Raw genomic sequence first — 57,671 nt, 5'->3', positions numbered from 1 at the left:
TTGTGAGAATGGTCGTTTTCGTTGCAAAAGACATGGAACAATTTCCAAGTTTTTCGGTGAGGGAGAATAACTTCTGATGCCGCATCTCCACTCCCCTATTTTTCCTGAAATCATATTTTGCATCGCCTGTACTTTTAAAAAAATCATGCTTATCCAAAAAATACTTTCTTCGAAACTTGCGCTCTTTCCGAAAATTACGTCCAACCAAAAAGTATAAGACAAAACCGATTATGGGGAAACCCCCGAATACGATGATCCACGTTAACGTTTGGGTTGGATGACGATTTTCAAGAAAAATACCACAGCCAATGATCCACAAGGATATTGTCAACAACAGACCGAAATATCCCCTGGGCCCCGCTTCTTCCAATAATAGATACCCTGTGCTACACAACATGAGGATGAATAAACTAATACCAACTTTCCCGTTCATCTATGATGACCTCCAATTAACAAAGAACAGCACACGTTAAAAAAGCTTTCATCGAGGTGAATGATACAAAAGGGTTAAAAAAAACCGATTTCTAAAGAAATCGGTCCAAATTTTTATGCGAAAAATTTATCGACTGTCGAGAATACGTCGTTATCTATGACTACTTTTCCGTATTCATCCAGCATGTGTACTGTTATTGGGGATTCCTCACTGTATTCCAACAAAAGACTTAAAACATTATCAATTTCTTCTTCGTCAATTTCAGCTTCGGAAAATTCTATATATAGATAATATTTATTTTGATAAGCATAAAGCTTCGTTGTCCAGGTATCCAAACCAGAACGCTTGCTTAATGAAATGACATCTTCAAAATCTTCGAATATCGTGATGAATTCAATCATTCCATCTTCAAATGTCATGCTGCTTTCTTCATCTTTGCCTTCAAAGTGCTGATCAAGAAGCGTATCTACCTTGTCTGTTACACTCAAATCTTTTAACTTATCATCCGATAGAGGCAATTCAAGTTTCTGACCATCTTTGGCAAGTTGGGCTTTTGTGACCAAAACTTCCAAGCCTTTTTCCAACGCCTGAACCTGAATCCATAAAGGACCTTCAATCATGAATTCTTCTTCCTGATGCACTTCATCCATCATTTCCCAAAAAAGCTCTTCACTTCTCTCGCGGCTATACCAAATCTCTTCGCGATCGAAACCTCTTTCCTCGATATCTATATAGGATATATAAAATTTTACTGTATCGTCATTAATGCGTTCGATTTCCATGATTCCCCTCTCCCTTCCTTTCTCATTTTGAAGGGATAATAACCCCCAAGCGAAAATTGCTCTTAAAAGCTCTTTACCCGTTAGTACATACCGTAAATCATGATATCCGTTAAAACAGACTATTTTACATCATTTTATGACAAAACCTTGAAGAAGGGAAATAAAATACATCAATATCAAAAAAACAATCGTTTGCCTAATATTCCATTCATTTTATAAAAAAAATCACCCATATGCAACTATCACGCTGACGGCCTGCATTTTAATTAATATTCTATATTGTATACACATCATGGGTAATTACATGCTTCTTTTATCGGTTCCCACCCATCCTCTAGTCAACGAAAGCCACGCTGCCCTGAAAAAGGGAGAATTTGCGGTTTAATCGAGAGAAAAATTAAATATGTATAAACAAAAAGCTCTGCACTATTCTCAGCAGAGCTTGGAAAACTTATTAATTGACCATACGTTGTGCTTCTAGCAACTGGAACGTACGAACTTTTCGTGGTAAGAAGCGACGAATCTCATCTTCGTTATACCCAACTTGAAGCCGTTTCTCATCAAGGATGATAGGGCGTCTTAGCAAACCTGGGTTTTCTTTAATCAATTTATATAATTCTTGTAGAGGCAGGCTCTCTAAGTTAACATTTAACTTTTGAAAGGTTTTTGATCGGGTCGAGATGATTTCATCTGTCCCATCTTCCGTCATACGTAGAATTTCTTTAATTTCCTCAATCGAAAGAGGTTCTGAAAAGATATTTCTTTCTGTATAACCAATTTCGTGTTCTTCTAACCATGCTTTTGCTTTTCTGCATGAAGTACAACTTGGGGATGTATATAATGTTACCATGTTTACCCACACTCCCTAAATATAGAATCGGTGCTCTATGAGGGGAAATCTACAAATATTCATAATTGCGATTCTAATTTAAAATAATTTTAAATAAGTATATCATATAATTAATTATACACTAATTCATTTAAAATGAATACCCTTTTTCAAAATCAAAATATCCTTTTAAACTTCTTGTTTCATCTGTATCACTGGATTATCGTTTTTTTATGTAATACATTCTAATGACTTTCCTAATTGAAAATACACACCTAGTATTCTCAATTAAACTAGAAATTACCCCTCATCTTGCTTAATTCTTTGGTTACTTTTTATTTACCCCCTTTTTTCAGATATAAACAAAATCTAAACAAAATAAGTATCATTAATAATTTCTTTAATCATCCTCTGATTCCTCCTTTCTTTATGAAAACACTCCTTTAGACTGTTTAAATCATTTATATGTAAAAAGAAACCCTCCAATTGTTCATATTCAGGACTATGTGTTCGGCATAATAAAAAAGCTGGCAAATTTGCCAGCTCAATTGGTCTCGATTGCTTATACCATATCACTTTCAACTTTTTCATCTAGATTCAATACTTCATCCACGGGTTGATAGGATTTCCCATATAAATGCTCATCTTTATGGGTATGGATTTCTGAATAGATCTTTTTCATATAATTAAATACATCTTCTTCTTCCACGGAAGGATTTGCTGGCCAATATAAGATCTCCATCGGTGTTTCTTCGTCAGTTGCCAGCGATTTTCGATTATAGGCAATGGAAGAAGCATGCTTGAATCCTTCCCTCTGATAGAATCTTAATCGTTTTGACGTGTCCTCATCCTTTTCTTGGACCGGCTCAACCTCAAGGAAAACTGTCTTTTGTTTTTCTTGCAATTGGTGAATGAGTTTTTTCCCAAGACCTTGACCCCGTGCACTCTCTGCTACGAATAAGTAATCTACGAAAATAAATTCTTTCCCTTCCACATATAGTAAAACATGGTCAGGTCCTTCATCCTTTTTGTATATATCTTGTTTGTCCTTTAATAAAATTTCTATATGTTCTTTCGATTTCATTTCTTCTATTGGAAAGTATTGATTGAGTTTTTCATACCAATTCATAATTTCATCTCCGCTTCTTCATTTTATCTTTTCTTTCTTATCGTTTACAATAGATGTAAATATCTTGAATTTCTTTATAAGGGGCTGGGCTAAACATGTTCATGTATTTTCTAGACTTGATTTTAGTTGCCGTCTGCGTTATTGGTATTACAGCCATAAATGGAGTCCTGACGAATGCCATTGGAGAAAAGTGGTTTGGTGGGAAACGCCATTCCCATATTTTCGATCAATCGAAACGCATTCAATCAGGTTGGAATCAAGTCGGTGGGAAAGATAAGCGATAATTCCTCTAGATATAGGATGACCGAACATACTCCATACCTCGGTCATCTCATTTTTATGGGGTATAGTCTACTCCTTTTGTATAACGATTCGCTGCATTCCATAATAAATATTCATCAATGCCATTCTCATTTAATGCTTTTATTTGGGCTTCCACTTGTTCCTTTCCATACTTCTGGTAATTCCCCTCACCTAAGTAAGACGCAGTGAAATCCTGTAGCCAAGGCCTAGAAGTTGGTGGTGTTTTCAACTCATTCAATTTTTTATTTTCCAATTTTGCATATTCCTGAACGAGTTCATATGGTTTTAAATCAGGTTTATCGATTCCGAAATAGGATGTCCAGTGGCTCGGATAGATCATTGAGGAGATGACATCTACGTTTTCAGATATTTTGGAGAAATTTTGCCCGATTCCAGGAGCTTCAGGTAAGGTAGCTGCATAGCCGAATATATCAACCGATACTTCCACACCATATGGTTCTAATTGTTTTTTTGCATATGCGACAAAATCGGTCACTGCTTGTACCCGCTTTTCTGTATGAGTCATTTTTCCATTTTCATACTCTCCCATATCATACTTTAGGTCATCTTCTTTATTCTCGAATCCTTCAGGAAAGCGAACATAGTCGAATTGAATTTCTTTGAACCCCATCTTTGCCGCTTCTATCGCAATACCCACATTATATTCCCATACTTCTTTCATGAATGGGTTCACGAAAGATTCTCCACGTCCATTCTTCCAGACATCATCGCCATCTTTATATGACCATTGTGGTTTTTCTTTTGCAAGGAGGGTATCCTTGAACACGACGACACGGGCAATCGGATAAATCTTCTTATCCTCAAGTTTTTTGAGCATGTTCACCGGATTTTTTATGTAATCTTTCCCAATGTTCAAATATGGAGAATTTTGATCTTCAGGTTTATAGGTTACATTCCCCCGATCATCCTTGATATCGATGACCATTGCATTCAAATCTGTTTCATCCACATATTTTATAAGTTCGTTTAATTTATTTCCGCCTGCCGCATGTCCTGTCACGTAAAGTCCTCGTACCGCATCAGGATACTCGAATTTCAAGCCGGAATCATATACGAACCTTGGGGCCATCTTTGGTATTTCCTTCTGTTCAAGCGCCACCTGCCTGCCTTGTTCGGCACTCTTCGCCCCGGCCTGATTCGGTTGCTGAATCATAAACAAACATACACCTGCCATCAAGCATTTACTTAGTGTCTTCACGCCTCCACCTCAGCATCATCATTAATTATTTTTCACAAAGAGATTCAACAGACTCCTTTGTTTAATACCACAACAACAAAGTTTTACTCCTATAAAATGAAAAATCTCAAAAAAGTGGTTGTCTACACGTTTTACCATAGGAATTCGTTGAAAAAATAACTCTTACAAATCGTTTTTGTATTCATTTCATTTATATAGATTATCTTGCCCTAAAATCGATTTCACATTGATGAATAAAAAAACCACCAAAAATGACGGATAAGGTTTTTTAATGGACGTTTATATATGAAGAGATAAGGACATGCTGTTTGGATTACATTTCTTATGAATAAATGCTAAAATACAGATATAGTGGGAAATTCGTATCTCCAGGTAAGCCTTGATCAATAAGACCTGCCTTGCAAGACATAAATGAGCTCTTATACTTCATTTACTTGAAGTAGATTCCTTCCCTATTTATCCTTACAATAATGAAGAGCGAATATCCAATGAATTAATTAAACGTATTTAGAGGAGTGACTAGCAGTTGAAAAGGATTTTCTCTGGCATTCAGCCATCTGGTTCAATTACAATAGGAAATTATATTGGTGCACTGAAACAATTTGTCAACTTACAAGATGAATATGACTGTTTCTTTTGTATCGTTGACCAACATGCAATTACAGTTCCACAAGATCGACTTAAATTAAGAAAAAACATCAAATCACTTGCCGCTTTATATTTGGCAATTGGTCTTGATCCGGAAAAGAATACGATCTTCATTCAATCGGAGGTTCCTGCACATGCACAGGCAGGCTGGATTCTACAAAGTATTGCCTATATTGGCGAACTAGAAAGAATGACCCAATTCAAAGACAAATCAGCAGGTAAAGAAGGCGTTTCTTCAGCACTACTTACCTATCCTCCATTGATGGCTGCCGACATTCTTCTTTACAACACGGATGTTGTTCCTGTTGGTGAAGATCAAAGACAGCATCTTGAATTAACCCGAGATTTGGCTGAACGATTCAACAATAAGTACAATGATATCTTCAAAATTCCTGAAATCAGCCTTCCAAAGGCTGGAGCTCGTATTATGTCTCTTCAAGAACCAACTAAGAAAATGAGCAAATCCGATCCTAACAAAAAAGCTACAATTGCCCTACTTGATGATCCTAAACAAATCGAGAAAAACATTAAGAGTGCTGTAACTGATTCTGAAGGCATCGTTCGTTATGATAAAGAGAATAAAGCGGGTGTATCGAACTTAATGTCCATCTACTCCATTTTCAGTGGAAAAACATATGCTGAAATTGAAGAGATGTATGCCGGAAAAGGATATGGCGACTTTAAAACTGATCTCGTTCAAGTGGTACTGGGAGAAATCCTACCAATTCAAGAGCGTTATTATAACTTGATTGATTCCCCTGAACTTGATGAAATTTTAGATTGCGGGGCAGAAAAAGCAAATACTGAAGCCAATAAAATGATTAGAAAAATGTATAACGGCATGGGACTTGGCAGAAAAAGATAATAGAAAAAGACGATCCGCAACGGATCGTCTTTTTTTGTGTAGCTATAATATCGAGGGACTATCGCCAGCTTCCACTTGCCAAAGCTTTTCGAAAAAAGGTTGCCCCTTCACTAAATTCTCACAGAGCTGAAGGTGCTTCTCTGACCAACCTGCTTTCATTTCCTCATATAACTCAAGCCATGCCAGTTGGAAATCCATATCCTGAATGCTCTCATACTTTTCTGGAGCCCATTCAGTATACCAGTATCGAATTTCAGCCGTATTCTTGGCAGTGAACAGCTGGTCCATGGCCATGAAAAGAAGCTGTTTCAGTTGCCTTTCTTTTCTGGTCAATCCATTCATAAATAAGGGCGACGGAGACAAAATGTGATATTCCTTCTCCGCTGCAGGATTTTCGGTAAACGTATAATCCATCTCTTCGTGATTTTCAATCATGTCATAAACAATTTGTTCCTGCCGAGGAATAATTCTGCTTTTCCTGATGGGAATATGGTACCCTATTGTATCGACAGCAAGTATTCCATGTCCATCTGTGACGATAAAACAGTAGTCAAGCTGAATCCGTTCATGATTTTTCCTGGCATATGCTTTTTGGTAGATATCATTCAATAATGCCTTTGGCAATTCAGATAGGTCATTTTCTATGTAGTGGAACAAAGTTGCTGAAACTTTTAATAGAGGAACTTGATCTAGCAGTTCAATGCCATCATCCTTCCTCCATTCATGAAAATGACATATATTATAGCCATTTTCTTCTCCTTCAAACCAATTAACCCATACATCATGAAGATATAACATCATACATCCCTCACTTAAACAAATTTCTGTTTGTCAATCAGTATAGGCAGGAACTAGACAATTTATTCCTATTTCAAAAAACAGATTTTGAAAAAAAACACGTATAAATTACCTCTTTTCTGATATGAATTCCTCTGATTGGATAATGAAAGACTTTTTAACGGAGAAATGTTTGAACCTCTTTACTAGACGATAACCACTGCAATAACCTAACATCTCCGGATACCCTTTTTTCCCTAGAAGAAGGGCATCATGAACGGGATCCGTGCGTTTCTTGTTCAAGTTTTCTATTAGATAGTTATTCCAAAATTGCTGAAGCTTTTCTTCAGAATATAATTGTGTCCACTGGGCCAAATATTGCGATCCCAAATACTTGCCGACAGTCCGCTCCGCCAGCCCCTCCATGATCATCGTATCGAGAAGGGTATAGTTTTCCTCTGGCTTTTTCAAGAGGTGCAAACGACAGACATGATGGTATTCATGAATCAGCACAGCTTCCATTTCCTTTTCGGATATTCCATTATCATAAAATAGAAATAATTTATCTTTAAAAGCCAATCCTGATTTTGACTCATTCGATTGCTTTCTCGCCGAGGCAAAAAGAGGAAAGATATAAATGGGGATATCCGGTCCTCCCCATAATTTCTGATACGTAGTAAATAAATTTTGTGTTTTGGCCCATATACTTCTTTCTTGCAAGTCTTCGAATGTCTTTTTCGTATGTTGGTTAGGCAGATACATTCCGTGGCTTTGTAAATGGCGGTAAATCGTGTCTTCTTCGACCGTTTCATTGAATTCCTCTTTCAGCCTCTCCATCATCTTTACTGGGCGGTCAAAGTCCTTCTTCATCCACTCATTCGTTGAAATAACTCCCATCCATTTCGCCCCCACATCTTTATCCTAGTTATATTGTATGTTCCATAAATGCCCAGTGATACATAATTCATACCTCATCTTCTCAACATTAAAAGAGCAAATCCTAAGATTTGCTCTTCCTCAATATCATCTGATTATTGATATTTCTTGAATAGAATGGTTGCGTTATGACCGCCAAAACCTAATGAGTTACTGATAGCGGCATTGATTTCACATTTCCTTGCTTGATTTGGCACATAATCCAAATCACACTCAGGATCTGGTGTTTCAATATTAATAGTCGGAGGCAAGATGCTATCCCTGATAGCTTGTATCGTAAAAATAGCTTCTATTCCACCTGCTGCACCCAGCATATGACCTGTCATTGATTTTGTCGAACTCAATGCTAGTTTAGAAGCATGCTCTCCAAACACTTCTTTGACAGCCATCGTTTCATATTTATCATTGTAAGGTGTACTTGTACCATGAGCATTAACATATTGGATATCCTCAGGTTTTAACCCTGCATCTTCAATCGCAATTTTCATGGCCCTAGCCCCGCCTTCACCACCAGGCGCTGGAGCTGTAATATGGAAAGCATCCCCGGTTGAACCGTATCCTGCTATTTCAGCATAAATAGTCGCTCCACGTTTTATGGCATGTTCTAAATCTTCAAGAATGATTACACCGGCACCTTCTCCGATAACAAATCCATCACGGTTTGCATCAAATGGGCGACTTGCCGTATTGGGATCCGGATTGGTGGAAAGGGCTGTGTTTGCACAGAATCCTGCAACGGCCATTTTTGTTATCGGCGCTTCTGCACCACCAGTGATCATGACATCAGCATCTCCTCGCTGAATGACTTTAAAAGCATCACCAATGGAATTCGTTCCCGTAGCACAAGCTGTGACGGTACATGAGTTAATTCCTTTGGCACCGAGTAAAATGGATACCTGGCCTGCAGCCATATCTGGTATCATCATTGGGACGAAGAACGGACTAACCCGCTTATAGCCCCTGTTCAAGAAGTTTTCATGCTGTGTTTCAAGCGTCTCAAGTCCACCGATACCAGAACCAATCCAGACTCCTACCCGAGTAGCATTTTCATCTGTAATTTCTAGCTTGCTGTCATTGAGAGCCATGACCGACGCAGCAATGGCATAATGTGTAAAACGGTCCATTTTGCGCGCTTCTTTACGATTGATATATGTTTCAATATCGAAATCCTTTATTTCAGCTGCAACTTTAGCTGGAAAATCATCTGGATTAAGACGGGTTAATGGCCCAATCCCGGATTTCCCCTCAATTATATTCTTCCATCCAGTTTCTGCATCATTCCCAACTGGAGAAATTGCTCCAAGTCCTGTAACAACAACACGGCGATTCTTCATTAAAATGGCTCCTTCCTTATTTAACGCTACCATATATTTTTTCTATCCTATTTTTTATTTCCCCCATCTTAGGGCAATGGCTCCCCAAGTGAGTCCTCCACCAAAACCAACCATGACGAGCAAGTCATCTTCTTTGATTCTACCTGCTTCCATTTCTTCCACAAGAGCAATTGGTATGGATGCTGATGAAGTGTTCCCATATTTATGAACAGTCTTTGTCATTTTTTCAACCGGTAGGCCCAAACGTTCTCTTGAAGCCTCCATAATTCGAATATTGGCTTGGTGTGGGATAAGTAAATCCACATCCTCTTTGGTCAATCCCGCTTTATCCAATACATTCAGGCTGGATTCTCCCATTTGACGGACAGCGAATTTAAATACTTCTCGTCCATTCATCGTGATGAATTCCCCATCTTGGAATAGATGCTTAGCACCAGATCCATCTGCACCTAATTCAAAGGAAAGAATTCCCCTGCCATCTGATACAGGTCCCACGACAGCAGCCCCAGCTCCATCCCCAAAAAGGACAGCCGTATTGCGATCATCCCAGTTAGTGATTTTGGATAGTTTCTCAACCCCAACAATCAATACATGCTTGTAAGCACCCGTCTTAATAAATTGCTGCGCAGTGATCATGGCATACATGAAGCCAGCACATGCTGCACTCACATCCATTGCAGCTGCCTTCGTCGCACCTAACTTTTCCTGGATCATACAGGCGATTGAAGGAAAAGGCCGATCCGGTGTAACCGTTGCGACAAGGATTAAATCTATCTCTTCAGCCGAAATGTCCGCATTTTTCAAAGCAGCTGTAGCCGCTTCATATGCCATATCGGAAGTATTTATATCATCATTGGCTATTCTTCTTTCCTCGATACCTGTACGCGTGCGAATCCACTCGTCGGAAGTGTCCATTACTTTCTCTAAGTCCGCATTTGTAACGATTTTCTCGGGTAAGTACCGACCAAGCCCCAATATACCAGCATTCATTTATGCCAACCCCTTATTCTTATATTTTAATGAGTTATTATAATCATCTATTATTACCTGGTACTAATTTTATATAAAAAAACCTCTTCTTGCAAGAGGATAGTTCCAAAGACAAAATTAATCTGCACATGAAATCGGACAAGGGCCTAACCCAACACCTTACATTAGCATACATTATAGAAAAAAGAAGGGAGGATATCACTATGGATATATTTAACCGCAATAATCAAAGAAACCAAGATCCTTTTTCCAAAATGATGTTTGGCACAGGAAAGAACGAACCTGAAAAAGAACCTGATCAAGAGGGGACCCAAATTGATTATATGCAATTGATGGCAAGCGTGGAGACATTGGTTGGTTTATATGACCAATTTAAACCTGCCATTCAGAAAGTGAATCCCATGATTACAAAAATGCTGAAAAAAGAAGAATAAATTAGAAGGCTGCCCGAATATTCCGGACAGCCTTCTCATACTTAGTTTTGGGCATCTTGTTTGCCAAGGTCATACGCTTCTTGCATAACTTTCTTAAATAAATCCATAAACGGCTCTGCCATGTCCATTGTAACAGGAATCCCACTTGCCTCTAATTTTGCTTTCGCTTCCGGGAAATACTTCATAGCAATGCCCATAAATTCAAGGGTTTTATCTGAACTCATTTTTTTGCCTCCTTACATACTTGGTTTTTGACAATACATTTACCTTTATGACTTATGGAACTTGATTTGGCCTATGGGCCCTACCCCCATTAAAACCAAAGAACAGGGTTCATTCTTATCATAATTCCCCTAAGTCCATTCGTAAAGCCAGAAACATGCATAAATAAATATTCTTAACGTTTACCGACACAATGATGGTACAAAATAATTCCACGCTACTAAGGTATATGAACCCTTTCTTGAATCATTCCCTAATCAATCAATATAAGGGGACATTCATTCTTTCTTCCATTTTTCAAGTAGATTTAGCCGCTTGTTCTGCTCGATCTGTAATTGAATGCCCTCTTCAGGACTCGTTTTATTGGGTACTTTATATATGGTACCTTTCCTAACCTTAGAAGGAGGCTGTAGGGTTAATGAGTCAATCACTTCTTGGTTGAATGCAAGCTGGGCACATTTTTTCCAATGGTCCTCTACACTACTGCAAAGGTGAATATTTCTGTCTGTCGAGGAGAGGATTCGCTGAAAATCCGCGAGAAAATCTTTGATAAAGAGTGCATCTTCCTTGAAATCCGAGGCGAGGGCAGCTTGGATGGCCGATTGTCCAAGTTGGCTTATTCCCGCTTCAAAGCTCATACTCTTGGGTTGCCATGGGCCATAAACCGTCGGTAAAAATACCCTTTTAACTGATTTTATTCCCTCGCAAGCGCTTAGCACAGGCTGAAATTCATCAGTATCACCATCGATTGGCAAGATAATCATGATTTTCAAACTATTTATATGGTCATTTTTTTTGCATTTTTTCAAAAAAGAAACAATATCATCTATTTGAAGGTTGGTTAACCCTGCTGTACCTTTTTGACTATCATAAAAAGATAATATAATGGTGAATTGCTCGGAAACATCCAATAACCGAAGTTTGTTTATTTGAAAATAAGTGAAATTGGCATTACGTCCAATTTCTAGTTCCTTTTCTTCTATAATATATTGATTGGCTTTAGAATCTTCCCAATCAATTCCGATTACCTCTTCCCCTTGCCCCAACAGATATTGTGTCAAATGAAACCCTATAAATTGATAAGCCCCAACGACAATATATGTTTCCATGATACAGCCTCCCCTTATGCAATAGCACGCTTATCCGGCACCACATTTTTTAACAGATGCTGTATCGTATGCAAAGCATTTCGAAAATATATCCATTCTCATAAAGACTCTTCATTCTCTTTAAAAAACTTCTGTATTAGATAAGGGATTTTATATCGTTTTTCGGCTAATAAATATGTCAAATGCAAGTGGGCTTTCCTAGTTCTTTGGATTCTTCGATAGAAGGAGGCTTGTTCTTTACGAAAACTTCCGAAAACCAGAATTACTTTCACTGGAATGTTATGTGGAAATGCCTGCTCATGAGAATCAATTATCTCCTTTTCCATTTCGGTTGGATCCAACTCGTGAGCAGCGGCTGCTTCCGATAACCACTTTTTATAAAAAAATTTATTATCCTTTTCATTTTCCAGCTGTACTTTAAGAGATAAAATGGGATCAATGAGGACAACGGAACGAATTTGACTCCCCATCTCTTTCATTAGCTTTAATGCAAGCAGAGCCCCTGTCCCCTCTGCAAGCACATGGATTTTACGATTGACTATTTCATTTTTCATAAAGAGCATATATAAGTTCAACGAAAGAGCGAGTGCCTTCGAGCTTCCCCAATTGGCTCCGTAAAAATTCGAGGAAAAAAGAGTGTACCCGGATTGTTTCAAATACTCTAATATACGTAACCTGCCAGGATGCTGAAGCCAAAAGCTACTATCCTTATCTACAAAAGAACTGCGGTCCCCAATAACCAAGACGGAAAATCCACTAGGCTGTTCCGGATAATAGACGATATTCCATTGGTCTTCAATTTGAAAAGTTCTCTGTTCCATCTAAACTAACTCCTTTTAGGAATAAATAGTACTATTAGTTAATTTATGTTGAGACATCAAAAGGGTAAGGGGGGACGCCTATCCTCCAATCTTAAATTTATCATTCAGCAGTGATTGCGATGGGCTTGGGAGCACTCACCCATATCCTTGGCTTATTATTCCTAAACGTTCCTCCTAAGTGAAAGGGCTACGATGAATTATTTATCAGTTATTATGAAAAAGCCGTTTTAACTGTATATTAATTATGGTAAGATAAAAAAGATTGTAGTGGAATGAGGTGAAATTCGATGCGTTATGCTTGGACAATTCTTTGGACATTCTTATTAGTGCATATGCTTGTATATGTTGTTTCTTCCATGATCGGAGTTTCATACGATGCTACACAGGGAACAATTCTAGGACTTATTACAGCTGTTTTAGTTTGTATCATTCCTGCTGTTATGCCTGAAGGGCCATCAAAAGACTCACATCAACATTAAGAAGCAAAAAGAGGACATCCTTTTACTTGGATGTCCTTTTTCTATACCGTTTTCAGCCTTGGTTTAAACTACAGTAGAAAATTTACCTCAAGACCAATTCACCTTGATTATAATCAATCGTCAGGCTTTCTTGGTTCCCCATGCTTCCCGATATGATTTTGCGGGCCACTTTCGTTTCTACATGTTTTTGGATAAAGCGCTTCAAGGGTCTTGCTCCATAAACAGGATCATATCCTTGTTCAGCAATAAACTCCTTAGCCGCATCCGTTACACCAAGAGTGATATTCTGTTCAGTCAACCTTACCTGTAACTGTTGAATCATCTTTTCCACAATGCCGACGATTTCCTGTTTCGTGAGCGGTTTGAAAAGTACGATATCATCCACACGGTTCAAGAACTCAGGACGGAAATGTCCTCTTAATTCCGTGAAAACCTGTTCTTTTATCCCCTCTTCAATGGCCCCATCTTCTCGATTGGACTGTAACAAGAAATGAGAGCCAATATTGGAAGTCATGATAATGACCGTGTTTTTGCAGTTGATTGTTCTTCCTTGGGAGTCTGTAATCCTTCCATCATCAAGCATTTGCAGCAAGATATTGAAGACTTCAGGATGAGCCTTTTCAATTTCATCAAGTAATACGACTGAGTAAGGGTTTCTTCTAATCGCTTCGGTCAACTGACCGCCTTCCTCAAATCCCACATATCCCGGTGGCGCTCCCACCAAACGGGAAACCGAATGTTTCTCCATATACTCAGACATATCGATTCGTATCATATGTTCATCGCTATCAAATAACGTTTCTGCCAAGGCTTTGACCAATTCTGTTTTCCCGACCCCTGTCGGTCCTAAGAAAATAAAGGAACCTATCGGCCTATTGGGATCCTTGATACCGGCTCTAGCCCTTAAAACCGCATCCGATACAAGTTCCACCGCTTCCCCTTGACCGATTACGCGTTCATGAAGAATATCGGAAAGGCGAAGCAGTTTTTCTCTTTCGCTTTCCACTAACTTGCTTACCGGAATACCCGTCCATCTGGCGACGATCGAAGCAATTTCTTCCTCTGTCACTTCCTGACGAAGCAACCTAGATTCCTGTTTACCATTTTCCAATTCATCTTCCATGGCTTCCAAATCCTTTTGAAGCTGTGGGATTTTCCCGTGTCGAAGCTCCGCCGCACGATTCAGGTCGTAATCATTTTCCGCCTGTTCCAACTCGTGCCTTAACTTTTCAAGTTCTTCCCTCTGATCCTGAACTTTCTGAAGTGAAGATTTCTCCATTTGCCACTTGGCCTTCATGCTGGTGGCTTGATCCTGCAATTCGGAAAGTTCTTTTTGGAGCACTTCCAGTCTTGCTTTGCTTTGAGGATCCTCTTCATTTTTCAGGGCCGCTTCCTCTATTTCCAGCGTCATGACCTTCCGTGTAATTGCATCAAGTTCCGAAGGCATTGAGTCAATTTCCATCCTGATCATCGCGCATGCCTCATCCACAAGGTCTATCGCTTTATCAGGTAAGAATCTCTCCGTGATATAGCGATTCGATAGGACCGCCGCTGCAACAATGGATCGATCATGGATTCTCACCCCATGATGTATCTCAAACCGCTCCTTCAGACCACGCAAAATGGAAATTGTATCTTCTACGTCTGGCTCTGGAACAAGGACTTGCTGGAAACGGCGCTCAAGAGCAGGGTCCTTCTCAATGTACTTACGATATTCGTCGAGGGTAGTCGCACCAATGCAATGCAATTCGCCACGCGCTAACATTGGCTTCAACATATTTCCAGCATCCAATGCCCCATCCGTTTTACCTGCACCAACAATGGTATGCAATTCATCGATGAATAAAAGGATGTTCCCTTCGCTCTTTTTCACTTCATTCAGAACAGCTTTCAATCGTTCCTCAAATTCACCGCGAAACTTGGCCCCAGCAACGAGGGCACTCATATCAAGGGAGAAAACCGTTTTATCTTTAAGCCCCTCCGGTACATCTTTCCGGACAATTCTTTGTGCCAAGCCTTCGACGATGGCCGTTTTACCTACCCCTGGTTCTCCGATTAAAACAGGATTATTTTTCGTCTTACGTGATAAAATCCGAATGACATTTCGAATTTCCGTGTCACGGCCAATAACTGGATCGACGTTCCCCGCCTTAACCTCTGCTACAAGATCTCTTCCATATTTTTTTAAAACTTCATATGTGTTTTCTGGATTTTGACTAGTCACTCGCTGATTCCCCCTGATTGATTGGATAATTTGCTTCGCTTTCTCGTAGTCTATCCCATAGTCTGCAAATAGCTTTCTTATGTTCGGTTTACCTTCCTTTAACAGAGCAAGTAAAATGTGTTCAACGGAAAGATACTCATCCTCCCAGCTCTTCATTTCCTTTTCAGCCGTCAATAGAAGATTTTGAAGGGAATTAGACATATAAACTTGAGCGGCACTTCCGTTCACTTCAGGCAACTTATTTAGTTCTTGATTCAGCTCCGTTTCAAAACGAACGAGCGATTGATCTATTTCCGATAAAAGTCTTATTAGTAGGCTTTCATCCTGTGTCATGAGGGCTTTTAATAGATGAAGCTCGGTAAGTTCTGGATTCTTCTTATCTTTGGCCAGCTCCTGCCCACCTATAAATGCCTGCTGGGTTCTTTCTGTCATAGCATTAAAATCCATCATAAAACCTCCCAATCATTGTTTCCATGTACGAACTCTCATACCGTTTGACCAATTTTGACCTTTTATAATTTCATTATACTGCTTATTCTTTCCTTGTAAAGAAAAGTTATATTGTGATTCATTTTTTTCTTAAGAATGTTCATGAATTATGCCAAGCTGGAAGAACCATGAAAAAATATTTCAAGTAAAGAAGCGGAAGAGTTTTTTAGAGATGCAAAAATAATCTTCACTAAAAAAGCAGGAAAGGGTATGGGACCCTTCCTGCTTTTCATTTTTATTAGGGCTTTCTCTGATAGGTCCATATCCGGTTATGATTCGAAGTTTCAGGAAATGTGTCTCCTGCTTCAAGCTTTACCATTTGCGGATTGACTACCATACTGCCTGTTTCACCTATTTCTACATATGCCCCATTATTCGGTGCCTTTTGCCCTGGCTTGAATTGACGATTTTGCCCCATGCATTTCACCCCTTTACATGCTTTCCCTGTTATTATTGCCACCTTTTTTACTTTCATGACCGAAATTTTCATGATGAAAAAGAGCCTGAGTACAAATTAAAAGGTGCCTGCCATAAGCAGACACCTAATATATTATGAAAGTAAATCTACGAGAATCGCCTTTTGTGCATGTAGACGGTTACCCGCTTGATGGAAAACGACTGAATTCGGTCCATCGATGACTTCGGCAGTCACCTCTTCTTCTCTATGTGCAGGTAAGCAATGCATGAATAGATAATCTTTCTTTGCATGCTTAACCAGTTCAGCATTGATTTGATAGCTCTTAAACGCTTCTAAACGGATGCTGTTCTCAAGTTCTTGCCCCATGGAAGTCCAAACATCGGAATAAACGATATCTGCATCCACGATTGCTTCCACCGCTGAAGTCGTAACAACCACTTCACAGTTGTTCTCAGCTGCGATTTCCTGTGCATAAGCAACAATCTTTTCGTCCGGTTTGTAGCCTTCCGGACATCCAAGAGAGAAATTCATCCCCATTTTGGCGCAGCCAACCATCAATGAATTGGCTACATTATTTCCGTCGCCAATGTAACTCATTTTTAAGCCATTCAATTTCCCTTTCAATTCTAGGATTGTCAGGAAGTCCGCCATCACTTGGCTCGGATGAGCAAGATCAGTTAATCCATTAATGACTGGAATAGTGGCATTTTCAGCCAATCCCATGATTTTTTCATGTTCGAAAGTACGGATCATGATGCCATCGATGTACTCAGAAAGGACTTTCGCCGTATCGGAAATGGGTTCTCCACGTCCGATTTGCAAGTCATTACTACTCAAAAATAATGCATGGCCCCCTAGCTGTAGCATTCCCACCTCAAAAGAAACCCGGGTACGAGTGGATGATTTTTCAAAAATCATCCCTAATGTCTTCCCTGCTAAAGGCTTATATTCCTCGCCCGCTTGCAATGTGGCTTTTATGGTCTGTGCCAATTCTAACAATGCTGTAATTTCCTTTGATGTAGTCTCTTTCATCGTCAAGAAATCTTTTCCGTTCAAAATTTTCGAGTGCGTCTGTGCCATCAATGCATTCATACGTGTGACACCCCTTTCGAATAAGTTACAAGCCATTCCTGCAATGAGGTAACAGTCGTTTCTGCCTGGTTCAGTGATTGCAAATAAGCTTTAAATGTTTCTTCTTCCGTAAAGGCCAATAAACGATATTTGGCGGCCAATAACCTTAGTTTCTTATCTTCTTCAGTGGTTCCATAAGCAAGAACAACAGCAGCATTACCTTCCTTTAGCCATTGGTCAAAGTCCGAATTCGTTAGCTTCAAGTCGGCCTCATTGATTTGCTTAAGCAACCCTTCGCTAAGTTGGACAGTTTCAGATTGGTACACACCGGTCGTATGTTTAGCCTTTTGAGCATGAAACACTTTTGTTAGCGCTTCAGCCATGGTTTCTCCGATTGCGATGCCTTCACCTGTGGATTTCATTTCCGGACCTACTTTTGAATCAAGTCCGCTTAATGCGAAGGTTGAGAACACTGGATATTTGACGACAGAATAAGGAATATCCTCCATTAAACCTGTTTTTTCAAACATATTTGCTAATGAATATTTCCCAAGCAATATTTTTGTCGCAATTTGTACTAAAGGTACATTCGTGACTTTACTGATGATTGGAATCGTCCGGCTAGCACGCGGATTTACTTCCAGTACATACACATTACTGCCTTCAATGACGAATTGAATATTCATAAGCCCTTTATATCCAAGCTCTTTTACAAGTTTTTCTGCATACAATGTCATTTTATCTTTGACATCATCCGAGAGGGACTGTGCAGGAAGTAAAGCCATGCTGTCTCCTGAATGAACTCCTGCCTTTTCTACATGTTCGGCTACGATTGGGATATAGATCTCTTTACCATCCGCAATTAAGTCGATCTCCGCTTCCTTACCCGGAATATATGAATCAATCAGGACTGGATACACAAGTGCCACGCCATTTTCAATTCGGTTCAGCAGGCTTTCCTTTGAACGGATTATTTCCATTCCTTGACCGCCAATGACATATGAAGGTCGTAATAAGACCGGGAAGCCGATTTCTTCAGCACATTCAACTAGCTCTTCTACACTATCGGCCATTGTACCTGGTACATGGGGAATCTCCAGGTTTTGCAATAGCTGATAGAAACGATCGCGATCTTCCAGCTGGTCAAGCATGTCAAATGAAGTACCAAGCAAATTGATTCCGTAGTCTTCTAACCCTTTTGCCAGATTGATGGCAGTCTGTCCACCGAACTGGACAATCACATCCTCAATATTCTCCGCTTCAATGACATTCAAAACATATTCTAAAGTCAAAGGTTCGAAATAAAGTCGATCTGCCGTAGCAAAATCCGTACTGACCGTTTCAGGGTTATTATTAATCATGACCGTTTCCACATTTTCATCTTGAAGTGCATAAACACCATGGACGGAACAGTAATCGAATTCAATTCCTTGACCGATTCGGATTGGGCCGCTGCCAATCATCAGGACTTTCTTCTTTTCCGTTGTTTTTTGTTCATTTTCACCAAAATAAGTCGAATAATGATAGTTTGTATGTGATTCAAATTCCGCTGCACATGTATCCACCGTTTTATACACTGCTGATATTCCAAGTGACTTCCTATGTGCCCGCACGTCGATTTCACTAACATTCCACACAGAAGCAAGGTAGCGGTCAGAAAAACCCTTTTCCTTGTAAAGCTGCATTTCTTCTTTGGTGACCGATTCGATTGTCTTTGCAGAGATTTCATGTTCATTCTCAATCAACAAAGCGAAAGAGTGAAGGAAATAGTAATCAATGGCGGTGGCCTCATGGATTTCTTCAATCGTCACACCTTTGCGAAGCATTTCAAAAATGACAAAAATCCTTTCATCCGATTTCTCAGCAAGCTTTTCCCATAGCTCTGATACGGACTTATCCTTTAACGATAAAAGTTGAAGCCCATTCGTCTTTAATTCTAATGAATCAATGGCCTTTTGTACGCCGCCTTCAAAGTTACGGTGCAGCGCCATCACTTCCCCTGTCGCTTTCATCTGTGTGCCTAATTTACGGTGTGCCGTCGTGAATTTATCGAATGGCCAACGCGGGAACTTGACAGCTACATAATCCAGGGCAGGTTCGAAGCTTGTATACGTACTTTTCGTTACAGGGTTGATTAGTTCTGACAAATGATAGCCGACCGCCAGTTTTGCGGCGATTCGGGCAATCGGATAGCCAGTTGCCTTCGAAGCCAATGCAGAAGAGCGGCTGACACGCGGATTCACTTCGATTAAATAGTATTGTTTGCTGTTTGGATCGAGAGCAAACTGTATATTACATCCGCCGATGATTCCCAAAGCGGAAATGATTTTGATAGAAGCGGAACGCAGCATGTGAAACTCATCATCAGACAAAGTCTGTGATGGTGCCACAACAATGGAATCACCTGTGTGAATACCGACGGGGTCGATGTTTTCCATATTGCAGATGGTGATACACGTATTGTTCCCATCACGCATTACCTCATATTCTACCTCTTTAAAGCCTGCTATGCTTCTCTCGATTAAGCATTGCGTAATCGGGCTTTCTTGAAGTCCTCCCCGTACTAGTTCTTTAAAGGTCTCCATGGTTTCCGCAATCCCGCCGCCCGTTCCACCAAGTGTATAAGCCGGTCGAACGATGATGGGAAAGCCAATTTTGTCGGCAAAAGCTAACGCCTCTTCCAATGTATGGACGATCGTACTGTCCGGTACTGGCTCGTTAATTTCAAACATGAGCTGGCGGAACAGTTCACGATCTTCCCCCTTTTTGATGGAGTCAATCGGAGTTCCCAATAACTTGACCTTATATTTTTCAAGAATCCCAGCATCATCTAACTGGTATGCAAGATTTAATCCGGTTTGACCGCCTAAAGTGGCAAGCAAGCCGTCTGGCTTTTCCTTGGCAATAATCTTTTCCACTACATCCACTGTTAATGGCTCGAAATAGACGGCATCCGCATTCAGTTCATCCGTCATGATGGTTGCCGGATTATTATTGACAAGAATGACTCTATATCCTTCCTCTTTTAGAGCGAGGCAGGCTTGTGTTCCTGCATAATCAAATTCAGCGGCCTGACCGATGACTATTGGCCCTGACCCAATTACTAAGATTGTCTGTATCGTGTTGTCTTTAGGCATATGCTTTTTCTCTCCCGCTATAATCATTTATCATTTGTAAAAAGTCATTGAATAACAGTGAACTTTCAACCGGCCCCGGATTCGCTTCCGGATGGTATTGTGTCGTAAAAATCGGAAGGTCTTTATGCATAAGCCCCTCAACAGTATGATCATTCACATTCCGGAACCGAACTTGAAGCGATGTTCCCTCCAAACTTGGTTCATCGACTTCATAACTATGATTCTGTGAACTCATATATACCCTTTTCGTTTTCAAATCGACCACGGGCTGGTTCGCACCTCGGTGCCCAAACAGCATTTTTTTCGTATTTCCTCCAAAAGCAAGTGCGGTCAGTTGATGACCTAGGCAAATGCCCATTGTAGGAAAATGCGAAATGATTTTCTTGATATTATCCAGTAAATATTCAAGCTGTTTTGGATCCCCAGGCCCATTTGAAAGCAAAATGCCGTCCGGTTTCAATTTCGTGATCTGTTCGAATTTGGTGTCAAAAGGGACGACAGTAACGCGGCAACCTTGCTCGATCAAAGAAGTCAGAATCGATTTTTTATAACCGAAATCCATCAAAATAATATGCTTGTCGCCTTCCCCGTAACTTTCAAGCTGCTTAGTTGAAACGACTGCAACATGTGCAGCTAAACCATCTAGCTTGGATTCGAAAGTATGTTGACCTTCCGCCGTGATGGCCGCTTGCATAGAGCCTTCTTGACGGATATTCTTGACGACTGCCCTTGTATCCACATGACTCAATAGCGGGATATCCCATTTATCTAAATATTCATTAAGAGAATATTCGGCTTGAAAATGAGAATGATGCATATTACCTTCATATACAACAACGCCTGCCACGTGTGGCTTCTTACTTTCAAAATCCACTTTATTAATTCCGTAGTTTCCTACTAAAGGATACGTAAAAATGACGATTTGATCTTTATAGGAAGGGTCGGTCAATACTTCTTGATATCCGGTCATTCCGGTAAAAAAGACAATCTCCCCAGTGATTGCTTTTTTGTTCGGTTTAGTTAAAAGTTCCCCTTCAAAAACGGACCCATTTTCTAAACATAAATAGTTTTTCATGTTCTTCACCTCTTCTGAAGATGTATATTTATATAAATAGTAGCATAATTATTCATTTTATTCTATAAAAAAATCTAATAATTTAGAATATTTGTTTTGTTTTTAACACTTTCTTTATCTTCCCGATAGCCTGGTCCATTTCCGATTTATCCACTGTTAGGGGTGGCAGCAAACGAAGAACGTTCGGTCCGGCACTTAATAATAGTAGACCAGCATCTTGCATCTCCAATATAAATGTCTGAACTTCCTGTTTACACTCTATGCCAATCATCAACCCAAGACCACGAACTTCCATTACCTCTTCTACACCCTCAAACGCCTTAATCAATTCACTTTTCAGATACTCTGCTTTATCTGCTGTTTCTGCTAAGAAGCCTGGTTGGAATAATTCAGTTAAAACCGCTTCTGCAGCTGCGACGCTCACGGGGTTTCCTCCGAATGTCGAACCATGGCTACCAGGTCCAAAGAATTCTGCCAACTCCCCTTTACCGATCATCGCCCCTATAGGGAGACCATTTCCAAGCCCTTTGGCAGAAGTAAGGATATCTGGCTGGATATCGAAATGTAGGAAGGCGAATGGTTTACCTGTCCGTCCTATCCCTGTTTGAATTTCATCAACGATTAGGAGTGCTCCATGTTTTTTGCATTCAGCTGCTATTGCATCCAAATAGGATTGCTGGACAACATGAATACCACCTTCCCCTTGAATGATTTCAATCATAACTGCTGCCGTATCATCATCCACTGCGTCCGCTAAAGCTTCGTTATCATTGAATGGCACATATTCAAAAGAGCTTAACATCGGACCGAAACCCTTTTTGATTTTATCCTGACCGGTTGCTGCCATTGTTGCGAAGGTACGACCATGAAAAGACTGCAGGCATGTGACAATCTTACTTTTCCCTGTCGCTTTACGGGCAAGTTTGATTGCCGCTTCATTTGCTTCAGCGCCGCTGTTGGCAAAGAAAACCTGGTCCAATCCAGTGGCATCTGCCAGCATCTTTGCAACCTTTTCCTGTACGGAGCTCTGGAACATATTCGATACATGCCAGTATTTATTCAATTGCTCAGTAACGGCATTCTTCACTTTTTCATGACAATGGCCAAGGTTTAGCACTCCAATTCCTGATGTGAAGTCAAGATACTCTTTCCCATTCTTACTGATTAACTTCGTACCGCTCGCTGTTTCTGGTTCTATGTCCCATCTTGCATATGTTGGAAATAAAGAACTCATTTGAATACCCCTTCTTTCTGTAAAAATTTCGTACCGATGAACTGTCCATTTTCGTAGAAAAGGTCTTTTCCACTTACAATCATGACTTCTTCCACACCTTTATCCAACACGGATAATGCAGTGTTTACTTTCGGAATCATCCCACCATAAATGCTACCATCTGCAATCAATGCCTGCGTCTCCGCTTCTGACAGCTTTTCAATGATTTGATGATCCTTCATTACCCCTTTGACATCTGTTACAAATAAGCACATTTCTGCCGAAAGGGCTTTAGCCACTGAACCTGCTGCCATATCGGCATTCACATTCAGTTTGTCTCCATTAGCTGTACACGAGATAGGCGTCAATACTGGGCAGTAACCTTTTTCAAAAAGAAGTTCCAGTAATTCGGTATCGACTTGATGGATTTCACCCACCGCTCCCAGTTTCTTTTCATCTATAAAATTACCTGTCAGGATGCCCCCATCCGAGCCATTAAGGCCAACAGCCTTAATTCCGTGTTCTTCCAGCTTGTGCACAAGGCAGCGATTAGACTTACCTGCCAGCATCAGCTCAACCACTTCTAGCACATCAGCTGTCGTTTTTCTTAAACCATCTTCAAAGACTGGTTCAATTTCAAATTTCTCAAGCATCGAGTTAATATCCGGGCCGCCACCATGAACAAAGACGATTTGATACCCGCGGCTTTGTAATTCTTTTACACTTGTAAAAAACGATTCGGATAACTCGTTAATAATGCTGCCGCCACATTTGATGACTAAAATCCCCACCAATTCATCCCCCTTATGATCGATAGCTACCATTTATTTTCACATAATCATAGGTTAAATCGCAGCCCCATGCCGTTCCTGATTCGTCACCATCATGTAAAAAGACATTAATTGTAATATTTTTATTTTCTAGATAGGCCTTCGCCTCTTCTTCAGAAAACTGTACGGGTTCTCCTTCATTCAGAACAACGATGTCCCCAAAGGCAATCGTTGTTTGTGTAGGCTGAAAATCCACTCCGCTTCTTCCCATTGCCGCAATAATACGCCCCCAGTTAGCGTCCGACCCAAATGCTGCGGTCTTCACTAAATTGGAACCAACAATCGTTTTTGCCATCATCTGTGCATCTTGTTTCTTATCCATGCCATGGACATTGACTTCGATTAATTTTGTAGCGCCTTCTCCGTCTTTTGCAATCTGCTTGGCTAGACTTTCAGAAGTCTGTTTTAATAAATTCAAGAAGACTGGCCATTCCGGATGTGCTTTGGATAAAGATTCATTGCCTGCTTCTCCATTTGCCAAGACCAGGACCATATCGTTCGTGGAACTATCACCATCAACCGTGATCTGGTTGAAAGTATCGTTGGTTATTGCAGATAAGGCTTCCTGTAGAGAAGCGGGTTCTATGGCTGCATCCGTTGTAATGAATCCAAGCATCGTTGCCATGTTAGGATGGATCATTCCCGACCCTTTCGCTGCACCGCCCATCTTCACGACCTTACCGTCAATGACCGTTTCATATCCGCAACTCTTTGTAACGATATCCGTTGTCAAAATGGCTGAACCAAAGTCTTCTGCAGCCTCTGGCGTATCCGTAATCTCAATTAAATCTATGCCTTTTTTGATTTTTTCCATATCCAAGTATTCACCAATGACTCCGGTAGAAGCGACGGCGAATGCCTGGTCTTCCAACCCGAATTTTTGTGCCGTAAGCTGACGCATTTCATATGCATCCCTTAAACCTTGCTCTCCTGTACACGCATTCGCACAGGCACTATTCACAACGATTCCATGAAGTTTGCCGGTAACGGAGATGCTCTCCTTCGTCACATTTATCGGAGCGGCTTGAACGATATTTTGTGTATAAACCGCAGCCGCAGACGCTGGGACTTCTGAAAAAATAACGCCAATATCTTTTTTTGAGTAACGTAAACCTGCATGAACGCCTGACGCTTTAAATCCTTGTGGAATTAAGATGTTGCCATTTTCAATTTGTTTGATTGTTTCAACCAGCTGTAGTGTATTCATTATTTCCCTCCAAGAAATTTTATGGATAAAGCGGGGTGTTCCATAATCCTGTTGTTTCTTCCATCCCCATTACTATATTTGCATTTTGTATGGCCTGCCCTGCTGCACCTTTTACTAAATTATCAATTACGGAAACAATTGTGGCCCTTCCGGTTCTATCATCATAAGCGACACCAATATCGCAAAAATTCGAGCCATAAACTTGTTTTGTAGAAGGGAAGTGATTTAACGGCTGTATTCGGACAAATGGATGTTTTTCATAAATGGTTTCATACAAATCCCTTAATTCGGCCGTTGAAGTTTGCCGATTTAGCTTAACGTACATTGTGGTCATGATCCCTCTCGTCATCGGGACAAGATGGGTGTTGAATGAGATCGGCTGTATATCTTTCGACCATCTTCCAAGCTGTTGCTCAATTTCTGGTATATGTTGATGCTGGTTCACTTTGTATATTTTGAAATTTTCATTCATTTCACTATAATGCGTCATAACAGAAGGAGACTTTCCTGCCCCGGACACCCCTGATTTAGCATCGATAATAACATCGGACCCTGTAGCCCATCCTTCTGTAAATATAGGGGCCAGACCAAGCAATGTAGCGGTAGGATAACAACCTGGATTTGCAATGATAGTGGATTGCCTAATATCGTCGGCATTCCATTCAGCTAGCCCGTATACAGCTTTTTCTATAATTGATTGGGGTGCAGCCTCTTTTTTATACCAATGTTCGTATTCTCCTGGAGCTTGAAGCCTAAGGTCCCCTGACAAATCGATTACTTTCATATCGAGATCAGAAAATTGCGAAATCAGTTGCGAGGAAACACCTGAAGGAGTAGCAAGAAAAACAATATCAGATGTTTTTGCGATTTTTTCCGGATCAATGGCTTCTAATTTGACTTTCATATGCATCAAATGTGGATTATCTTCATGGATACTCCGACCAAATTGAGATGAAGTATGTAATGATTCTATATGTAAATGAGGATGATTATTCAGGAACCTTATTAGCTCCAAACCACCATATCCTGTAGCTCCGACAATTGAAACGTTCATAAAACCACTCCTATATTCTAGTCCCTGTCATTCTTTGATTCTACTATTATATGACTGAATAAAAATAAAATCAAATGTATTTTTATGAAATTACTAAATTGTATAAAAATTTTTGACCTTAAGGTACCAGCCACTAGGCCTTTTTCTAAGTAGTGAGTCGGATTTAACTGATCCCTTCCCGTATTAATCGCTTTCACAGCTTCCTTCAGGCACTATTCATACCTCCTTTAATAAGGACTGCCTTCTTTACAGTCGTACATTTGTTTACGTTCTTGCTGTGCAATGGGGAACCCTCCGTACTTATCCATCCTAATGTCTTGAATAAAGGATTGCATTACTTCTTATTTCATTGTATATATGCATAAAAATCGTATAAATTATTCATTCATGCCAATAAAAGCACAAAAAAAACGGAATGGCATAGTTGCCACCCCGTTGTTCTGCTTGTCCTATCAAGATTCAACGTTATCCGCCAATAAAGGACATTTCTATTTTTTCTTGTTTTTTCACAGTACCCTCTACCCGCTCATCCGAATAACGATCATCACGATGGTTCCAAATGGAAATGATATGGGCCGTTAATTCTTCATCGGTCATATCTGAGCGAACCAATGACTTTAGGTCATGCCCTTTTCCATTAAATAAACAGGTATATATGCTACCGTTTGCAGAAAGGCGTGCCCGTGTGCAACTTGAACAGAAGGACTCGGAAACAGATGTGATGAATCCTACCTCTGTGGTCGTTCCTTTATAACGATAACGTTTTGCGACTTCCCCGAAATAATCTTCCTCCACGGGTTCCAAATCGAATTCTCCCTGGAGCATTTCAAGCAACTCTTTTTTCGTTATTACGTTTTTAAGCTGCCAGCCATTTGTATGGCCAACATCCATGAATTCTATATAACGTAGTTGAATGCCCTCTTGTTTACAAAAGCGGGCCATGGGCAAGATTTGGGACTCGTTCGTTTCTTTTTTAACGACCATGTTAACCTTGACACCAAGTCCCGCTTTTTTAGCAGCCTCGATGCCTTCTAGTACTGGTTTTATCCCGATGTTCCTACCATTCATCTGCTTAAATAAATCATCATCCAGACTATCCAGGCTGATATTCACCCGCTGTAGACCGGCAGCCTTTAAACCTGCCGCATGTTTCTTCAAAAACACGCCGTTGGTGGTCAATCCTATATCTTCTATCCCTTCAATTAAGACAAGTTCAGAGATAAGTGTAGTTAAGTCTTTACGTAAAAGCGGTTCCCCGCCCGTCAGCCTTAACTTTTTCACACCTAGTTTTGCAAATATTTTTGATATCCTTATAATTTCTTCATATGATAAAAGCTCACTCTTAGGGAGGAACTGGAAATTTTCATGAAAAATTTCAGCCGGCATACAATACTGACAACGGAAGTTACAGCGGTCGATGACGGAAATCCTTAAATCTCTTAATGGCCTATCTAAAGAATCTTTAATTTGACTGGTCAATTAACCACCCCTAGCCTCGTGGATTAGAAAAAGCCAGACCAATAAAAAGCTGCTCCACAAATTGAGGATTCACCGTTTTTTGACTGGCTTTATATTTAATCTTATACACGGAAATTTATTTAATACCTAACGCAATTTTTGCATATCTGGACATGCGGTCCTTGGACCATGGTGGACTCCACACAATTTGTACGTCCGTTTCTTTTACTTCCGGAATATCTTCCAGCACTAATTTCACCTGGTCAACGATAGTTCCAGCTAATGGGCAACCCATTGCCGTCAATGTCATTTTAACAGTCGTTAGTCCTGCTTCATCCATATCCACATCATATACTAAACCTAAATTCACGATATCTATTCCAAGCTCTGGGTCAATTACCTGCTCCAAAGCTCCCATAATAATGTCTTTTGTATCTTGATCCATCTAATTCACTCCTTTTGTAATCCATATACCACGATATTTATGGTGGATGATGATAGTAAAATAGTTAACACTATCTTCATATTAGAATCATAACAGATTTTACGTGTTCATTTAAGCTTTTTGTATAGTTGGTAATAAATGTTGTTCAAACCATTTCGCCGTTTGAAGCACACCTTCCCTACTTACTTTATGAGCCGCCCTCTTATCGAGAATGAACTTTATCTTATCATCCACTTCATTATAACTTGATTTTACCTCTTCATAAAAGCGATATGCATATTGATAAGGAACAACATGATCTTTAGCACCATGCCAAAACAATAATGGCCGATTAGCTAATTTATCACGATTCAAGCTAAGGTCAAATGGCTTAAGCTGTGCAATCGATTGTGTGATTTCCTCTTCGGTAAGAGGAAATTCGATTTCTCTTTTTTTAATTTCCCCTATTTGAAGTTCCGCAAACGAAACATATGAGGGGTTACCCATCAAACTCACCCCGGCTGATAACCAATCAAAGGTAGCTAGAGCACCATGTGTCACAATACCACCCATAGAACTGCCGGCAATGCCAATTCTTGTAGGATCGATCAATTTTCGGGAAAGTAAATCATCTTTAAGTAAAGGTAATTCCTTTATGCTCTGTAATACCATTTCCCAAAAGCGTGGCATCAACTCGGATTCACTATGGCCTGCCTCTCTTTCACCATGGTAGACAACATCGGGAAGAATCACGCGAAATCCCTTCTCAGCCAACAAGTAGGCATAGTGGAGGTTATGTTCTTTTGCACTTTGAAACCCATGTATAAATATCACAAGTGGTAGTTCGTCATTAAAAGTAGACTGCTCACTAACATGCAATACAGGAATATGGCCGATTAGTTCATTTTCAATTATTACCAATTCAATCCCTCCGAATCATTTAGGAGACTCAATATAATTCCACAAAAACTTATTACGTTATTCGAAAAATAGTCCGCTATAATCCAGTGAATATTATAACCCTTAATTTAGTAATATCATACAGGAATGCATAAAGAATGAAAAAGATTTACAATTCCTTTAAACTAAGCTTAACAATATTCGCATATAATGAAATCAAAAAGAACAGAAGGTGCTTTATATGACTGAAAAACATTTAATCGTATTGGATCTTGATGGAACATTACTTACCGATAAGAAAATAATATCCCCTCGCACAAAAGAAACCCTTTTAAAATTGAAAGACGATGGGCACGAGGTCATGATTGCAACTGGCCGTCCCTTCCGCTCAAGCGAACTCTATTATCGCGAACTGGGATTGACTACACCCATCGTGAATTTCAATGGAGCTTTTGTCCACCATCCTTTGCAGACAAGCTGGGGAGTGTATCATTCACCCCTTGATATCAAGGTTGCAAAAGAAATCGTCGACGCATGTGATCAATTTAGCTATCATAACATCATCGCTGAAGTTAAAGATGATTTATATGTCCATCATCATGATGAAAAATTGATGGATATGTTCAATGTAGGAAATCCAAAAATGACAAGTGGCGACCTTAGAAATTTCCTTAAGGATTCACCTACATCGATGCTCATCCATACCGATAGTGAATATGTCGGTCAAATCCGGCAGCATTTATCGGATGTTCACGCGGAATTGGTGGATCACCGTCGTTGGGCAGAGCCCTTTCACATCATTGAAATCATTAAAAGTGGGTTAAGTAAGGCTGTTGGTCTTCAAAGGGTTTCCAATTATTTGGACATCCCAAAAAATCGGATCATTGCATTTGGGGATGAGGATAACGATTTAGAAATGCTTGATTATGCAGGAACCGGTGTCGCAATGGGGAATGCCATAGAAGTGGTCAAAACAGTTGCCAATACGACCACCTTGAGCAATGAGGAAGATGGGATTGCCATTTTTCTTGAGGAGAAGTTCAATCTGAAATAACGTCATATTTTTCCTTTATAAAATCTCTTCAACAAGCCACACTAGTAGAGACAACATCTTGAAAGTTGTTGTCAAACGCTCAGATATGGAGGAGATAATAATGGGAACTAAATCAAAACGGTTTATACAGCAAGGCAAAGAAAGTGTTGCCAAACACGCTGAAAAAATCCCTTATCACACTACGTATGCAGAGGCTGAAAAAGACAGATTAAGAATTATGTCAGAACAAAGCTATGGTGGCTTCTAATGGGAAACAAATTATTCCAGCAAGCAAGGGAATTTGTTGACGAAGCTCTCCACTCTGAGCCGGATGGCGACCAACAAAAAACTGTGGACATCGCTAAAAACGCACTTTCTTCCGCGAATGCCAATACGAATGACGCTGAAAAAGAGCAATTGCGTGAACTTCAGGAAAAGTTGGAAAACCATCTTAAATAAGTAAAGAGAAAGCCTCCAGAATTTCTGGAGGCTTTCTCTTTTACTCATTATTCCTGGCCTTGCCGCCTTTTTCACCGATTTCTTTATAAAAATCTTTACCATGGGAATCGGATGTGGCTTCCCCACCCTTTTGACCGATTTCCTGATAAAATTCTTTGTTGTGGTTATCCGATGTTGCTTCTCCGCCTTTTTGTCCAATCTCTTGGTAGAAATCTTTGTCGTGATTTTTTGAAGTGGCTTGGCCACCTTTACGTCCGGCTTCTTGCCTACTCATTTTTTCATCTTTAGCCATTGTTAATCACTCCTTATCAAGATTTGATTTTGGCGTTACGTTCCATATTTAGCCCTTTTGTACGAGCCCTAAACGTAAATTCCCCTCATCTCTCCATTTGTCACCGAAGTGTAATGACTTTGAAAAATATGGTAAATATTTTCATTCTCTTCGGAAGGTACCGACAATTCCCGATGTTTCTATGATATTCGTGAAAGCATGTGGATCGACTTCTTGAATGATTCTCTCCAGATCATATAATTCATACCGGGTGATGACAATCATCAGCATTTCCTTACTTTCATTGGTGAATGCTCCTTTTGCTGGTAGCCTTGTAATGCCTCGAACCAATTGAGCATGAATGGCTTCCTTCAGTTCTTCACTTTGCTTAGTAATGATCATGGCCGTTAGCTTTTCATGGCGTGTATGTATGGCATCCACCACTCGAGTTGATGTATATAGTGTAACAAGCGTATATAAAGCCTTTTCTGGTCCATATATCGCTCCTGCAGATAGGATGATTATGCCATTCAGAAGAAATAAATAAGTTCCGACAGGCTTATCTTTTTTACGTGATAAAAGCATGGCGATAATATCCATACCACCTGTTGATGCCCCATATTTCAAGGTAATCCCTACTCCCACAGCCGCTATCACACCACCAAATACCGCATTTAACAAAATGTCGGGTGACCATCGTGTAAGTGGAATGATTTCCATGAATAAACTCATCAAAATAACACTAAAGAAGCTATAAAAAGTAAAGGACTTCCCAACTTTTTTCCAGGCAATTATTGTGACGGGAATATTTAATAGAAAGAGTAAAATACCCGTAGAAACATTAAATGGAGCAAAAGATCCTACAATACTTGATAGGAGCTGGGCCACCCCCGTAAATCCACTTGCATAGACATTGGCTGGAATCAGAAAGAAGTTCATTGCAACAGCATTTAAGAATGCACCAATTATGACTACTAAAATTTTCTTTACTTCGTTACCGTACAACCAAAAAACCTCCTAATATATTCTATTTCTAGTATCCAATACCCCTTATTTTCTCTTTCTACAAACGTAGAGATTGAATTTTTACCGTTACGTGCTAAACTAAAAAGAGTAAAAAACACATTTACTAAATTTTGTAAAAGAGAAAGCAGGTGTATTATGGCTATCACGATTCTTGCGGATAGTGCATGTGATTTGCCATTGTCTTTCTATAGAGAAAACAATGTATCATTGATCCCTTTACAGGTTCATTTGGATGGGCAAAATTATGAAGATATCCTTACCATTAATTCAAAGGAAATCTTCCAAGCCATGCTTAATGGTAAAGCTCCCAAGACTTCGCAAGTTTCTCCTGAACATTTCCTGGAGGTTTTCACGGAATTTGCCAAGGAGAAAAAACAAGGCATTTACATAGCCTTTTCTTCTGAATTATCCGGAACTTACCAAACAGCCGTTATGATTCATAACCAGGTTAAAGAAGAGTACCCTGATTTGGACATAGAGATCATCAACACAAAATGTGCTTCATTGGGTATAGGCATGATTGTAGAACAAGCTGCCCAGTTAGCAACGGACGGAGCTACCAAAGAAGAAATTTTAGCACATATAGATTTCCTCATCAAGCATATGGAGCACCTATTCACGGTAGGTGACCTTGAATACTTGGCGCGAGGTGGCCGTATCTCCAAAACATCTGCCCTTGTTGGGGGATTATTAAACATTAAACCGCTACTCAACGTAGAGGATGGAAAGCTTGTTCCACTTGAGAAGATACGTGGCAAAAAGAAATTGGTGAAAAGAATGATGGATTTAATGCATGAGCGAGGCAAAAACCTGTCTACTCAAACGATTGGCATTTGTCACGGTGATGACGAAGAATCAGCATTAGAATGGAAAGAAGCCATTCAAAATGAATTTGGAACGACAAATTTCATAATTCACTCAATCGGTTCGGTAATTGGGGCACATACTGGCCCAGGTACAATTGGTATCTTCTTCTTAAACGATACCCCTGCGAAATCATAAATATGCATACTCCCTCTTATAATTGTGAATAATACTATTAATCATGATTATGAAGGGAGTTTTATTATGTCAAAAACCAAAGATAACAATAAAAGACCCGAAGATAACCAAGCAAGAAATGCTGAAAAAAATATAGCATACCAAGAAAATCTCAAAGCTGGAAAACACTCTTTTTCCAAAAAAACGGATCATAAATGAAGCGAGGGGTATCACCCTCGTTTTTTCTTTACACATTTTCTCCCCCCACCTACCACCTACTCCACAGACTGAATGTCTTGTCTTCCTTACCTATCTTCTCTATAATAAAAGAAATAAAACCTGCTGGAGGTAAGTAATGGCAAAGGAAAATTCATTCGATATCGTATCCAAAGTAGATTTCCCTGAAGTAATAAATGCTGTAACCATGGCAATGAAAGAAATACAAACACGTTATGACTTCAAAGGAAGCTTAAGCAATATCACCATCGACAAAGAAGACCTTGTTTTGGTTTCTGACGATGAATATAAACTTGATCAATTAAAAGATGTTTTAATCAGTAAGCTTGTAAAACGTGGGGTTCCTATTAAAAACCTGGATTACGGCAAAATTGAAGGAGCTTCTGGTGGAACGGTCCGCCAACGGGCTAAACTCATTCAAGGCATCGACAAAGAGCAAGCAAAAAAAATCAATACCATCATTAAAAACAGCGGACTCAAGGTCAAGAGTCAAATTCAAGATGATCAGATCCGCGTTACCGGTAAAAACAGGGATGACCTGCAAGGCATCATTTCAGCCATCCGTGGCGCTGACTTATCCATCGAAGTACAATTTTTAAATTACCGTTAAAGGCAAGCTCACCCGTTATGGGTGGGCTTTTTTTATTCTAAGACCTTTTACACCAGCTTTCTTCCTAGCCCCTTCTTGCCTTCATTTAGCAATATGCATCGTTTCCAAGGAGAGCGGAAAAGCTATTCTTGCGTGATTCACCATGTTTAAACAAATTTTAAAAAAGGAATAGTAGAAAAAACAAAAACAGGAGGGGTATTCATGACTGAACAAAATAAACAAGGGTTTCCACCGCAACACCAACAACATCAACCGGGAGTAGAGACAAAGATGGATCCGAACCCTGAGTCGGTAAAATCTGAATATAAAGGCAGTGGAAAATTAAAAGGAAAAACAGCTATCGTAACTGGCGGAGATAGTGGGATTGGTAAATCGGTCGCCATCTATTATGCAAAAGAAGGAGCCAATGTAGTTGTAGCTTATTTGGACGAGCACGAAGATGCGAAAAAAACCAAGGAATTGATTGAACAGGAAGGACAAAAATGCTTGCTTCTTGCAGGGGATATCGGTGATGAAGCATTCTGTAAGGATATCGTCAAACAAACAATCGAAGAGTTCGGTGGCTTGGATATCCTTGTAAATAATGCAGGTGAACAGCATGTGCAAGAAAGTCTTCTGGACATATCGGCTGAGCAGTTGGAAAAAACGTTCCGAACTAATATCTTTTCCATGTTCCACTTGACGAAAGCCGCTTTGAAACACTTGAAAAAAGGAAGCAGCATCATTAATACAACCTCAATAACAGCCTATCAGGGCAATCCAAAATTAATTGATTACTCTTCCACTAAAGGTGCCATCTTAGCCTTTACACGAGCGCTTTCCAATTCCATTTCCAAAGATGGAATCCGTGTGAATGGTGTAGCTCCAGGGCCTATCTGGACGCCGCTTATCCCTGCATCATTCGGTGAAGAAGATGTGGCCAAATTCGGACAAAATACACCGATGGGTCGCGCTGGACAACCAGAAGAATTGGCACCTGCCTATGTTTACCTTGCAAGTGACGATTCATCATATGTTAGCGGACAAGTCATCCACGTGAATGGTGGTTCCGTAGTAAACGGATAAACGAGATAATGTTAAAAGGCAGTGGATCTTTTGAAGATCCGCTGCCTTTTTTATTATCCTGAAGGATTCAGGTAAGAAGTGTCGAATTCTATGACAAGAAAGGAGTGGTTTTATGAATAAAATTGTCGATTCATGGTTTACCGTTACAGAATTAGATTCGAAAACGTTTGCGATTAGTGAATACGGCCATTGGGAGAAAGTGCATTCCTTTTTATTGTTAGGGAATGAAAAGGCTGCCTTGATCGATACCGGATTAGGAATCGATCACATAAAACGGATAACGGATCAATTGACTGATCTTCCCATCATCGTCCTGACTACACATGTTCATGCTGATCATATTGGAAGTCATGCCGAATTCGATACGATATATGTTCATCAAGATGATGCAGACTGGCTGATTAATGGGATTAAAGGGTTATCTTTAGATCAAATACGAAAAGATATGACCAGAGACATCACAAGACCTGTACCAAGATCATTTAACCCTCTTACATATCGTCCATATCAAGGGATTCCTGATAAAGTACTTATTGATGGAGATGTCATCCATCTCGGGAAACGTGACTTGACCATTTACCATACACCTGGGCATTCACCGGGGCACATTTCTGTTTTCGACCACGCAACAGGTTATTTATTCACCGGAGACCTATTTTATGCTGAAACCCCTATCTACGCATTCTATCCATCGACGAATCCTGTTGACCTTGTTAATTCTTTAGAAAGAATTGCTCGAATAAAAGGTGTCTCCAAAATATATGGAGGGCATAACCAACTGGGCCTCGAGCCAACATCCCTTTCCGAAGCACTTGAAGCGGTTCAGTATCTTCGGAAACATAATCTGGATAGACACGGAACCGGTATTCATTCATTCAAAAGCTTCAGCGTTCAATTTTAACGAATTATAAAAACGCAATGCTCCGTTCCCCTTAATAATTCATGACCCACGATTCTTGTTTTAAAGGTCGGCAGGAACTCCTTTCCACGAAATAATGCGGAATGATAATTCTTCCCGGCTCTTCCCCCTTCTGTAACTTTTGGATAATTGATTTGGTTGCCTGGTATCCAAGATCGAAAATATTAATATCGACTGAAGTAAGAGCAGGCAAGGAAAATTCTGAGAAAAGACCGTTATTAAAGCTTACGATAGATATTTCTTCAGGAGTACGTATGCCCATCTCTCTTAGTGAGTGGACAATTCCAAGCGCCATAAAATCATCACTTACAATCATTGCGCTTGGGGGTTCTTCACTTGATAGCAAACTATTTGCCGCTGCCCGTCCTCCATTATGTAAAAATTCCCCATAAAGCGTATATTCGCTTCTAGGAACAATGCCTGCCCTTTTTAAAGCATTTTCATATCCAGATAAACGATCGAGCGTCATCACTAATTTTTTGTCACCACCAATAAAGCCAATTCTTTCATGCCCTAATTGAAGGAGATAATCTGTCGCCTGCTCTGCCGCCAGGATATTATCATTATCCACATATGATATTTCCTCCGTAAACTCATAGGGCTTTCCAATCATGACAAATGGAAAATCCCTCGCTCGTAAATAGGTTAGAATGTGGTCATTCATCCTTGAATACATTAGGATGATGCCATCAACCATCCCTCCTTGGACCATCTTTACGATTCCTTCGTAAATTTCATCCTCCGTTTTTCCTGTGCTCAGTAACAGAGAATATTGATTTTCCTGAGCTCCTTCGCTAAGCCCTTGAAGGATTGCCGAAAAAAAAGGGTTTTGATAAATAACGTTTGACGAACACGGTAAAACCAAACCTATGATTTTGGTGGATTGGTTAGCCAGACTACGCGCAATGAAATTCGGGTGGTATCCCAATTTTTCCATCGCTTTACGCACGCGCACTTTGGTTTTCTCGCTAATTCGAGGATTATTTGCAATCACCCGCGAAACTGTTGAAGGTGCTACATTCGCCAGTTGAGCTACATCTTTTATCGTAATTGCCATGAATGACCTGTCTCCTCTCATAGTATGAATGACTTTTTTCGAGCCAAATACATACAACCCAATAATACTTTTCCAATATATTAAATAAATATACAATTATATGTATCTATAATACACTCAACCCAATAACTATATCCATTACTTTTTTCAAATTTTCTCATTTTTTAAGAAAATAGTAACTTTTATCCTCCTCACCACTTTTGGAATAAAAAAAGGAACTGATTTATATCAGCTCCTTGATTGAAATTTTATGTTTGAAATAGCAAATAGAAGTCAGACGACTAACGACTTCAGTGCCAGCAACGATTTCATCTTTCCCTATTGATAATATATCCTCACTTCATAGGGTCGTAAATTCAGTTTGGTATGGTCTTCAATACCCTCATAATTCGCTAATAATAGTTCCATTTCCCCCCAAGCGGATGCATCGATACAGTGATGATTCGAACTAAAGTTGCAGATTACCTTCACTGATTCACTATTCATTCTTCTTGTATAAATATAAAGGTCAGAATGATTCTCCCATAATAAATCATATTCCCCATATACTAATACTTGATGTTTCTTCCGAAGATTAATCATCTTCTTATAAAAGTGGTAAATAGAATCAGGATTTTTCAATTGCTCTTCAACATTTATCGCACGATAATTGGAGTTCACTTTCATCCACGGCGTTCCATCCGTAAATCCACCGTGTTCCGTATCATTCCATTGCATGGGTGTGCGGGAATTGTCACGACCATTTTGCCAAATAATTTGCATGATTTCATCATGTGAACGACCCTTCGAAGTTTCAATATGATAAAAATTCTTCATGCCTACATCATCATAATCATCGATGGAATCGAATTGGACGTTTGTCATGCCGATTTCCTGCCCTTGATAAATAAACGGTGTCCCTTGCATAAAAAAGTACAGAGCACCAATCATTTTTGCACTCTCCAACCAATATTGCTGATCATTCCCCCATGTAGATACGCTTCTCGGTTGGTCATGGTTCTCAAAAAATAATGCATTCCACCCTTTATTATGAAGTCCCTTTTGCCATTTTGTCATGGTCCTTTTCAACTCATAAACGTCTACATGATGATCATGTCCCCGATTCCATAAACCCAAATGGTCGAATTGAAAAATCATATCGAACTTTCCATTTTCTTCCCCAACCCAATCGTCCGCTTGTTCAATTCGGACACCATTGGCCTCACCAACGGTCATAATATCATACTTCCCAAAGGTTTCTTCCTTAAGCTCCTGGAGGTAATTTAATATTCCTTCCTGATTCGTATGCATTTCAAACGCCGGGACATATTGATGCCAATAAGGATTAGGCATATCCGGCAAACCTTCGCGCTTATGGATATGTGTAATGGCGTCGATCCGGAAGCCATCAATGCCTTTGTCTAACCACCAGGTCACCATGCTGTATAACGCCGTTCGAACTTCGCTATTTTTCCAATTTAAATCGGGTTGTTTTTCGGCAAATAAATGTAAGTAGAATTGATTCGACCATTCATCGAATTTCCATGCGCTCCCTGAAAAAATACTTTCCCAGTTGTTCGGTTCCCTGCCATCCTTACCATCTCTCCAAATATACCAATCTCGTTTTGGGTTTTCCTTGGAAGAACGTGACTCGACGAACCAAGGATGTTCATCACTCGTATGATTGATCACCAAGTCAAGAATCACCTTCATGCCGCGTCGATGTACGTCTTCCAACAAATATTCCAAGTCATTCATGGTACCGTATTCCTCGGAAACTGCTTGATAATCACTAATGTCATATCCATTATCTGCGTTGGGGGACTTGTAGAACGGACAAATCCAAATCACATCAATGCCAAGTTCCTGCAAGTAATCCAGCTTGGATATCAATCCCCTTAAATCTCCTACTCCATCACCGTTACTATCCATGAAACTGCGTGGGTAAACTTGATAGCAAACAGCCTCTTTCCACCAGATCTTTTTCATGATGTAACCCCCCGGATTGGATTCTGTATTCCACAAAGCCTTAGGGTCATTGTTTTGCAGCTGCCAAAAATCGAGAGATAGATGATTACTTTAATCGATTTCTTTTTGCACGTTTCATGATCATAGCAATAAAAATAGCAAAAATGAAAAGGACCAACCCGATAATAATCAAGTAAGGAGTATTGATTGTCGACTTAGAGGCAAGTGTATAAACCTCCGCTGATTCCCTGTCGATTACAATTGAGTAGCTGTTGTCCTTACTACGCACCAAGTCTCCATTAAGCATGCCTCTCAACTCTTTATTCTCTTCAAGATCCTTTTCAGCAAGTTTTATCGTTTGCGTTTTTGTTGTGTTATTCATGACAACAACCATCGTTTCATTGCCATATACACGTTTAAAGACCGCCGTACCACCCTTTTGGTACAAGACCTTCATATCTCCTTTAGATAATGCAGGGTACATCTCCCGAAGATCAGAAAGTTTCGTGATATATTCCACTAACTCCTGTTCGGTTTTAAAATTCATCAATTGATGATTAGTGGGTGCTTTATCACCATTAAGAGCAATTTCTGAACCATACATGACAATTGGAACGCCTGGTGCCGTATAAATATATGATAAAGCCATCTTCCATCTTGCTCCAGGGTTTTCGTTATGGTCGGCAGCATCCTTGGTAAAACGGGGCATATTCTGGGTATCCATGAACAGAGCATTCGGTAAGCTAGTATCTTTAACTGCATCCAATACAGGAGCCAGGTCTTGATTTGGTGCAGCAAACGCTTTCCGCAGTTCTGTATTTAATGGATAATCCATGAATGCATCGATTCCTGTTTCTTCATAACTTGCAATCAAATCAGCATCGCCTTGAACGTCGCCAATCGTATAGAAATTTGATTTTTCAGATTTGACTGTTTCAACGAATTCTTTCCAAAAACCCTTTGGAACGTGTTGAACTTGATTGAGCCGGTACCCATCAATATTTGTTTCTGCAATCCACCATTTTGCAACATCTAATAAATATTCCCGTGTTTCCTGATTATCTTGGTTTAAATCTGGAAGGCCATTGACCCAGCCGCTTTCTATATTCCGTTGACTGCTATCCGAGGAAATATCCTTTTTATCATGAAACCAGTCTTCTTTATCTGGATCGTTCAGCCAGGAATGATTCGGCCCTACATTATTGACCTGAAAATCGAGGATCACCTTCATATCGCGACTATGAGCCTCATTAACTAGCTTTTTGAATTCTTTTTTCGTACCATAGTGTTCATCTGTCTTATAAAAATCCTTCACCCAGTCCCCATGGTACCCATTATCTTCATTAGCAAAAATAGGTGATAAGATGATAGCGGTATACCCCATATCTTTTAGGTAATTTAACTTATTCGTAACTCCTTCGAAATCTCCACCATTAAAGGCCGAAGGATTCAATACATCAGCATCCCCATTATTTTTAGGATTTCCATCAAAAAATCTGTCTATCATTACTGAGTATGCGATTTCATCCTTCCATGTTCGTTGTTCTTTTTCAGCTGCTCCTACAGGAATGGCGTAAAAAAGAAGCAACGGAATTAAAGCGAGTGATAACACCCTTTTTTTCATATCCGCTCTCCTCCTAGCTATCTCTTTACGCCTTTAAGATTATCCGTTTGTCCCCCCTAACGTCAAATCCATATTATAAAAAATTTACACATATGAGACATATTGGAGAGTGGTTGATATCACTCAAGCTGTGATATTCAATCATCATAACTTTTCTTTATCTTCTTTACTGCTTCATCCAGGGCTGCTTCCGGTTTGCCTTCCAAAGCAGTGATTTGTTGCATGGCAGAATCCATCGGCCCCCACACTTTACTCATTTCTGGAATATTCGGTACTGGTTCTGCGTATTGTAATTGTATGGTAATGGCTTGTGCTCTTTCACTATCTTTGATCGCCTCTTGATCACTGATTGTTTTCATAGGGGCGAGCTCCCCGGTTTTTTCAAAGCGCAGCAACGCATTCTTCTCATTTGATAAATATTCCACTAATTTTGTGGACCAATAAGGATATTGGGTGAAAGCAGTAAGATGCCACCCTTTCATTTCCAAGATTGTTTTCATTGGGGACCCATTCGACAATTTTGGCATCGGGGTGATACCGATATCCTTCCCATCCATTAGTTCAGTATTTGAACTCATGATGGAGGCTACCTTCCCCTCCCTAAACATTCTTTCGAGATCCTCCTTGTCACCCTCTGGAATGATGTTAGCTTTATACCACTTCTGAATATAGTTCGCACCCTTTCGTGCACCTTCATTATTTAATCCAATATCCATAGGATTTACTGGCTTCCCATCCCGTTTGAATACATACCCGCCCATCCCAATTACCGTTCCATATGCCTCATGGAAATCGTTCCAGTCAGCCGCGAATCCATATTCATTTCCTTGTCGAAGTGTTTTTGCTTTTTTATACAACGCATTCATTGTGTTCGGGGCCTTAGGCATCATTTTCTTGTTATACACCAAAATAGAAGTGATTGCTGACCTTGGTAGTCCGAATAGCTTTCCTTGATAAGTTTCCGCGGAAACCGCAGTTTCTAAAAATGGGGCTACCACTTCTTCATCCACCTTTAACTCCTGAATCAGCCCCTCCTCTACTAACTGACCCACCTTTTCATAGGAAAGGGTCACGATATCCGGGGATTTCCCAATTGGTCCTTTCCTTCGTAATTGTGTATACATTCCATCGTTTACCTCTACCTCTTTGTATTCCACCCTTATGCCATATTCTTTTTCGAATCCTTTAAGGATGGGTTTTAAAGCATCCCCTTTTTTCTCTTCCTCCCAAACAATCAATTTCTCCGGTTTTTCTTCATTCGTGGTTTCTTGTTCACGCTTCTTACTTTCCTTCACTATTTTAGTTTCGTTATCTGTACTGGATTCACAACCACTTCCGGTAGCGATTAGAAATAGGGACATTAATAAGTAATTCATCAACTTCTTCACTTTTATTCTCCTTTTAGAATGTTTGATTCTATCATGTCCCAAAGCATCCATTTGTTTACGCCAATGGTAAAATTATAGAACGTAGGTCGCGTACACGAATGCGATATCAATCGCTATTGTTACCATTATATGAGTAGACTTATGTTTTACAACATTTTCCTATATCTATTTATTTTCTTGAAAAGAAGCATCCTATTTGTGATAATTTTAGTTATCAGGTGCTTTTTTTCAAGAAAATGGGTATATACTCTAGATGAGAATCTTGAAATACTCAATCTTGTTACATGTACATATTGTTTCCTCCCATTAGCAGGCATAAATCTTCCTGTTTCCAAAAATTAATCCTCATTAGAAATGGAGTGATTTTCTATGGAACGTTCGTCCATCCAGCACCGGCCCACTGACAATTTCGCTTACAGCATCGATGCCGAAACTCTTCATATCCGCCTTCGTACAAAGAAACAAGATATTGCATCTGCCGGACTTATCTTCGGGGACCCCAATTTACTTGATGATGGCCATTGGCAGTATGATCAAGCGCCTATGGACCTTTCCGGAAGTGATAGCTATTATGATTATTGGCAGATTTACGTTAAGCCACCTTACCGGAGAATTAGATATGGATTTAAGCTTCAATCGGAAGAAGACGAACTCATTTACACGGAGAAAGGCTTTTTCGAGGAGGCTCCGGATGATACAGGCTGTTATTTCGCCGTCCCATATCTTCATTCGAATGAAGTATTCCGTGCACCTGAATGGGTAAAGGATACTGTTTGGTACCAAATATTCCCGGAAAGGTTCGCGAACGGAAACCCCGATAACGATCCGGAAGGTGCGAAACCTTGGGGCAGCGAAGAACCAAAAGTGGATAATTTCTTTGGCGGGGACTTCGAAGGGATTATCGAACATCTGGATCACTTAGAGGACCTTGGCATAAGCGGACTCTATTTAACTCCCATTTTCCACGCTCATTCCAACCATAAATATGACACAATCGATTATATGGAAATCGATCCCCAATTCGGTACTAAAGAGAATTTGAAAGTGCTGGTAACAGAATGCCATAAACGAAATATCCGTGTCATGCTTGATGCTGTCTTCAACCATAGTGGATATTATTTCCCACCGTTTCAAGACCTTCTTGAAAAAGGCGAGGACTCGAAATATAAAGATTGGTTCCATCCCCATGGCTTTCCTTTAAAAGGGGGCCAATGGCCAAATTATGAAACATTCGGTTTCTTTGAGTCGATGCCAAAATTGAATACGGCCAATCCTGACGTCAAAGACTATCTCCTGGAAACTGCTTCCTATTGGATCACCGAGTTCGACATTGATGGCTGGAGACTTGATGTAGCCAATGAAGTCGATTCACCATTCTGGCGTGATTTCCGGAAAACGGTGAAAGCCATTAAGCCTGACCTGTACATTCTCGGGGAAATTTGGCATGATTCCATGCCATGGCTGAGGGGCGACCAATTCGATGCCGTCATGAATTATCCATTTACCAATAACGTATTCCGTCTTGTCGCCTCGCAAACAATTAATGCTCGGCAGTTCATCGAAGAAATGACAGCCATCTATCACAGTTATCCTACAAATGTATTTGATGTTACATTCAACCTTCTCGGAAGCCACGATACACCACGTATCTTTACCGACTGCGGAGAAGACGTGGAAAGAGCCAAGCTCATACACGCCATTTTGCTGACTTTCAATGGCAGTCCCTGTATCTATTATGGAGATGAAATAGGCTTAACAGGAGACCAGGATCCAGGTTGTCGCAAATGCATGGTATGGGAAGAAGAAAAACAGAACCGAGAACTTTTTAATGAAATTAAAGAATTGATCGCTTTACGAAAAGAAGAAGGATTGCTTGCAAATGATGGACACTTCGAGTTCCTTGATACATCTGATAACAAAAATATCGTCGCTTATCGAAAGTTCAGTGAGACACGCTCGGTTATAATCCTGCTTAATCCGACAGTCAGTCCACAGTCTTATAGCCTTCCTTTTGATGTTAAAGCACATTCCATTGTCGATTTAAGATCGAAGGAAGTAACGATGGAGGACCACGTTGAACTAGGTGGCTATCAATATAGAATACTTGCATTTGATCATTGAAGCATGGAAAAGGGGCACGCGTACGATACGCTGCCCCTTTTTTTCAATCAATGATTTGGATATCATATTGCTTGAACCATACATCTATCTGGGCCAAATGAGCGAGTAACTGGGGACCTGTCATCAATTGACCGAACCAAGGTACCTTAAAAGCGGCTCCTTTTGACTCGACAATATCAGTCATTTTCTGCTGATCGAAGAACTCATGCAGGACGGAGCTTTTGTCAGTCAAGATATCTTTTAGCCATGTTTGCACTCTATCCGTATAGACTGGGTTATGGGTCTTAGGGTAGGGACTTTTTTTACGGTATAATACCTCATCGGGCAACATCCCTTCTAACGCTTTACGTAATATTCCCTTCTCACGGTTACCCGTCATCTTCATATCCCAAGGAATGTTCCAAGCATATTCAACTAGACGGTGATCAGCAAAGGGAACTCGCACTTCAAGACTGGCCCCCATGCTCATCCGGTCTTTCCGATCAAGGAGTGTGGTCATGAACCATAATAAATTGACATAGAAAAGCTCCCTGCGCTTAGCGTCCTCCCCTTTTTCCCCCTCGAGCTTAGGCGTTTCTCGAACCGTCGTCAAATACGCTTCTTTCGCATATTCTTCCAACCCCAATTTATCCCGCCAACCCTCTTTCAGTAGAGATTCCCTCTCACCGGTCGACCTCATCCAGGGAAAGCCAGGACGGTTTAAATCCTCTGAACGATGAAACCATGGGTACCCCCCAAAAATTTCATCCGCACACTCTCCTGATAAGCCAACCACGAAATCTTGCTTTATTTCTTTACAGAACCATAGTAATGAGGAATCAACATCTGCCATACCCGGTAGGTCTCGGACATGGACAGCTTCTTTTAAATAATCGGTTAGCTGCTCCTGAGTAATGATTGAAGAATGATGTACCGTATTGAAAGTATCCGACATCTTCTTAATCCAGGGTCCGTCAGAGTTAGGCTGGAATTCATTCGCCTTAAAATACCTTTCATTATCCTCATAATCTATGGAATACGTATGCAACCTTCCTTTACCATCTTTCAGGTACTCATTCGCTGCGATAGCTGTAATCGCACTCGAATCGACTCCCCCTGACAAAAAACTACATAGCGGAACATCAGAAACGAGTTGCCTAGTCACTGAATCTTTTAACAGATAGCGAACTTTGTCAGACGTCTCATCCAGCGAGTCCCGATGCTCTTCACTCTGAACATTCCAGTATCTCCATATTCGCAGACCTTTTCTTGATAATGTAAGTGCATGGGCAGGTCTCAGTTCCTTCACATCATGGAAAACACCAGAACCAGGTGTCCGAGAAGGCCCCACTCCAAATACTTGGGCCAATCCTTCCCTGTCAATCTCTGTTTTAACGTCCGGATGTGCAAGTATCGCCTTTAGTTCTGATCCAAAAATGAATCCTCCATTCCTCTCCGCATAAAAGAACGGTTTAACCCCCATACGGTCTCTTCCAATGAATAACTTCTGTTCACTTTCATCCCAAATCGCAAAGGCAAAAATTCCATTAAACAAATCGACACACTTTTCCTTCCACTCTATATATGAAGTTAGTAAAACTTCTGTATCAGAATGGCCTTTAAAGGAATATCCTTTTAATAATAGTTGTTTTCGAATGTCTTCGGTGTTATATAATTCGCCGTTATAACAAAGGGTATATCTTCCTTTTTCGCATTCCTTTGTCATCGGCTGTTTTCCGCCCTCTGCATCGACAACCGTTAATCTTTTATGGCCAAAGGCAACGTGGGATTCACTCCATACATTCTCCTCATCTGGACCCCTCTTTGCCAATGTTTTTGTCATCTGTTCGACTGTTTTGGTTTCCGTCCGTAAATCCTTTTGAAAATGCACCCAACCTGTAATTCCACACATCACACTTCACCCTTTCCATCTGGACGATCAAATAATATAGCCGTCTGCCATTTAAGTATTAGGTATCCATAACATTACGTTCTGGCCTCTAATCAAAGTATTCTAATTTGCACTAATCCGTGGAGGCCTCTGCTCCTCGACTTGATGATGGTAATGAAATGTCGAGCAGGGCATCCCGTGTTTAACATAGCCTATGCAAAGATGGAAAGTTGGTTATTTGTCCATAACATTTTAAAATATACCGTTATATTTTCACTGGATTTTGACTAAAAAGTAGGTGAGGATTCCCCTATTGGAGGTATAAGCATGAGTCAGCAACATCGAACGAAGTTAATGAACAGGCAAACACGAGCATTTACCGAAGGAACTGTGGAAAATATCAATCAACAATGGATCTTTTTTGATGATGAAACCGATGAGGCGTCATCTATTGAAGATCACCTTCATAGCATCATCGAAGTATACAGGGGTGGCCGATGGCAGCAGGGATTTTTAGAAGCAGAGGGTAAAATCCACCTCCATCGTGATTTTACCTTTCTAAGAGACAATGAACCCATCAGAATTCAAAAAAAACTATTATATTCTTTTGAACGATTGTTAGAAGAATTGAACGATGATTCCTTTTTCCAATTTGTAACGACTTTGAATTCGCTGGATTTTTCCATATATGATTGTATTTATAGCTACAATCAACTTACTTTTTTAAGGGAACTGACCAATCAGTCCGGCGTGAATTTCTTTACATTTGATAACGAGTCCCAAATCTGTCTGGTCCAGCACCATTTTTCATACGGAAAAAAGGACCATGACCGCTTTGAGTTCACTCTTAATACAGGCAAGCGAATCATTATAGAAAAAGTGAATTCCCACTGATTTTTTTAAAAAGTGTGCACAAAAAAGGACAAATGGGATGAACCCATTTGTCCTTTTCCAATTCGATTAAAACCAATCAAAACCTTGTGGAAGGGATAGTCCTAGATAAAGGACGACGATCAAAGCAACGATGAATAATGCCCACATCGCACTTACGGCTTTTCCTTTTTTCCTACGAACTAACACCATTTCCATTGCGGCAATCACGATGATTCCCACAATCATTTTCACGGCATATGCACCAAAGTCAGTAATTAGCATTCCACCTGTGATGAAAATCAAAAGATAGAATAGACGTGTAATCATGTGCATCATCTTGGCTTTCGGGCTTCCATTTTTAAGCATGGAATACGTTACAAAGAAAAGAATGATTCCGATAACCCAGGTCGTTATGTGTAAGTGAGTTCCCATTTTTTTGCCCCCTCAATCAATATCCATTTCATCATATCATAGGCTTTTACCTATATACAAAAGTAAGGTTTCTGTAACGGATGTAATAGATGTCCATTTTATGAACGATCTTTCTTTTCCCCTTGTGGAATCACCCCCACCCGTTTCATAACGGGTTTCTTACCATATGTAATAAATCTCCATATATATTCCACTGGGCCGAAGCGGAAACGCTTCATCCACCAATAGCTTAGTAAGAGCTGTATAGAAAAGACAACCATCATCAGGAGAAACCCTTCAGTATATGTAACTTTCCCGTAAAACCCAAAACCATATGAGTAAAAAATAAAAGAACAAACTATCGATTGAAATAAGTAATTACTCATCGACATCCTTCCCACGAAGGATAGGGGATAAAACATTTTATAAGCCCATGCCTTTTCCAACAATAGTGCAATGCTGCTTATATAAAACATCGTCAGCAATGGTCCCCCGAAATAATCCTGTACGAACGTCGTTCCATAATCGTAGACCGTTAGATACGGCAGGAGCTTGATAGCCAGACCCGCTAGAAAGCTAATGAGTGCCACCATCGTTAAGGACCGTTTATATCGAGAAACGTTCTGAAGCCATCCTTGCTTTGCTACGCCAGCTCCGATTAAAAAGTAAGGAAATATGGAGAGGAAAAGGAAAATCGCATTCGTTGGATTATTCACCATATACCAATCTTCCACTCTTTGACCCGTTACTTCTGTAAAAGTCCCACCAGAATAGAACTCTAGTGACTCTTTAATCATTGGACCGTCATTTTCAATTTCCATCGATCCACCATCGATAAAGCTCATGATGAGAAAAAAGGCTCCGAAAACCGCAAAAGGAACTATATATAAGAACGAACCGAGCCACATTAGATATTTCCCCTGCCATTTATAGAAAAGAAGAAAGGCCAACCCAAACAGTGCGTAATTAACAAGGATGTCTCCATGCCAGATAAAAAATGCATGGAGGCACCCTATTACCAATAGGAAACAAAGCCGCTTTATGAATAGAAAAGGAAACGATACGCCCCTATCTTCACTCCGTACAGCTAATATAACAGCCCCGAATCCAAACAAAAATGCAAACAATGGGTAAAAACTCGCTTGGGCAAAAATATCGCTAAATATGTATAAAATCCGGTCCCAGCTCTCATCCCAATAAGAAACACCATTTATATACAAGATTGGCGAGTGAAAAGAAGCCATATTCACCAAGAAAATCCCTAGAATAGCCATACCTCTTAATATATCAATGCTGATTATCCGTTTGCTTTCCTGTAAGGGGGCTAACGCATCTTTCATACCTTCACCTTCTTCATTCATGATTGTTGTATTGCATACAGCATTTGAATTGGTAGTCCATTCTTTCATTAAAGATATGATATCACCCATACCCTCGGAGGCACTAGAAAAAACGCCGCTCTTATTCAAGCGGCGTTCCCACATATCAGTTAACAAATCTACCTGTTTTTCCTTTCGCTTCCCAATAATCATTGCGAAGATGAATTTTCTGGATTTTACCTGAAGCTGTTTTTGGCAATTCCTTAACAAATGTGACACTGGTAACTGCTTTGAAATGAGCCAATTTTTCTCTAGTAAACCTCATTATATCTGCCTCGGTCAATTCTATACCTGATTTTAGGACGATAAAGGCATGTGGCGTTTCTCCCCACTTTTCATGTGGGACGGCTATGACTGCCGCTTCTAAGATACCCTCATGCTCGTATAAGATCCCTTCCACTTCAATGGACGAGATGTTTTCTCCACCGCTTATTATAATATCTTTCTTGCGATCGACGATATCAATATTCCCATTCCTATCCATCGTAGCCATATCACCGGTATGTAGCCAGCCATTCTTAAGCGTTTGCATGGTCGCCTCTTCATTCTTCCAATAGCCCAACATGACACCATGACTACGAACAATGATTTCTCCGATATCGACTCCGTCACGAGCGACTTCCTCGCCATTGTCGTGAACGACTTTAACCTCACTGCCTATGCAGGGATAACCAGCTTTCGCCTTCATTTTGTATTTTTCTTTCTCTGGTAGGTCATCGAATTCTGAACGGGGCACCGAAATTAAACTTATTGGAGTAGATTCCGTCATGCCATAAATTTGAATGAATTCCCAACCCAGCTCTTTTTCCACCCTTGTTACAAAGGCAGGCGGTGGTGCCGAGCCAGCCACCACAATCCGAATGTCCTGATCAATCGTCGGTACATTCTGTTCGTAATATTGAAACAAGGAATTCAGGACGGTTGGTGCCATATGCATGATGGAAACTTTATACTTTTCAATCGCCTTGAATATGGACTCTGGTGTTGATTTTCTTAAGCAGACTTGGGTTGCGCCATTGGCCGTATAATAAAATGGGGCACCCCAGCCATTGACGTGAAACATCGGCAGTACATGCAAATATGTATCATGGTCATTGACCCTGAAATGATGCATGGCACTAAGCGCATGCAGATAGTTATTGCGATGAGTCAGCATGACCCCTTTAGGATTACCGGTCGTTCCACTGGTATAAAGGAGGCTCGCTACATCATTTTCATCCACATCCTCCCTATCGAAGCTAGCTTTCTCAAATCGTCCTAACCAGACATTGTAATCGATTTCATTTGTATCGTCTTCTTTATAGTGCACGATGATATGTTCCACTGATACCAACTGATCCTTAACAGATGAGATTAGATGATATAAATCTTGATCTACAAACAGGACCTTTGACTCGCTATGATTTAAAATGAAGACATAATCTGTAGGAGTCAGCCTAATATTCAAAGGCACCATCACGGCTCCAATCTGGAACGCTCCGTAAAAACCTTCAAGCATTTCGATCGAATTCGGTGCCAGATATGCCACCTTATCTCCCTTTGTAATTCCAAGGTCTCTCAATCCATTCGAAAGCTGATTCACCCTTTCATTCAGTTCCCGGTAAGTCAAGACCTTATCGTCCCCAATTATCGCTTTCTTGTCAGCATAAAGTGATGCTGCTCGGTCCAAAAAATGGGATAACACTAAAGGCACATTCATCTAATCCCCCTCTTTCAATTGTTTGAAAATTTAGAATTAATCATCATATTACCATATTTAATATTTTTTTACTATATTTTGAAGTAAAGGTTTCCCGGTAGGCCATGCTAGGCAATTGAATCACATTGATAAAGGAAAAACATACAATACAGGGAAGCATCCATTCAGAATAGCCTACTGCCTGTAGTTTTGGATAAACCAGAAAAAAAGGATGATTTTCATGCCTGCTATCGTAGGAGTTATTCAAGTGATCAACGTGGGGAGTAGTGGAGTTGTCCATATCGGCGACGTCTTTAAAATCAGCCCTTTTTCCACTTCAAAAACGTTTGCGGGTGCTGGGTCTTTTAATACAGGCCAATCCATTTCCCTTTACAATGCCTACAGTACCACCAATACAAACGATTCGGATGGCGTTGATCAACCAGTAGCATTAAACCTCTAATTTTGGGAAAGGAGGACACCATGATCTTCAATATTCACCAAACGATTCAAATCAATATGATAAAAATCGAGAGCATATCCAATTCATCTGTTTTTCAAATAGGAAGTGCCGGAGTAATAAAACCTTACTCCACGTTATCCAATACAGGTGAATTCACTGAACCCGCTCCACAGCTTGAAGAAGATATAGTTCCAGAGACGAGTTTCGTCCCATTTAGCCCCCCTAACACATAGGCATTCACCTACATGGATCAATTTCATATACTGCCATATATGACATTAACATTAGGTGAAGGTGAGGTGTTTAAATCGTGGATCATGATTTATATTCGTATTCCATACAAATGCAGCGATTTCTTGAAGCCCAGGATAAGCGAATTATGAAGCTTGAACACGAACTCAAACGCCTGACGGATGAACTCACTGAAATGAAAAATAAACCGCCAATCCATGTTGATCGAATTGAATATAAGTTTGATCAGTTAAAGGTTGAGTCATTGGACGGAACATTGAATATCGGTCTGAATCCTAATGATTTAAATAACATTGATGAATTTGCTGTCAATAATCAACCCATCCAACCAGGACCTTTCCTATTTCCAGGCAGGGAGATAGTCGCTCAGGAGATTTATCATGATATCCTATCAGGCTTAGAGGAAATGATCCGAGATACGGAAGCCCAGCTTCAAATCACACTAGAATCCTCCTATCATGATTTCATGAGGCAGGATGTAGAACGCCAGCTTCATCAGCGTATCAATATGTACTTTGATAATCTTTCCCATGCTGAACGTTCACCTCAGCAGCGAGAAAATGTGAAAGAAAAGATCACAGAAAAAGTGAAATCAGATATTCAAAAAGCAATTATTCAATTCATCACACACTCACGTTCCGAGACAGGAGGAAATCCAAATGGAGTTTAATGTAACAAACCATCAGTTATGTGTCGGTGATATTAAAGTGACGGGGGTAGCTAGTTCAGCCTTATTTCTCATCGGGGACGTACAAACCATCCAGCTATCATCAGCATTCGATACCCCCCCGGAATCGCTCATCATCGGACCATTCGTTCCACTCACTCCAAAAGGATAAAATAGATGTTTAATAGAATATCGAAAGTGAAGTCCTTATCGACCAAGACCCTCTCATTTGCATCAAACCTTCAGATTGGGGACTGTTCTTATATCGACGGGTCCGCCCTAGCCTTGGCAGTCCAAAAAAAAAGCGATAGATTCACTGAACCGGAACCCGATTTCAATGATTATGAAATCTTTACACGGCCCTTCTATATCCCGAGGATCACTGAACCGATCGTGTCACACTTTTCGAACCCCAACCCCTTTATTCAGGTTGGAAATATCGATATCATTGGGATATCTTCTTCCGCCATAGTAGGCGTGGGAAATGTAGGTCATATACGCATGGAATCTAGAATAAAGCACATTCGTCAGATCCCAAAGAAAAACGAAGATGGAACCAGCGATAATACATCAGAAGAAACTGAAACTGATTAATAAAAGGAGAAATCATATGCCAGCCATTGTAGGTCCAGTCCAAATATTTAATGTCGGGTCAGGAAACCTTTTATTCGGTGATGCAGCCGTCATTTCACCGAAATCCGCAAGCAAATCCGTCACCGGCTCCGGCTCAGCGAACACGGGTGCACTCGTTTTTACGGCCAATGGTCTGAACGGAAGCAATGTCATAGACGTTAATGGTGTCGATCAGCCTATCGCAGGAAATAATTAGCGCCTAAAAGCCTCCTGTTTCCAGGAGGCTTCCGTTTGTTTACAAAGTAATTATTTATAAAGTGCAGGGCAGAACCAATTTTAAAAGAGTGTATCTTGATATTTTTTTGATCATGTTTATTTTACACGAACAAAACCGAATCCTGATGCATAGTCGTCACCAGTTGCTGCACCATATCCACCCTTGATGTCATAAGCCTTTGCTTTTGTTTGTAATTGGGCCCTTACCTGTGCATTGGTCAAGTTCTTATTGGAGGACCAGATTTTAGCCGCCAATCCTGAAACATGTGGTGTCGCCATCGACGTTCCGTTAATCGTATTGTACCCACCGTTTATCCACGTTGATTCAATAGATGAACCCGGAGCTGACACTTCCACGTCTTTTTCCTGGATCAAATAATCTCCGTCCGTATTCGGATTTCCTCGGGAAGAATAATTGGCCACCCTGTATGTCCCGTTAGACTGAACGTTTTCAAGAGCCGCTACAGCCACTGCATTCGGAAGTGCACCGGGATAACCGATCGTATTTGCTGAATATCCACTGTTCCCGGCAGCCGCAATGACCAGAACACCTTTGCTATAAGCATAGTCCACAGCGCTTGAAATCAAGGAATCTTTCGAGCTTGAACCTAAGGACATCGAAATGATGGTCTTGGATCCTGTGCTTACACTTTGATCGGCTGCATGGCGGATAGCGGCGGCGATATCATCGGAGTATCCTGAGCCATCATCCCCCAGAACTTTGTATGCCCAAAGTTCTGCTTCAGGAGCCACACCATATATCCCACGTCCATCCTGGCCACCATTTGCCAAGGCGGTTCCGGATACATGCGTTCCATGTCCATTCTTGTCTGAGCAAGAGTTATTGACGTAGGTGGTTGAAGTAGTAAAATCTTTACACTGCTCCACATTTGCCCTTAAATCGGAATGCTCTGCCATTGTCCCAGTATCCAACACCGCGATCTTAATGCCGTCGCCTCCCGATGTTTTGGTAAGGGCTGAATCATTATAGATGGCTTTGATGCCCCATGGCGTCCTTGTGGAAGGAACCGCGGCGATCGTCGCTTGAATCGTTGGTTGAATCGTTTGCGTAATTGTATATTTACTTACCTTTTCAACCTTTAAATCTTCGTCCTTTTTCAAAGTTTCATATTCTTCGCTACTTATATTGGCCGTAAAGCCTTCCTCTCCAAAACTACGCTTATGTCCAAACTTTTTCTTGGCTTTTGTTAGCTCATTGTCCGAACCCTTGAGGTAAACACGAACTTCTTCCTTTTGCGGATCCACGCCTTGCTTGGCTTCCGTTCCATTCGCAAAAATAGAAAAGCTCACACCAACACATAGAAAAGCCATTCCAATCCTTTTTCCCGTTTTCATCTGCTTTCCCTCTCTCTCTTTTTTCCCTACTATGTATGAATCTCTAAAGCTGTAAAGCTATTTTATTTTAATTTGTCATAAACTAACCATCAGGCAAAACACTCAATTACGTTGCAATACAAACATAGGTATTGGAACCTGATTTCTATATAATATTGATGCCTACTAGTCTAGACTTCTCAAATTAAGGCGGAAGATAAGACTAAATTTTCAGAAATTTTATCATTGAAAATAAAAATAGAATAAATACCTACTTAAATCTCTTTCAAATTATCCCTATCGAAAAAAGACAGGCTAAAAGAATTACACGCTTAAGCGAATTTGCAGATAAATTTAAAAGGGGTTTGGAATTAAAGCATTCCAAACCCCTTTGTTTATATTACTCACTCAACATCTTGAATACTTGCTCGACGTCTTTATCACCGCGTCCCGATAAGTTTACAATCAACACGTCATCCTTAGATAATTCTTTTGCCATGACCAGGGCACACGCGATAGCATGTGAACTTTCAAGCGCCGGGATGATTCCTTCCGTTTTGGATAATACTTGAAAGGCTTCGAGTGCTTCCTCTCCTTTTATGGTCCGGTACTCGGCCCTGCCGCTTTCCTTCAGGAAGCTATGCTCAGGACCTACACTAGGGTAATCCAACCCTGCTGCAATTGAAAAAGTCGGCTGTGGATCTCCTTGCTCATCCAATAATGTCAGGCTTTTAAAACCATGCAGCACAGATGGAACCCCTTGGGATATACTTGGAGCTTCGGCCGGTTCCACACCAATCAAACGAACATCCGCCTCATCGATATAGTGTGCAAAAGCACCAATCGCATTACTTCCACCACCCGTACACGCAATGATCGCAGTTGGTAGCTTCCCTTCCTTATCCAATATCTGGCGTTTCGATTCTTCACTGATGATGGACTGAAAATGCCTGACCATTGAAGGATACGGGTGGGGTCCAACAGCAGATCCCAGCAAGTAAAATGTATTTTCATAGTTTTGAACCAAGTCATTCAATGCCTCATCAACGGCATCTTTTAGCCGGCCCTGACCCTTTTCAACCGGTATGACCTTTGCCCCTAACAATTCCATCCGAAAGACATTCAGCGCCTGCCGCTCTGTATCTAGCTTGCCCATATAGATTACACATTCCAAACCAAACATGGCACAAGCCGTTGCGGTTGCAACACCGTGCTGTCCTGCTCCCGTTTCTGCAATGATGCGTTTTGCACCCATTCGTTTAGCCAGAAGTATCTGTCCAATGGCATTATTGATTTTGTGGGCCCCCGTATGATTCAGGTCCTCCCGCTTCAAATAGATCTTGGCTCCACCAATCTTTTTTGTTAAGTTTTGTGCATAGGTCAACGGATTTTCCCGACCTACATATTCTTTTAAATAATACTGAAATTCTTCTTTAAATTCAGGATCATCCTTATATTTCAGGAAAGCTTCTTCTAAAATATCCATTACTTCTTGAAGTTCTTTTGGTACAAAACTTCCTCCAAACTCACCAAAATATCCTCTGCTCATCTGCTCACTATTCATACTCAACTCTGCTCCTTTACACGCACTATTTCTTTTACAATTCAAGTATACGGTAAAGCCCCACTTTTTCTCAAATTCTATTGTTTGTAACCTTCGAAGAAAGGGGTGCCCCACAGTTGCAGGACACCCCCCCTCTCTTACATTTCCAATAAATGCGATCCATCAAAGAAGAATAAATAACGGCTTGTCACTTTCTTATTCATGATTCCTTCAACGGCTCTTGTGTAAAGTTCCAGTTGCATGCGGTAGCGGTCAGCAAGGATCTCTTTCGCCCCTTCATATCCACTAGCGAAACGGCCGGTTATCGTATCCGTTTTATAATCCAGAAGCACAAGGCCTTGTTCATCTTCAAAGATACAATCGATGACACCCTGAATCAAGATTTCCTCTTCGCCCATTTTCCAATCACTATAAGCCTCTTTAGCTGGCAATGACATCGTAAATGGCACTTCACGTCGAATTCTTGGCGCGTCTTGCAATCTTTTGCCAATATCACTTTCAAAGAAGTCGATAATCGTTTCCGGATTTACCGCTTCCCTCTGTTCCTCAGTCAAAAGCTCGCGCTGAATCAAATCAGCAAGCAATCGCTGAATCGATGAAAGAGTGATTTCTGATTTCAAATCAATATGTTGCATGACTAAATGCGTTATCGTGCCTCTTTCAGCCGGTGTCAGGGACTTTTCTTGCATGAAGACTGGGCGCTTCGTAATCGGACTCTTGAATTTACGCAATAATTCCGTAGAGCTCTGTTCATCCCTCAGCTCATATTGACGCTTTAGTTCAGAAACCGACTGCTTGGATCTGTGCACAGTCGCCTCATGTTGGGCATACTCCCAGTTAAGCTGATTCTTAACCTCATGAGCAAACTCAGATTCGACGTCTACCTTCTCAGACTTCTGAACATGTTCTAGCAACTGCTCTTGTAAGAGTGCCTCTTCATCATTCAGGACCGTCAGCTCTTCAATCGGGATGACAGAGATGGACCAATTCGATGGATGGGACTCCATTTTAAAGCCTGACCCAGAGATACCACCAAAGTCACGGTGACGCACAAGGGATGGGCCAATCCAATCAAGGTAGCTTTTAGCTCCTGCCCGTATATAATCCTTCAAAAGCCATTCACCATGCGAAGCATTACTGATCCACTTTTGCTGTATTTTTGCGGCATCACTGATGCTGGCAATGAGATGGAGCTTTTCCTTCGCCCTTGTCAAGGCAACATAGAGCACACGCATTTCCTCTGCAATCAACTCCAACTGTTTCTTTTTCTTAAAAGCAAGTTGAGGGAGGGATGGATAGGTTATCCGCAATTCGGGATTGACATATTTAGCAGCAAAGCCATAGTCCTTATCCAATAAATAGGGCTTCCTCAAATCCATCATATTGAATTGCCTAGAAAGGCCTGCAATAAACACAATCGGAAACTCCAGCCCTTTTGAGGAATGAATCGTCATCAGTCGAACGACATCTTCCTGTTCACCTAAAGCCCGCGCCGCACCTAAATCATCTCCACGCTCCTGCATCCTTTCTATGAAACGCAAGAAACGAAAAAGCCCACGGAATGAACTCGCTTCGTATTGCCTAGCCCTATCATATAGCGCCCTTAAATTGGCCTGACGCTGTTTACCACCTGGCATTCCCCCCGCAAAATCATAAAATTGGGTTTCACGGTACAAAAGCCAGATTAAATCTGACAAGGCCTCCTGTCTTGCCAGTTTCCGCCATTTCACCAGCTTTTTATAAAAAGAAGAAGCCTTAACGTAAAGATCCGGGTACTCATCAGGATCACCTTTCCTATAAAAATCGGCTAATGCCTCGTAATACGTGCCCGTATGATATAAACGGATTTGTGACATTTCCTCTTCGTCCATCCCCACAATCGGAGAACGGAGAACCGAAGCCAAAGGGATATCCTGTTGGGGATTATCTATTACTTTTAACAAGGAAATCATGATCGCCACTTCGGTAGCTTCAAAGTATCCGGAGGACAAGTTGGCATAGACAGGGATTCCCTGCTTCTTAAATTCCTCCATGATTTGTGGAGCCCATGGCATGGAACGAAGCAGAATGACCATATCCCGGTATGTCGCTGAACGGTATTGATTGGTTTTCGTATCATAGATTTGTTGTTTCTCGTTTATGGCCTGTTTAATGAGCTTAGCCATCATCCTTGCTTCCAACTGAGCCTTTTCCAATTCCTCGGCTTCAAATCCTATTTCCGTTTCCTCGGTTTCCTGGCTTGGTTCGCCTATATCAGCTGCTCCATCAATTAAATGAAGTTCAATAGGATAGGCATTCTCTTCCGGGTATGGCGCGCCTTTTTTCAATTGCGCATCCTCATCATAATCAATCTCGCCGACTGTCAGACCCATCAGCTGTTGAAACAGGAAGTTGGTCCCATCAAGAACTTCCTTCCGGCTCCGGAAATTCCGGTTCAAATCAATCCTCAATCCGGAATCTGCTCCATCATGGTTGAAGCGTGTGTACTTTCCAAGGAATAAATTCGGTTCAGCTAATCTAAAACGGTAAATCGATTGTTTGACATCGCCTACCATGAACAGGTTCCCGCTATATTCACCATCGGCCGTCACCAGTTTTAAGATCGATTCCTGAACAAGGTTCGTATCTTGATATTCATCGACAAGTACCTCTTTGAACTGATTACGATATTCGATCGCGGCCTCTGACGGCTTTCGTTCCCCATCAATAATTTCGCCCGTCAAGATTTGTAGGCAATAATGTTCCAAATCCGCAAAGTCGACCAAGTTTTTTTCGGATTTTG

Annotated in this window: 55 protein-coding genes and 2 pseudogenes (2 of these 57 running past the window's edge); 20 read left to right on the top strand and 37 right to left on the bottom strand. The window is 40.5% G+C overall.

Annotated elements, in window-relative coordinates; genetic code table 11:
- The 4 genes and pseudogenes from cls to ACQKL5_RS05950 all read right to left on the bottom strand — a co-directional run.
- Positions 1 to 433, bottom strand: a pseudogene (cls, locus tag ACQKL5_RS05965) (cardiolipin synthase); it reaches 1,072 nt to the left of the window's first position.
- A 113-nt stretch (positions 434 to 546) separates the two neighbouring features.
- Positions 547 to 1,215, bottom strand: coding sequence for an adaptor protein MecA (gene mecA, locus ACQKL5_RS05960; protein ID WP_427607174.1), 669 nt, complete (start codon positions 1,213 to 1,215; stop codon positions 547 to 549).
- Between the two features lie 454 nt (positions 1,216 to 1,669).
- The gene (gene spxA / locus ACQKL5_RS05955) at positions 1,670 to 2,065 is read right to left on the bottom strand and encodes a transcriptional regulator SpxA (protein WP_402867793.1); all 396 of its coding nucleotides are present in this window, start codon (positions 2,063 to 2,065) and stop codon (positions 1,670 to 1,672) included.
- 541 nt (positions 2,066 to 2,606) lie between these two features.
- Complete coding sequence (locus ACQKL5_RS05950; protein ID WP_427607172.1) at positions 2,607 to 3,173, bottom strand: GNAT family N-acetyltransferase; 567 nt, start codon at positions 3,171 to 3,173, stop codon at positions 2,607 to 2,609.
- A 95-nt stretch (positions 3,174 to 3,268) separates the two neighbouring features.
- Here ACQKL5_RS05950 and ACQKL5_RS05945 point away from each other — a divergent pair, with 95 nt between their 5' ends.
- Positions 3,269 to 3,457, top strand: a complete 189-nt coding sequence (locus ACQKL5_RS05945; protein ID WP_427607171.1) for a hypothetical protein — start codon at positions 3,269 to 3,271, stop codon at positions 3,455 to 3,457.
- A 53-nt stretch (positions 3,458 to 3,510) separates the two neighbouring features.
- Here the strand turns inward: ACQKL5_RS05945 and ACQKL5_RS05940 are convergent, their stop codons facing one another.
- The gene (locus tag ACQKL5_RS05940; protein ID WP_427607535.1) at positions 3,511 to 4,650 is read right to left on the bottom strand and encodes a putative glycoside hydrolase; all 1,140 of its coding nucleotides are present in this window, start codon (positions 4,648 to 4,650) and stop codon (positions 3,511 to 3,513) included.
- Positions 4,651 to 5,221: 571 nt separating this feature from the next.
- Between ACQKL5_RS05940 and trpS the strand changes: the two genes are divergently transcribed.
- Positions 5,222 to 6,208 (top strand): tryptophan--tRNA ligase, encoded by a 987-nt coding sequence (gene trpS, locus ACQKL5_RS05935; protein ID WP_427607169.1) that lies wholly within the window; start codon positions 5,222 to 5,224, stop codon positions 6,206 to 6,208.
- Between the two features lie 42 nt (positions 6,209 to 6,250).
- Here trpS and ACQKL5_RS05930 read toward each other — a convergent pair whose 3' ends face one another.
- From ACQKL5_RS05930 to ACQKL5_RS05915, 4 genes are all read right to left on the bottom strand, one after another.
- Positions 6,251 to 7,006 (bottom strand): YjbA family protein, encoded by a 756-nt coding sequence (locus ACQKL5_RS05930; RefSeq protein WP_427607167.1) that lies wholly within the window; start codon positions 7,004 to 7,006, stop codon positions 6,251 to 6,253.
- A gap of 108 nt (positions 7,007 to 7,114) precedes the next feature.
- Entirely contained in the window at positions 7,115 to 7,882 is a 768-nt protein-coding gene (locus ACQKL5_RS05925) for a DUF2268 domain-containing protein (protein WP_427607165.1), read from the bottom strand.
- 134 nt (positions 7,883 to 8,016) lie between these two features.
- Complete coding sequence (gene fabF / locus ACQKL5_RS05920) at positions 8,017 to 9,255, bottom strand: beta-ketoacyl-ACP synthase II (RefSeq protein ID WP_427607164.1); 1,239 nt, start codon at positions 9,253 to 9,255, stop codon at positions 8,017 to 8,019.
- A gap of 54 nt (positions 9,256 to 9,309) precedes the next feature.
- Entirely contained in the window at positions 9,310 to 10,245 is a 936-nt protein-coding gene (locus ACQKL5_RS05915) for a beta-ketoacyl-ACP synthase III (protein ID WP_427607162.1), read from the bottom strand.
- 203 nt (positions 10,246 to 10,448) lie between these two features.
- Between ACQKL5_RS05915 and ACQKL5_RS05910 the strand changes: the two genes are divergently transcribed.
- A complete protein-coding gene (locus tag ACQKL5_RS05910; protein ID WP_427607160.1) occupies positions 10,449 to 10,679 on the top strand; it encodes a hypothetical protein in 231 nt (76 codons plus the stop codon).
- Positions 10,680 to 10,720: 41 nt separating this feature from the next.
- Here the strand turns inward: ACQKL5_RS05910 and ACQKL5_RS05905 are convergent, their stop codons facing one another.
- The 3 genes from ACQKL5_RS05905 to ACQKL5_RS05895 form a co-directional block, all read right to left on the bottom strand.
- A complete protein-coding gene (locus ACQKL5_RS05905; RefSeq protein ID WP_427607159.1) occupies positions 10,721 to 10,903 on the bottom strand; it encodes a ComZ family protein in 183 nt (60 codons plus the stop codon).
- 276 nt (positions 10,904 to 11,179) lie between these two features.
- Positions 11,180 to 12,010, bottom strand: coding sequence for a hypothetical protein (locus ACQKL5_RS05900; RefSeq protein ID WP_427607157.1), 831 nt, complete (start codon positions 12,008 to 12,010; stop codon positions 11,180 to 11,182).
- Positions 12,011 to 12,108: 98 nt separating this feature from the next.
- Positions 12,109 to 12,831, bottom strand: a complete 723-nt coding sequence (locus ACQKL5_RS05895) for a hydrolase (RefSeq protein ID WP_427607155.1) — start codon at positions 12,829 to 12,831, stop codon at positions 12,109 to 12,111.
- A 287-nt stretch (positions 12,832 to 13,118) separates the two neighbouring features.
- Between ACQKL5_RS05895 and ACQKL5_RS05890 the strand changes: the two genes are divergently transcribed.
- A complete protein-coding gene (locus tag ACQKL5_RS05890) occupies positions 13,119 to 13,310 on the top strand; it encodes a YjzD family protein (RefSeq protein WP_402964326.1) in 192 nt (63 codons plus the stop codon).
- Between the two features lie 82 nt (positions 13,311 to 13,392).
- Here ACQKL5_RS05890 and clpB read toward each other — a convergent pair whose 3' ends face one another.
- The 12 genes from clpB to ACQKL5_RS05830 form a co-directional block, all read right to left on the bottom strand.
- Positions 13,393 to 15,981 carry an ATP-dependent chaperone ClpB gene (gene clpB, locus ACQKL5_RS05885; protein WP_427607153.1) on the bottom strand — a complete coding sequence of 863 codons (2,589 nt, stop codon included), beginning with the start codon at positions 15,979 to 15,981 and terminating at the stop codon, positions 13,393 to 13,395.
- Positions 15,982 to 16,261: 280 nt separating this feature from the next.
- Positions 16,262 to 16,441: a YjzC family protein gene (locus ACQKL5_RS05880; protein WP_427607151.1), complete on the bottom strand. Its 180-nt coding sequence runs from the start codon at positions 16,439 to 16,441 to the stop codon at positions 16,262 to 16,264.
- A 132-nt stretch (positions 16,442 to 16,573) separates the two neighbouring features.
- Positions 16,574 to 17,533: an ornithine carbamoyltransferase gene (gene argF / locus ACQKL5_RS05875; protein WP_427607149.1), complete on the bottom strand. Its 960-nt coding sequence runs from the start codon at positions 17,531 to 17,533 to the stop codon at positions 16,574 to 16,576.
- Entirely contained in the window at positions 17,530 to 20,649 is a 3,120-nt protein-coding gene (locus tag ACQKL5_RS05870; RefSeq protein ID WP_427607147.1) for a carbamoyl phosphate synthase large subunit, read from the bottom strand. The genes argF and ACQKL5_RS05870 overlap by 4 nt, the downstream gene beginning before the upstream one ends.
- A complete protein-coding gene (locus tag ACQKL5_RS05865) occupies positions 20,642 to 21,724 on the bottom strand; it encodes a carbamoyl phosphate synthase small subunit (RefSeq protein WP_427607145.1) in 1,083 nt (360 codons plus the stop codon). Before ACQKL5_RS05865 ends, ACQKL5_RS05870 begins: the two co-directional genes overlap by 8 nt.
- Positions 21,725 to 21,806: 82 nt before the next feature.
- The gene (locus ACQKL5_RS05860) at positions 21,807 to 22,958 is read right to left on the bottom strand and encodes an acetylornithine transaminase (protein ID WP_427607143.1); all 1,152 of its coding nucleotides are present in this window, start codon (positions 22,956 to 22,958) and stop codon (positions 21,807 to 21,809) included.
- Entirely contained in the window at positions 22,955 to 23,761 is an 807-nt protein-coding gene (gene argB / locus ACQKL5_RS05855; protein ID WP_427607141.1) for an acetylglutamate kinase, read from the bottom strand. The genes ACQKL5_RS05860 and argB overlap by 4 nt, the downstream gene beginning before the upstream one ends.
- Positions 23,742 to 24,974, bottom strand: a complete 1,233-nt coding sequence (argJ, locus tag ACQKL5_RS05850; RefSeq protein ID WP_427607139.1) for a bifunctional ornithine acetyltransferase/N-acetylglutamate synthase — start codon at positions 24,972 to 24,974, stop codon at positions 23,742 to 23,744. The genes argB and argJ overlap by 20 nt, the downstream gene beginning before the upstream one ends.
- 19 nt (positions 24,975 to 24,993) lie before the next feature.
- A complete protein-coding gene (gene argC, locus ACQKL5_RS05845) occupies positions 24,994 to 26,028 on the bottom strand; it encodes an N-acetyl-gamma-glutamyl-phosphate reductase (protein ID WP_427607137.1) in 1,035 nt (344 codons plus the stop codon).
- Positions 26,029 to 26,493: 465 nt separating this feature from the next.
- Complete coding sequence (gene moaA / locus ACQKL5_RS05840) at positions 26,494 to 27,507, bottom strand: GTP 3',8-cyclase MoaA (RefSeq protein WP_427607135.1); 1,014 nt, start codon at positions 27,505 to 27,507, stop codon at positions 26,494 to 26,496.
- Positions 27,508 to 27,622: 115 nt separating this feature from the next.
- On the bottom strand, positions 27,623 to 27,931 hold the full coding sequence (locus tag ACQKL5_RS05835) for a metal-sulfur cluster assembly factor (RefSeq protein ID WP_402867769.1): 309 nt from the start codon (positions 27,929 to 27,931) through the stop codon (positions 27,623 to 27,625).
- 111 nt (positions 27,932 to 28,042) lie between these two features.
- The gene (locus ACQKL5_RS05830; protein ID WP_427607134.1) at positions 28,043 to 28,831 is read right to left on the bottom strand and encodes a prolyl oligopeptidase family serine peptidase; all 789 of its coding nucleotides are present in this window, start codon (positions 28,829 to 28,831) and stop codon (positions 28,043 to 28,045) included.
- A 220-nt stretch (positions 28,832 to 29,051) separates the two neighbouring features.
- Here ACQKL5_RS05830 and ACQKL5_RS05825 point away from each other — a divergent pair, with 220 nt between their 5' ends.
- The 3 genes from ACQKL5_RS05825 to ACQKL5_RS05815 all read left to right on the top strand — a co-directional run bounded on the left by ACQKL5_RS05825 (position 29,052) and on the right by ACQKL5_RS05815 (position 30,302).
- The gene (locus ACQKL5_RS05825) at positions 29,052 to 29,864 is read left to right on the top strand and encodes a Cof-type HAD-IIB family hydrolase (protein WP_427607132.1); all 813 of its coding nucleotides are present in this window, start codon (positions 29,052 to 29,054) and stop codon (positions 29,862 to 29,864) included.
- A 100-nt stretch (positions 29,865 to 29,964) separates the two neighbouring features.
- Positions 29,965 to 30,111: a hypothetical protein gene (locus ACQKL5_RS05820; RefSeq protein ID WP_427607130.1), complete on the top strand. Its 147-nt coding sequence runs from the start codon at positions 29,965 to 29,967 to the stop codon at positions 30,109 to 30,111.
- Entirely contained in the window at positions 30,111 to 30,302 is a 192-nt protein-coding gene (locus tag ACQKL5_RS05815; RefSeq protein WP_427607128.1) for a DUF3813 domain-containing protein, read from the top strand. Before ACQKL5_RS05820 ends, ACQKL5_RS05815 begins: the two co-directional genes overlap by 1 nt.
- 46 nt (positions 30,303 to 30,348) lie before the next feature.
- Here ACQKL5_RS05815 and ACQKL5_RS05810 read toward each other — a convergent pair.
- Together ACQKL5_RS05810 and ACQKL5_RS05805 are read right to left on the bottom strand one after the other, a co-directional pair.
- A pseudogene (locus tag ACQKL5_RS05810) lies at positions 30,349 to 30,594 on the bottom strand (KGG domain-containing protein); the annotation flags it as partial.
- Between the two features lie 141 nt (positions 30,595 to 30,735).
- A complete protein-coding gene (locus ACQKL5_RS05805; RefSeq protein ID WP_427607127.1) occupies positions 30,736 to 31,578 on the bottom strand; it encodes a YitT family protein in 843 nt (280 codons plus the stop codon).
- A gap of 156 nt (positions 31,579 to 31,734) precedes the next feature.
- Between ACQKL5_RS05805 and ACQKL5_RS05800 the strand changes: the two genes are divergently transcribed.
- From ACQKL5_RS05800 to ACQKL5_RS05780, 5 genes are all read left to right on the top strand, one after another.
- Entirely contained in the window at positions 31,735 to 32,601 is an 867-nt protein-coding gene (locus tag ACQKL5_RS05800; protein ID WP_427607125.1) for a DegV family protein, read from the top strand.
- 66 nt (positions 32,602 to 32,667) lie between these two features.
- Positions 32,668 to 32,799: a DUF3941 domain-containing protein gene (locus ACQKL5_RS05795; protein WP_427607124.1), complete on the top strand. Its 132-nt coding sequence runs from the start codon at positions 32,668 to 32,670 to the stop codon at positions 32,797 to 32,799.
- A gap of 136 nt (positions 32,800 to 32,935) precedes the next feature.
- On the top strand, positions 32,936 to 33,427 hold the full coding sequence (locus ACQKL5_RS05790; RefSeq protein WP_402964260.1) for a YajQ family cyclic di-GMP-binding protein: 492 nt from the start codon (positions 32,936 to 32,938) through the stop codon (positions 33,425 to 33,427).
- Positions 33,428 to 33,628: 201 nt separating this feature from the next.
- On the top strand, positions 33,629 to 34,492 hold the full coding sequence (locus tag ACQKL5_RS05785; protein ID WP_427607123.1) for an SDR family oxidoreductase: 864 nt from the start codon (positions 33,629 to 33,631) through the stop codon (positions 34,490 to 34,492).
- 112 nt (positions 34,493 to 34,604) lie between these two features.
- Positions 34,605 to 35,393, top strand: coding sequence for an MBL fold metallo-hydrolase (locus ACQKL5_RS05780; protein ID WP_427607122.1), 789 nt, complete (start codon positions 34,605 to 34,607; stop codon positions 35,391 to 35,393).
- Between the two features lie 31 nt (positions 35,394 to 35,424).
- On the opposite strand, the gene ACQKL5_RS05775 is transcribed toward ACQKL5_RS05780, so the two are convergent.
- From ACQKL5_RS05775 to ACQKL5_RS05760, 4 genes are all read right to left on the bottom strand, one after another.
- Positions 35,425 to 36,468: a LacI family DNA-binding transcriptional regulator gene (locus ACQKL5_RS05775; RefSeq protein WP_427607120.1), complete on the bottom strand. Its 1,044-nt coding sequence runs from the start codon at positions 36,466 to 36,468 to the stop codon at positions 35,425 to 35,427.
- 318 nt (positions 36,469 to 36,786) lie between these two features.
- Entirely contained in the window at positions 36,787 to 38,436 is a 1,650-nt protein-coding gene (locus tag ACQKL5_RS05770; RefSeq protein ID WP_427607118.1) for an alpha-glucosidase, read from the bottom strand.
- 85 nt (positions 38,437 to 38,521) lie between these two features.
- The gene (locus ACQKL5_RS05765) at positions 38,522 to 40,039 is read right to left on the bottom strand and encodes an alpha-amylase family glycosyl hydrolase (protein WP_427607116.1); all 1,518 of its coding nucleotides are present in this window, start codon (positions 40,037 to 40,039) and stop codon (positions 38,522 to 38,524) included.
- Positions 40,040 to 40,176: 137 nt separating this feature from the next.
- A complete protein-coding gene (locus ACQKL5_RS05760) occupies positions 40,177 to 41,427 on the bottom strand; it encodes a sugar ABC transporter substrate-binding protein (protein ID WP_427607115.1) in 1,251 nt (416 codons plus the stop codon).
- A gap of 369 nt (positions 41,428 to 41,796) precedes the next feature.
- Here ACQKL5_RS05760 and ACQKL5_RS05755 point away from each other — a divergent pair, with 369 nt between their 5' ends.
- Positions 41,797 to 43,548 (top strand): alpha-glycosidase, encoded by a 1,752-nt coding sequence (locus ACQKL5_RS05755; protein WP_427607113.1) that lies wholly within the window; start codon positions 41,797 to 41,799, stop codon positions 43,546 to 43,548.
- A 43-nt stretch (positions 43,549 to 43,591) separates the two neighbouring features.
- On the opposite strand, the gene asnB is transcribed toward ACQKL5_RS05755, so the two are convergent.
- On the bottom strand, positions 43,592 to 45,439 hold the full coding sequence (asnB, locus tag ACQKL5_RS05750; protein WP_427607111.1) for an asparagine synthase (glutamine-hydrolyzing): 1,848 nt from the start codon (positions 45,437 to 45,439) through the stop codon (positions 43,592 to 43,594).
- A gap of 306 nt (positions 45,440 to 45,745) precedes the next feature.
- On the opposite strand from asnB, the gene ACQKL5_RS05745 reads away from it, so the two are divergent.
- Positions 45,746 to 46,312, top strand: a complete 567-nt coding sequence (locus ACQKL5_RS05745; RefSeq protein WP_427607109.1) for a DUF2777 domain-containing protein — start codon at positions 45,746 to 45,748, stop codon at positions 46,310 to 46,312.
- A gap of 66 nt (positions 46,313 to 46,378) precedes the next feature.
- Here the strand turns inward: ACQKL5_RS05745 and ACQKL5_RS05740 are convergent, their stop codons facing one another.
- The 3 genes from ACQKL5_RS05740 to ACQKL5_RS05730 form a co-directional block, all read right to left on the bottom strand.
- Positions 46,379 to 46,723, bottom strand: coding sequence for a YisL family protein (locus ACQKL5_RS05740; RefSeq protein ID WP_427607108.1), 345 nt, complete (start codon positions 46,721 to 46,723; stop codon positions 46,379 to 46,381).
- Between the two features lie 98 nt (positions 46,724 to 46,821).
- On the bottom strand, positions 46,822 to 48,186 hold the full coding sequence (locus tag ACQKL5_RS05735; RefSeq protein ID WP_427607106.1) for a DUF418 domain-containing protein: 1,365 nt from the start codon (positions 48,184 to 48,186) through the stop codon (positions 46,822 to 46,824).
- A gap of 1 nt (position 48,187) precedes the next feature.
- The gene (locus ACQKL5_RS05730; protein ID WP_427607104.1) at positions 48,188 to 49,780 is read right to left on the bottom strand and encodes a long-chain-fatty-acid--CoA ligase; all 1,593 of its coding nucleotides are present in this window, start codon (positions 49,778 to 49,780) and stop codon (positions 48,188 to 48,190) included.
- Between the two features lie 220 nt (positions 49,781 to 50,000).
- Here ACQKL5_RS05730 and ACQKL5_RS05725 point away from each other — a divergent pair, with 220 nt between their 5' ends.
- The 6 genes from ACQKL5_RS05725 to ACQKL5_RS05700 all read left to right on the top strand — a co-directional run bounded on the left by ACQKL5_RS05725 (position 50,001) and on the right by ACQKL5_RS05700 (position 51,970).
- Positions 50,001 to 50,222, top strand: coding sequence for a spore germination protein (locus ACQKL5_RS05725; protein ID WP_427607102.1), 222 nt, complete (start codon positions 50,001 to 50,003; stop codon positions 50,220 to 50,222).
- A 20-nt stretch (positions 50,223 to 50,242) separates the two neighbouring features.
- Positions 50,243 to 50,455, top strand: coding sequence for a spore germination protein GerPB (locus ACQKL5_RS05720; RefSeq protein ID WP_427607100.1), 213 nt, complete (start codon positions 50,243 to 50,245; stop codon positions 50,453 to 50,455).
- Between the two features lie 77 nt (positions 50,456 to 50,532).
- Positions 50,533 to 51,144, top strand: a complete 612-nt coding sequence (gene gerPC / locus ACQKL5_RS05715; protein WP_427607098.1) for a spore germination protein GerPC — start codon at positions 50,533 to 50,535, stop codon at positions 51,142 to 51,144.
- Positions 51,134 to 51,313, top strand: a complete 180-nt coding sequence (locus tag ACQKL5_RS05710) for a spore gernimation protein GerPD (RefSeq protein WP_402964212.1) — start codon at positions 51,134 to 51,136, stop codon at positions 51,311 to 51,313. Before gerPC ends, ACQKL5_RS05710 begins: the two co-directional genes overlap by 11 nt.
- Positions 51,314 to 51,318: 5 nt before the next feature.
- On the top strand, positions 51,319 to 51,735 hold the full coding sequence (locus tag ACQKL5_RS05705; RefSeq protein ID WP_427607096.1) for a spore germination protein GerPE: 417 nt from the start codon (positions 51,319 to 51,321) through the stop codon (positions 51,733 to 51,735).
- Positions 51,736 to 51,751: 16 nt separating this feature from the next.
- Positions 51,752 to 51,970, top strand: coding sequence for a spore germination protein (locus tag ACQKL5_RS05700; protein ID WP_402964206.1), 219 nt, complete (start codon positions 51,752 to 51,754; stop codon positions 51,968 to 51,970).
- Positions 51,971 to 52,086: 116 nt separating this feature from the next.
- Here ACQKL5_RS05700 and ACQKL5_RS05695 read toward each other — a convergent pair whose 3' ends face one another.
- From ACQKL5_RS05695 to addA, 3 genes are all read right to left on the bottom strand, one after another.
- Complete coding sequence (locus tag ACQKL5_RS05695) at positions 52,087 to 53,346, bottom strand: S8 family peptidase (protein ID WP_427607094.1); 1,260 nt, start codon at positions 53,344 to 53,346, stop codon at positions 52,087 to 52,089.
- Between the two features lie 379 nt (positions 53,347 to 53,725).
- Positions 53,726 to 54,889, bottom strand: coding sequence for a tryptophan synthase subunit beta (gene trpB / locus ACQKL5_RS05690; protein WP_427607092.1), 1,164 nt, complete (start codon positions 54,887 to 54,889; stop codon positions 53,726 to 53,728).
- A 137-nt stretch (positions 54,890 to 55,026) separates the two neighbouring features.
- Positions 55,027 to 57,671: the 3' portion of a helicase-exonuclease AddAB subunit AddA gene (addA, locus tag ACQKL5_RS05685; RefSeq protein WP_427607091.1), read on the bottom strand. Its footprint extends 1,093 nt past the window's final position; only the last 2,645 of its 3,738 coding nucleotides appear in the window; its start codon lies beyond the right edge, outside the window; it ends in the stop codon at positions 55,027 to 55,029.

Origin of the sequence: Peribacillus sp. NPDC097675 (assembly GCF_050277655.1) — a bacterium.
GTDB lineage: Bacteria > Bacillota > Bacilli > Bacillales > DSM-1321 > Peribacillus.
This window is presented reverse-complemented; position numbering and strand designations above follow the sequence as displayed.

What these genes read in the sequence shown, in the direction of transcription:
- ACQKL5_RS05695 (WP_427607094.1), bottom strand. Translation starts at nt 53,346, where the DNA reads ATGAAAACGGGAAAAAGGATTGGAATGGCTTTTCTATGTGTTGGTGTG.
- ACQKL5_RS05775 (WP_427607120.1), bottom strand. Translation starts at nt 36,468, where the DNA reads ATGGCAATTACGATAAAAGATGTAGCTCAACTGGCGAATGTAGCACCT.
- ACQKL5_RS05925 (WP_427607165.1), bottom strand. Translation starts at nt 7,882, where the DNA reads ATGGGAGTTATTTCAACGAATGAGTGGATGAAGAAGGACTTTGACCGC.
- ACQKL5_RS05740 (WP_427607108.1), bottom strand. Translation starts at nt 46,723, where the DNA reads ATGGGAACTCACTTACACATAACGACCTGGGTTATCGGAATCATTCTT.
- ACQKL5_RS05700 (WP_402964206.1), top strand. Translation starts at nt 51,752, where the DNA reads ATGCCAGCCATTGTAGGTCCAGTCCAAATATTTAATGTCGGGTCAGGA.
- ACQKL5_RS05905 (WP_427607159.1), bottom strand. Translation starts at nt 10,903, where the DNA reads ATGAGTTCAGATAAAACCCTTGAATTTATGGGCATTGCTATGAAGTAT.
- ACQKL5_RS05720 (WP_427607100.1), top strand. Translation starts at nt 50,243, where the DNA reads ATGATCTTCAATATTCACCAAACGATTCAAATCAATATGATAAAAATC.
- ACQKL5_RS05710 (WP_402964212.1), top strand. Translation starts at nt 51,134, where the DNA reads ATGGAGTTTAATGTAACAAACCATCAGTTATGTGTCGGTGATATTAAA.
- ACQKL5_RS05770 (WP_427607118.1), bottom strand. Translation starts at nt 38,436, where the DNA reads ATGAAAAAGATCTGGTGGAAAGAGGCTGTTTGCTATCAAGTTTACCCA.
- ACQKL5_RS05790 (WP_402964260.1), top strand. Translation starts at nt 32,936, where the DNA reads ATGGCAAAGGAAAATTCATTCGATATCGTATCCAAAGTAGATTTCCCT.
- ACQKL5_RS05745 (WP_427607109.1), top strand. Translation starts at nt 45,746, where the DNA reads ATGAGTCAGCAACATCGAACGAAGTTAATGAACAGGCAAACACGAGCA.
- ACQKL5_RS05785 (WP_427607123.1), top strand. Translation starts at nt 33,629, where the DNA reads ATGACTGAACAAAATAAACAAGGGTTTCCACCGCAACACCAACAACAT.
- ACQKL5_RS05795 (WP_427607124.1), top strand. Translation starts at nt 32,668, where the DNA reads ATGTCAAAAACCAAAGATAACAATAAAAGACCCGAAGATAACCAAGCA.
- argC (WP_427607137.1), bottom strand. Translation starts at nt 26,028, where the DNA reads ATGAACGTTTCAATTGTCGGAGCTACAGGATATGGTGGTTTGGAGCTA.
- fabF (WP_427607164.1), bottom strand. Translation starts at nt 9,255, where the DNA reads ATGAAGAATCGCCGTGTTGTTGTTACAGGACTTGGAGCAATTTCTCCA.
- ACQKL5_RS05815 (WP_427607128.1), top strand. Translation starts at nt 30,111, where the DNA reads ATGGGAAACAAATTATTCCAGCAAGCAAGGGAATTTGTTGACGAAGCT.
- ACQKL5_RS05915 (WP_427607162.1), bottom strand. Translation starts at nt 10,245, where the DNA reads ATGAATGCTGGTATATTGGGGCTTGGTCGGTACTTACCCGAGAAAATC.
- clpB (WP_427607153.1), bottom strand. Translation starts at nt 15,981, where the DNA reads ATGGATTTTAATGCTATGACAGAAAGAACCCAGCAGGCATTTATAGGT.
- asnB (WP_427607111.1), bottom strand. Translation starts at nt 45,439, where the DNA reads ATGTGTGGAATTACAGGTTGGGTGCATTTTCAAAAGGATTTACGGACG.
- ACQKL5_RS05705 (WP_427607096.1), top strand. Translation starts at nt 51,319, where the DNA reads ATGTTTAATAGAATATCGAAAGTGAAGTCCTTATCGACCAAGACCCTC.
- spxA (WP_402867793.1), bottom strand. Translation starts at nt 2,065, where the DNA reads ATGGTAACATTATATACATCCCCAAGTTGTACTTCATGCAGAAAAGCA.
- ACQKL5_RS05865 (WP_427607145.1), bottom strand. Translation starts at nt 21,724, where the DNA reads ATGAAAAACTATTTATGTTTAGAAAATGGGTCCGTTTTTGAAGGGGAA.
- ACQKL5_RS05910 (WP_427607160.1), top strand. Translation starts at nt 10,449, where the DNA reads ATGGATATATTTAACCGCAATAATCAAAGAAACCAAGATCCTTTTTCC.
- ACQKL5_RS05895 (WP_427607155.1), bottom strand. Translation starts at nt 12,831, where the DNA reads ATGGAACAGAGAACTTTTCAAATTGAAGACCAATGGAATATCGTCTAT.
- ACQKL5_RS05945 (WP_427607171.1), top strand. Translation starts at nt 3,269, where the DNA reads ATGTTCATGTATTTTCTAGACTTGATTTTAGTTGCCGTCTGCGTTATT.
- ACQKL5_RS05730 (WP_427607104.1), bottom strand. Translation starts at nt 49,780, where the DNA reads ATGAATGTGCCTTTAGTGTTATCCCATTTTTTGGACCGAGCAGCATCA.
- ACQKL5_RS05765 (WP_427607116.1), bottom strand. Translation starts at nt 40,039, where the DNA reads ATGAAAAAAAGGGTGTTATCACTCGCTTTAATTCCGTTGCTTCTTTTT.
- ACQKL5_RS05870 (WP_427607147.1), bottom strand. Translation starts at nt 20,649, where the DNA reads ATGCCTAAAGACAACACGATACAGACAATCTTAGTAATTGGGTCAGGG.
- mecA (WP_427607174.1), bottom strand. Translation starts at nt 1,215, where the DNA reads ATGGAAATCGAACGCATTAATGACGATACAGTAAAATTTTATATATCC.
- ACQKL5_RS05825 (WP_427607132.1), top strand. Translation starts at nt 29,052, where the DNA reads ATGACTGAAAAACATTTAATCGTATTGGATCTTGATGGAACATTACTT.
- ACQKL5_RS05930 (WP_427607167.1), bottom strand. Translation starts at nt 7,006, where the DNA reads ATGTTATATCTTCATGATGTATGGGTTAATTGGTTTGAAGGAGAAGAA.
- ACQKL5_RS05780 (WP_427607122.1), top strand. Translation starts at nt 34,605, where the DNA reads ATGAATAAAATTGTCGATTCATGGTTTACCGTTACAGAATTAGATTCG.
- argB (WP_427607141.1), bottom strand. Translation starts at nt 23,761, where the DNA reads ATGGTAGCTATCGATCATAAGGGGGATGAATTGGTGGGGATTTTAGTC.
- ACQKL5_RS05860 (WP_427607143.1), bottom strand. Translation starts at nt 22,958, where the DNA reads ATGAGTTCTTTATTTCCAACATATGCAAGATGGGACATAGAACCAGAA.
- argF (WP_427607149.1), bottom strand. Translation starts at nt 17,533, where the DNA reads ATGAATGCATTGATGGCACAGACGCACTCGAAAATTTTGAACGGAAAA.
- ACQKL5_RS05800 (WP_427607125.1), top strand. Translation starts at nt 31,735, where the DNA reads ATGGCTATCACGATTCTTGCGGATAGTGCATGTGATTTGCCATTGTCT.
- ACQKL5_RS05820 (WP_427607130.1), top strand. Translation starts at nt 29,965, where the DNA reads ATGGGAACTAAATCAAAACGGTTTATACAGCAAGGCAAAGAAAGTGTT.
- ACQKL5_RS05755 (WP_427607113.1), top strand. Translation starts at nt 41,797, where the DNA reads ATGGAACGTTCGTCCATCCAGCACCGGCCCACTGACAATTTCGCTTAC.
- ACQKL5_RS05835 (WP_402867769.1), bottom strand. Translation starts at nt 27,931, where the DNA reads ATGGATCAAGATACAAAAGACATTATTATGGGAGCTTTGGAGCAGGTA.
- ACQKL5_RS05940 (WP_427607535.1), bottom strand. Translation starts at nt 4,650, where the DNA reads ATGATTCAGCAACCGAATCAGGCCGGGGCGAAGAGTGCCGAACAAGGC.
- ACQKL5_RS05725 (WP_427607102.1), top strand. Translation starts at nt 50,001, where the DNA reads ATGCCTGCTATCGTAGGAGTTATTCAAGTGATCAACGTGGGGAGTAGT.
- trpB (WP_427607092.1), bottom strand. Translation starts at nt 54,889, where the DNA reads ATGAATAGTGAGCAGATGAGCAGAGGATATTTTGGTGAGTTTGGAGGA.
- ACQKL5_RS05890 (WP_402964326.1), top strand. Translation starts at nt 13,119, where the DNA reads ATGCGTTATGCTTGGACAATTCTTTGGACATTCTTATTAGTGCATATG.
- argJ (WP_427607139.1), bottom strand. Translation starts at nt 24,974, where the DNA reads ATGAATACACTACAGCTGGTTGAAACAATCAAACAAATTGAAAATGGC.
- ACQKL5_RS05880 (WP_427607151.1), bottom strand. Translation starts at nt 16,441, where the DNA reads ATGGGGCAAAATCGTCAATTCAAGCCAGGGCAAAAGGCACCGAATAAT.
- ACQKL5_RS05735 (WP_427607106.1), bottom strand. Translation starts at nt 48,186, where the DNA reads ATGTGGGAACGCCGCTTGAATAAGAGCGGCGTTTTTTCTAGTGCCTCC.
- ACQKL5_RS05900 (WP_427607157.1), bottom strand. Translation starts at nt 12,010, where the DNA reads ATGGAAACATATATTGTCGTTGGGGCTTATCAATTTATAGGGTTTCAT.
- ACQKL5_RS05950 (WP_427607172.1), bottom strand. Translation starts at nt 3,173, where the DNA reads ATGAATTGGTATGAAAAACTCAATCAATACTTTCCAATAGAAGAAATG.